Here is a 52,153-nt window from a genome sequence, read left to right on the forward strand (position 1 = left end):
CTGCTCAGAAGGGCTCTCTCGTTCTACGCCACGCTCATCTCGGCCACACGCCCCGGTGGATCAGGGGTCAGACCGCGCCGAGGGGGCATGCCATGGGGACGACGATCACGCTGTTCGGCGTCCTGGTGTTGATCGGGTTCCTCGGCGTCATGGTCTTCGTGCTCGCGAACGGGTCGCAGAGCCGTGCCCTGAGTCGACGCGAGCGCGAGGAGCTGATCGGGCTGCGCGCACTCGTCGACGACCTCAAGGACACTGCGTGGGACCACCGCGAGCTCGACTCGGCGCTCTCGGTGATCATGATCGACAAGATCCGCGAGCACGAGCGCCGCAACCGCGAGCTCGGCTCCTGACCAACAAGGAAGACCCCCGGTGAAGAAGGTGAACAAGGCCCTGGCCGGCGTGGGTGCGGTCGCGGCCGTCGGCCTGCTCGTGCTGCTCGTCGCCCGCCCGTCCTCGATCTCGACCGGGCCCGACCAGGTCGCCCTGCACTACTAGGGTGGAGCGTTCTCCTCGAAGAAGTTCAGCGACTGCATCGCCCCGTCCAACCGCGAGTTCGACGGCCCCGGCGACCTGCACTTCGCCTACCCCGCCTCGCAGACCAACTTCGTCTTCGACGCCGACGGCGGCGACTCCGCGCCGATCACGTTCGTGACCAAGGACGGCATCGAGATGACCGTCGAGGGCGTCACCAACTTCCTGCTCAACACCTCCTGCGAGCCGATCGAGATCGGCGGCAACAGGTACGCCGGCGGCGCGCTCCAGCGGTTCCACGAGCTGATCGGCAATCGCTACAACGCCTACATGACGCCCGACGGCGGCCGCTCCAACGGCTGGCGGCAGATGCTCAACGTCTACATCTTCCGGCCCCTCGACACCGCCACCGACCGCGCCGGGCAGAAGTACACCTACGCCGAGCTCTACACCGATCCGAACAAGAAGGCGCAGTGGGAGCGCGACGTGCTGACCCAGCTGCCTGACCTGGTCAACCGGCAGACCGACGGGGACACCGAGTTCTTCCAGAACTTCGCAATCACCTTCCAGAAGCCCGAGCCGCCGCAGTCGATCAAGGACGAGCTGGTCAAGCAGCAGGCCGCGGTCGCCAAGGCCCGGGCCGCCGAGGCGGAGGCCGCTGCGCGGGAGGCTGCCGCGCAGGCGCAGATCGCCGTCGAGCGGGCCGAGGCGGCCAAGATCGCCGAACGTGTCCGGGTGCTCGGTCGTGACGGCTACCTCCAGCAGTACGCCATCGACCACGGCATCAACCCGTACCAGCCCTCCGGTGGCAGCCTGATCGTGGACCAGCAGAAGCGCTGAGCCTCCGGCCCGGTCGCGGTCGGCGCTGCGACTCAGCCGTCGTAGCCGACCTCGGCCCGCCACTGCGCGTCCGGGGTCGTCGCCAGCGCGTGCACCGCGTCGGCAACGCGGGCGGGGGAGAAGGGGGTGTCCGCGGCCAGCACCCCGTGCACCGTCAGCGTCGCCGCCCGGATCCCGTCGGGGGAGAGGGCCCGGTCCAGGCTGAGCACCAGGTTGCGCAGCGCCGCCTTCTGGACGCCGAGTGAGCACGCTCCCGGCGACGGGTGGTCGGCGGCCATGCTGCCGGTGGCGAGCACCCGGGAACCGGCGCGCATGAAGGGTCGCGCCGCCTGTACGACGGTCAGCAGACCGGCCGCGCCGACGCGGACGTCCTCGAGCAGCTGGTCGGGCGACAGCTGCAAGGGGTCGGCCTCGCGGAACACGCTCGGGTTGAAGTGCACGACATCGATCCGCCCCAGGTGGCCACCGAACCGGGTGACCGCGGCGGCCAGAGCATCCGAGTCCGCGATGTCCACGGCGGTCCAGCCGGCAGTCACGCCGGCCTCCTGCAGCTCGGTGCCCAGCTCCTCGAGGTGCGTCGCGGAACGCGCGATCAGGGCGACGTCGTACCCGTCGGTGCCGAACCGGCGGGCCACCGCCGCACCCACGCCAGGACCGACTCCGACGACCACGACCACCTTGGGCTCCATGCGGCTGATCCTAGAGGGAGGTTTTCGGTACGTTCGCCTGCGCAACTTCTCAAATCAGACATAATGGTCGGGATAACCGAACATGTCCGCTCTGGGAGGGGTGGACCCTTCAGTGTCTGGGAGGCCACTGATGAACCCAGCGTCGCGCAACGTACTCGCGGCTGTCGTGACGGCCGCCGTTGCCCTCGGGGTGACCGCGCCTGTCGCCGCCGCAGCGCCCAAGGACCGGTCGGGTCCCGTGGTCCAGGCCGGCAAGCCGGACAAGGTGGCCGAGAAGGCGGAGAAGGCGGAGAAGGCGGCTGAGAAGGTCGCCGAAAAGGCGGACAAGCTCGCGGAGCAGGCCGAGAAGCTGGCCGAGAAGGCAGCCAAGGCCACCGAGAAGCCGGCGAAGGCGAAGACCTCCGGCAAGACCTCGGTCGCCGCCAAGGACGCCCCGAAGGTCAAGGGCAAGGACAAGGCGACCAGCAAGAAGGCCGCCAAGCTCAAGGGCAAGGCGGACCGCCGGCTGGCCCAGCTGCAGCGCCGCCTCACCAAGGACGCGGTGAAGAAGGAGCGCTTCCTCAAGCGCCTCGTCGCCTCCAAGAAGGTGACCCGGCTGCCAGCGGCCCAGCAGGCCTCGGTCATCTCGAGCAACATCAGCGCCGACCTGTCGGAGCTCGCCGACCTCAAGGCTGCGATCGCGGCCGGAGACGACCTGCGCGCGGTCGCTGCGGACCTTCGTTCGCTCCGGCCCGAGGTCTACAACGTGATCCTCAACCAGCTGCGGCTCGCCGAGAAGCTGCGCGCCGAGCTCGGCGCGGTGGACGAGCCGGTCGCCGACCAGCCCGTCGCCGAGGAGCCCGTCGCGACCGTGACGGCCGAGGACGGCTCCACCGACGGGTCGCAGGAGACCGACGAGGACCCCGCGGACGATGACGTCGCCGACGAGCCGGCCGAGGACGCGGACGACACCGAGGACGCCGAGACGCCGGTCGTCGACGAGGGCTCGCTCGACGAGGTCGTCGCGAAGCTGCTCACCTTCAACGCCCGTACCCCGCGAGCCGAGCTGCGCGCCACCCAGCGTTCGCTCTCGCAGATCAAGGAGTCGCTGGAGGCCGACGACGCCGACGAGGCCGAGGACGCCGACGAGGCCGACGAGGCCGACGAGGCCGACGAGGCTGACGACGCGGTCGACGACGACACGCCGCTCGCCGGCACTCCGGTCATCAGCTCCTGACCGACCCCGGTCGGCCGGACTGCCGGCGAGGCCGAGGCGCACGACACCGAGCGAGGGCCGCTCTCCCCAGGGAGGACGGCCCTCGCCGTACCTGGCACCGGGTACGCCGGCACCTGGTACCCCGTACCCCGCCACCCCGCCACCCCGTGCCCCGTTCCGCCGTGCCCGTGCCCGTGCCCCGTTCCGCCGTGCCCGTGCCCCGTGCCCCGGTCTCCGGTCTCCGTGTCCGGTGCTGCGTGCCCGCCGTACAACAGCCGCCCCCGGCGCCGGCAGCTGGGCACTGACCTCACCGTAAAACGAGACTGATATACCCGTTCGGAGCCTGATAAGTTTCGACCGTGGTGAAGCCCACCCGCGGTGACATGATCGCCGGGATCAGCGTCGCTCTGGTCCTGGTCCCTCAGGCGTTGGCCTATGCCGAGATCGCCGGAGTCGACCCCGTTCACGGGTTGTACGCCGCTGTCGCGGCCCCGATCGCCGGAGCGCTGGTCGGCTCCTCGCCGTACCTCCAGACCGGTCCGGTGGCCGTCACCAGCCTGCTCACCTACGGCGCGCTGACCTCGCTGGGGGACCCGTTCACCGCTCGGTTCGCCCTGCTCGCCGGGCTCCTGGCGATCCTCGTCGGGCTGATCCGGCTGGGCATCGGACTGGTCGGCGCCGGGCCGATCGCCTACCTGATGTCCCAGCCGGTGGTGGTGAGCTTCACGTCCGCGGCCGCGATCCTGATCGCCTCCTCACAGATCCCCGGTCTGCTCGGGGTCGAGGGCGAGGGCGGCAACCCCTTCCTAAGCGCGGTGGGCGCCCTCGCCGACCCCGGCCAGTGGCGCCTGGCCGACGTCCTCCTCGGCGGGGGCGCGATCGCGGTGATGCTGCTCGGCCGTCGGGTCTCCCCGCTGTTCCCCGCAGCCCTCCTCGCCGTCGGCGCCGCGATCGCGTGGAGCTGGGTGACCGACTACGACGGCCGGACCGTCGGCGAGATCGAGATCGAGCTGGCGTTCTCCACGGACCTTCCGTGGGCCGACGTCCCGCACCTCCTGGTGCCGGCGGTGGTGATCGCGGTCGTCGGCTTCGCCGAGCCCGCCGCGATCGCCCGCAAGTACGCCGCGGAGGACCGGACCTTCTGGAACTCCAACCGCGAGTTCATCGGGCAGGGACTGGCCAACCTCGCCTCCGGCGCGGCCGGCGGCTACCCGGTCGGCGGGTCGTTCTCCCGCACCGCCCTGAACCGGCTCGGCGGCGCCCGCACCCGCTGGAGCGGGGCGATCACGGGACTGTCGGTGGCGGCGATCCTGCCCTTCGCCTCGGTCCTCGCGCCCCTGCCGACCTCCGTGCTGTCCGGCCTGGTGATCGCCGCGGTCACCTCGTTGGTGGACCTCAAGGCGCCGCGCCTGTACTGGCGGTGGTCACGGCCGCAGTTCGCCGTCGGGATCGTCACCGCGGTGGGCACCCTCGTCCTTGCGCCGCGGGTCGAGCGGGGCGTGCTGCTCGGGGTCGGCACCGCTCTCGCCGTACACCTGTGGCGCGAGCTCAAGGTCGGTGTTCCGTCCCGGCTGGACGGGGACACGCTGCACGTCTGGCCGACCGGGGTGCTCTACTTCGGTTCGGCGCCCAGCGTCGAGCGCGAGGTCAACCAGCTGCTGGCCGAGCACGAGGAGCTGGGCCGTCTCGTCGTACACCTCGACCGGCTCGGCCGGGTCGACCTGACCGGTGCCCTCATGCTCCGCGACCTGCTGCAGGAGGTCCGCTCCGGCGGGGTCGAGGTGCACGTGGTCGACGCCAAGGAGCACATCGGACGGATCCTCGCGCGGGTGCTCGGGGACGACTCGGTCGTCGAGTAGCGTCCAGCCGTTCTCACCGTTTCGCTGTCCCGGCTCGGTGACCTCTGTGACACTTGTGTCCGTATGCGACGCAGGGGGTGAGCAGATGACGGCCGAGGATCTCGAGTGGGCAGCCGGTGAGCAGACCGGCATGCGTCCCGTGCTCGGCGTGCCGTCGGGCCCCGAGCTGCAAGGCATCGTGGAGCTCGCCGCCCTCGTGTGCCGGGTCCCGCACGTGACGCTGCACCTGGACACCCCCGAGGGAGAGCTGCGGGCCGCGGCGACCGGACTGGACCTGGCCGAGTCCGGCGACGTCCGGTTCGAGGCCGGCGTCGGGCTCGCCGGCCTCGACGGCGAGACGGTCGGCCGGCTCAGTGTGTACGACGACCGGCCCCGCGAGCTCACCAGCGTCGAACGCGATGCTCTGACGACCCTTGCCGCGCGCGCCGTCGACGTCCTCGAGCTGGACCGGCGCACCCGGGAGCTGGACCGGGCGCGCACGGAGATCGAGCTGCTCCGCGAAGAGCTCGTCGACGCTCAGGACCACCTGACCCTGTTCGCCGGCCAGGTCAGCCATGATCTGCGCACACCGTTGACCGCGATCCTCGCCAACGTCGAGATGCTCGCCTCCGAGCCCGACCTCGCCGGCGACACCGACATCGAGTGGATGGTCGACGGCATCGGCCGTGCCGCGCGCCGGATGAACGCGATGATCGAGGCGATGCTGTCCTACGCCAGGGAGGGCGGCACCCCTCAGCTCGCCGTCACCGATCTCGGTCGGGTCTGGGACCGGGTGGTCGACGACCTGGCCCCGGCGATCACGGCCGCGCGGGGGGAGATCCGGATCGGCGAGCTGCCGGTCCTTCCCGCGGACCCGAGGCAGATGTACGCCGTCGCGCACAACCTGCTCGCGAACGCGCTGAAGTTTGCCCGGCCCGACGAGCCGCCGCGGGTGGAGGTGGTCGCCCAACGGCACGGTGAGCGATGGCGCGTCAGCGTCCGCGACAACGGGATCGGCGTGGCCGAGGAGCGTCACGCGGCGATGTTCGTGTTGTTCGCCCGGGCCGACAAGCGGGTCGAAGGTGCTGGACTCGGCCTCGCCACCGCCAAGCGTGTCGTGGAGGCGCACGGCGGGCGCGTCGGCATGGACAGCGCCGAGGACGGCGGCACCGTCGTCTGGTTCGAGCTCCCGGCCTGAACGCCGCGGTGATCCGGGTCTCCGCATCGGGGAGAGAGCTCCTCGACCTGCTGCCCGGCCCGGGCGCGGGTCGGACCGTCGTCGGTGTGACCGGCGCGCCCGGAGCGGGGAAGTCCACGCTCGCGCGGTTCCTCGTCGACCTGCTCGGCGACCGCGGTGCGTACGTCCCGATGGACGGCTTCCACCTCGCCGACGTGGAGCTCGTCCGTCAGGGTCTGCTGGACCGCAAGGGGGCGCCCGAGACCTTCGACGCGCTCGGCTACGCCGCCCTCCTGGCCCGGCTGGTCGAACGCCCCGACCACGTGGTCTACGCGCCGGGGTTCGACCGTGACCTCGAGCAGCCCCTCGCCGGCGCGATCGCGGTGCCGCCGACTGCGGAGGTCGTGGTGACCGAGGGCAACTACCTGCTCTTCGACCGGCCCGAGTGGCGCGAGGTGCGCACGCGGATCGACGAGGTGTGGCACGTCCGGGTGGACGAGCCGGTGCGGCTGGCGCGGCTGGAGGCCAGGCACCGGGCGTTCGGCAAGGATGCCGAGCAGGCGCGGGCGTGGGTCGCCCGGGTGGACGAGCCGAACGCGCGTCTGGTCGAGGCGTCGGCCGGCCGGGCCGACCGGGTGCTCGACCTCACCGAGTGGCGCGGGACGAACACCCCGGGGCGGGGTCAGTAGCCTGCGGGCTTGCGCGGCACGTAGAGCCAGCGCCGGAACAGACCGTCGAGCTGCTTGCCGGAGACCCGCTCGGACAGCGCGATGAACTGTCGGGTCGTCACGCTTCCGTAGGCATTGCGTGAGGCCCAGCGCCGTGCGATGGCGAAGAAAGCGCGGTCGCCGACCCGCTCCCGCAGGGCTTGCAGCGTCATCGCCCCGCGGTCGTACACCGGGTCGGAGAACAGCTGCGTCACCGAGCCGGGGTCGCCCGGAGGGATCTTCCAGAAGCGCGCCTTGGGTCCGTAGATGTCGTAGAGGAACCGGAACTGGCTGTGCGGTGTCCGTGGCTTGTCGTAGCGCCAGGCGTCGTAGAGCCACTCGGCGTAGGTGGCGAAGCCCTCGTTGAGCCAGATGTCACCCCAGTCCCGCGGGGTCACCGAGTTGCCGAACCACTGGTGCGCGATCTCGTGCGCCATCAGGTAGCCCGGTGCGCTGTCCGGCAGCACCGGCCGGCCCTGGGTCTCCAGGGCGTACCCGATGTTGAGCCGGTCGACGATCATCCCCGAGCTGGCGAACGGGTACCTGCCGAAGGTGCGCTGCATGAGGTCGACGATCTGGCCGAGCTCGCGTCGGGCGCGCGGCTGCTGCTGGAGACCGGCGTCGATGAAGGTGAGCAGCGGGATGCCGCTCGGCGTCCGCTCGCGGTACATCCGGTAGCGCCCGATGGACACGGTGGTGAGGTACGGCGCCATCGGCCGGTCCTCGCGCCAGTGCCACACGGTGCGGTGCCTGCCGACCTCGCGGCGGGCGAGCCGGCCGTTCGACACCGCCTTGAGCCGGTTGGGCACGTCGACGGAGATCGCGTAGGTGGCCTTGTCGCGGATCGTGTTGTTCACCGGGTACCACGTCTCCGAGCCGAACGGCTCCGAGAGCGCCGTCGCTCCGTCCTTCGTCCCGATCCAGCCGGTCGGACCGAGCTGGCGGTGCCGGTACGGCGTCGGCTTCCCCTGGTAGCGGATCACGGTGGTGAACCGCTTGCCCCTGCCGATCGGCGCCGCAGGCGTGACGGCCAGCTCGAACCCGTCGCGCGACCACGTCGCCCTGGTGCCGTCGACGCGGACCGAGCGCACGCTCAGGCCCTCGAGCTCGAGGTTGAACGCCGACAGCTCCTGGGTGGCCCGAGCGCGTACGGCGGTCCGCGCCCCGATGCTGCGGGAGGCGGCACGCCAGCGCAGGTCGATGTCGTAGTGCTCGACGTCGTAGCCGCCGTTGCCGCGATCGGGGATCACGGAGTCGCGCGAGGTGGTCGCCCCGGCGGTCGCGCCGCTCGCCTCACGGGCCTGGACCGGCATCGGGGACAGGGCAAGGCCGGTCACCGTGAGCAGGCTGAGGACCAGGGACCCGAGAGAAGTACGCATCCGGGCCAGGGTAGCCGCCCTGCGGCCCCGGCGCTGACGTCTCGGCACACGTGAGCAACCCCACGACCTGCCGCCCGGCGCCAGGTGGAGTCGCGGCACCCCAGCCGCCAAGATAGGGCGCGTGCCGGAGACCAGAGAGATCTACAAGACCCTCGACCTGTGCCTGCGCATCGGCGAGGTGCTGCTGGCTTCGGGTGCCGGTGCCGCCGACGTCACGGCCACGATGCTCTCGGTCGCGCATGGGCTCGGGCTGCGCAACGCCGACGTCGACGTCACGTTCACCGCGTTGTCGATGAGCTACCAGACCAGCTTCGACGAGCCGGCGCTGATGCAGGTGCGCAACGTGCGGCACCGCGACATCGACTACCACGACCTGACCGAGGTCAACTTCATCATCAACGACGTGCTGACCGGTGAGATCGACCGGGACGAGGCGCGCCAACGGCTGGCCCAGATCGTCTCCTCCGGGCACATGCTTCCCCGGTGGGCGGTGACGATCGGGTGGGGGCTGACCGGCGCCGGGGTGGCGCTGCTGCTCGGTGGCGACCTGATCGTCGTGGGCATCGCGTTCCTTGCCGCGGTGGGCATCGACCAGCTGAAGAAGCAGATGTCGAAGCGTCGGCTGCCGACCTTCTACCAGCAGGTCGCCGGCGGCCTGCTCGCGACGCTGCTCGCAGTGGGGACCGCGGCGACCGAGCTCGAGGTCGACCCGTCGATGGTGGTCACCGCGAGCATCATCATGCTGCTCGCGGGGATCGGCTTCATGGGTGCGATCCAGGACGCGCTGACCGGCTTCTACATCACCGCCGGCGCGCGTGTGATCGAGGCGCTCCTGGCCACCGCGGGCATCATCGCCGGGGTGAGCGGGGGACTGACCGTCGGCGCGATGCTCGACGTCGACCTCACCTCGCTGCAACCCGGCGCCGCCGGCTGGCAGGCGCTGCCGGTGGTGACCTTCGGGGCCGGGCTGTGTGCTGCTGCGTTCGCGTTCGCCTCCTACGCGCCGTTCCGCTCGCTGCTGCCGATCGCGGTGATCGCCGCCGGGGGAGAGGCGGTCTGGTACCTGCTCTACGTCCAGGACGCCGGCCCGGCCTGGTCGGCGGCGTCCGCGGCGATCCTGATCGGCGTGGTCAGCTACTCCGTCGCCGGCCGGGTGCGGGTCCCGCCGCTCGTCGTGGTGGTCCCGGCGATCGTGCCGCTGCTGCCCGGTCTGTCGATCTACCGGGCGCTGTCGCTGATGTCGGTGGGAGACAGCTACGGGATCGTCGCGCTGGTCACGGCAGCGGGCATCGCGATCGCACTCGCCTCGGGGGTCATCCTCGGCGAGTACATCGCCCAGCCGCTCAAGCGCGAGGCACGTCGCCTCGAGGACCGGCTCGCCGGCCCCCGGCTGGTCGGGCCGCTGCGCGCCCGCGCGGTGAAGCGCCAGGGCAGCTGAGGCCGCGTCACGGCAGCACGGCCAGAGCGTGCTGCTCGCCGGTGCTGGTGTCGATCAGCGCGGCCCGGTCCGCCGTGGCCACGACCGGCAGCACCTCGAAGACCGACGCGGCGATGACCGGCAGCCGCTCCAGCGTGGTCCGCGGGCCCAGCGTGCAGTGGGGGACCCAGACGCCCGGGCGGTAGTGCTGGTGCAGGTCCGCACCGGTCGACTCGACCGCCTCGACCACTCGTTCCTGGCGGCGTGCGATGTCGGAGGTGACCGCCGGGACCAGCCAGGTCCGGCTGCGCCGGAACATCCCGATCGCGTCGAAGTGCAGCGTGATCGGCCCGCTGTCGGGGAGCCGCTCGAGCGCCTCGCGCACCGCCGGCAGGTCGAAGCCGCGCAGCACCGCGTAGGACAGGTGCGGCACGTGCAGGCCGTGCGTGTGGCTGAGCAACGTGGGGACGCCGACGTCCTCCAGTCGCAGCCAGAGGCGGCGGATCGTCAGGTCGCTCCGGGAATCGAAGAGCAGGCACACCGCCAGCGCCACGACCTCACCCCAGCACGTCGAAGGACCGGGCCGCCGACGGTGCGGTCTCGTGGACCTCCACCCGGTCCACCCGGGCCCGCGGCGGCCCCTGCCGGCACCAGGCGACCAGTCGTTCCACCGCAGCCCCCGCCCCCTCGAAGCGGGCGGCCACCGAACCGTCCGGCTGGTTGCGGACCCAGCCGGCCACGCCCTCACGCTCGGCCTCCCGCCGGCACGAGTCCCGGAAGAAGACCCCTTGCACGTGGCCGTGGACGACCACCTCTCGGGCCACCGTCTCGGGGTTCGCGGGGTGCTCCATCTCGTCAGGGTAACCGCGGCGGGCGGCGCGAACGGGTCAGCCCTGCTTCTTCTCCGTGGGCTGCTCGTCGGGGTAGCTGTCGGCCTTGACCGCGCCGCGCTGCCCGATCGGCTCCGCCGGCCCGGTGGTGGTGTCCTTCACGGTCTGCTGCTCGGACTCGGCGTTGATCTCCGCGCCGAGGAGCACGATGTAGGCGGTGATCCACAGCCACAGCATGAGGACCGCGACACCGGCCAGAGCGCCGTACGTCTTGCTGTAGCTGCCGAAGTTGTCGACGTACACCGAGAAGCCGACCGAGGCGACCAGCCAGATCACCGTCGCGACCGTCGCGCCGACCGAGACCCACCGGAGCTTGGGCGCGTCACGGTCGGGGGCGTAGCGGTAGAGCACCGCCAGCGCCACCGTCACCGCGAGGACCAGGCCGACCCAGCGCACGCCCTGCAGCAGCCAGTGCAGCGGCCCGTCGGGGATGAAGGCGTCCAGCACGGCGGGTGCCACGGCGATCAGGCCGATCGCGATCGTGGCGAACAGGATCGCGCCGAGGGTCAGTCCCAGGGCCAGCAGCTTGCGCTTGACGAAGCCGCGGGTCTCCTCCTCGTCGTAGGCGACGTTGACCGCGGTGATGATGTTGCCCACGCCGCCGGAGGCGCTCCACAGCGCCAGCGCCAGCGCGATGATCAGGCCGAGGCCGAGCGACTGCTCGGGCTGCTCGGCGATCGCCTTCATCTGGTCGGTGATGATGCTCGCGGCATCCTTGGGCAGCGCCTCGGTGACCGCCTCGGTCTGCCGGGTGACCGTCTGCGGGTCGGCCCAGAGACCGTAGAGCGTGACGGCGGCGATCATCGCCGGGAACAGCGAGAGGAAGGTGTAGAAGGCCACCCCCGCCGCCAGCAGCGGGACCTGGTCCAGCTTGGCCTCGGCCCAGGCCCGCTTGGTGACCTGGAACCAGCCCTTGGCCGGGATCTGCTTGGGCTCCTCGGCGGTGGCGCCGGGGTACTCGTGCTCGAGCGTGCTCGCGTGCTTCGCCATGCTCGACCGGTACCCCGGTCGCCGCCGACCTAACTGGGGTGTGACAGGGGCGTCCCCCGGCTCACTTCGGGGAGCTCAGTGGCTTGGGGCCGATCCGCTTCGACAGCTTGGCCACGGTGTTCTGGTAGCCGGCACCGACCAGGCGCACGTAGGCGTCGAGGAACTTCGCGTCCTTGCCGACGACCACGCGCGGGCGGTTCCTCAGCACGCCGTCGACGATCGTCGCCGCTGCGTCCTCGGCGGTCGTCTTGGCCAGCTTCCGGTCGAACGTGGCGGCCACGGTCTGTGGGTCGTGGCTGGCGGTGGTGCGCGCGTTGCGGGCGATCGCGGTCTTGATCCCACCGGGGTGGACGGTGGTGACCTGCACCGGGTGCCTGGCGATCATCAGCTCCATGCGCAGCGCCTCGCTGAACCCGCGGACGGCGAACTTCGAGGCGTTGTACGCCGTCTGCCCCGGCATCCCCATCAGGCCGAACAGGCTGGAGATGTTCACCAGGTGCCCGTCGCCACTGGCGATCAGGTGCGGCAGGAACTCCTTCGAGCCGTGCACCACGCCCCAGAAGTTGATGCTCATGATCCACTCGAGCTCTTCGTAGGACATCTCCTCGAAGTCCCCGTGGAGCGCGACGCCGGCGTTGTTGAAGACCGCGTTGACCCGGCCGAGGTCCGCGGCCACCGAGGCGGCGTAGTCGGCCATCGCGGCGCGGTCGCTGACGTCGAGCTTCTCCGTGTGGACCTCACGGGCATGCCGTGCGGTGCAGCGCTCCGCCGTCTCCAGCAGCCCGACCTCGTCCTTGTCCGACAGCGCGAGCACCGCCCCGCGGGCGGCCAGGTTGAGCGCGAGCTCCCGGCCGATGCCCGAGCCTGCGCCGGTGATCACGGCGACCTTGCCGTCGAAAGTCCTCATGCGTCCTGTCCTACCTTCTGCGTCGGGGTCGTGCCTGCGGTCACGGGGGCGTGGCGTACGTCGTACTGCTCGACGTCGAACCTACGCGTCAGCTGACGGAACTTGAACGTGGTCCGCGGCCACAAGGTGACGTTGCGGCCGTGGGCGTCGAGGTACCAGCTCGAGCAGCCACCGGCGCTCCAGACGGTCCGCTTCATACGCCGCTGGATGTCGCGGTTCCACCGCTCCTGCGCCCGCGGCTTCGGCTCGGCGGCGGTGATCCCGCGCGCCTCCATCGTGCGCAGGGCGTCGAGCACGTAGGCGATCTGCGACTCGATCATGAACACCATGCTGGAGTGGCCCAGCCCGGTGTTGGGGCCGACGATGAAGAACAGGTTCGGGAAGCCGTGCGTGGTCGCGCCCTTGTAGGCCGACATCCCCTCGCGCTCCCACTGCGCGGCCAACGTCTCGCCGTTGCGGCCGGTGATGTGCTCGGCGATCGGCAGGTCGGTGGTGTGGAAGCCGGTGGCGACGACCAGCGCGTCGATCTCCCGCTCGACGCCGTCCCGGGTGACGATCGCGTTGCCGGTGACCTTGTCGATCCCCTCGGTGACCAGGTCGACGTTGTCCCGGGCGAGCGCGGGGTACCAGTCGTTGGAGATCAGGATCCGCTTGCAGCCGATCTCGAAGGTCGGGGTGACCTTCGCCCGGAGCTCCGGGTCGGAGATCCCCCTGCTGATGTTGGCCAACGAAGCCTTCTTGGCCGGCGCGGCGATCTTCGGGTTGATCGTGAATGCGGGCACGAAGGTCTCGCGTCCCCAGTAGATCGCCGAGCGGTAGAGCCGCTGCACACCGGGCACCTTGTGAAAGGCCAGCCGCTCCAGCGGCGTGTAGGCCCGGTCGCGACGCGGCATCACCCAGGGCGCGGTGCGCTGGTAGACGTCGAGGTGGGCCACCTGCTTGGCGATCTCGGGCACGATCTGGATCGCCGAGGCGCCGGTGCCGATGACGGCGACGCGCTTGCCGGTCAGGTCGTAGTCGTGGTTCCAGCGCGCCGAGTGGAACACCTCGCCCTGGAACGTCTCGATACCGGCGATGTCGGGCATCTTCGGGTCCGACAGCGCGCCGGCGGCCGAGACCAGCACCTCGGCGGTCACCGTGCCGACGCTGGTGCGCACGCGCCACCGGTGCGCTTCGTCGTCCCAGGTGGCCTCCTCGACGGTCGTGTCGAAGCGGAACCGGTCCATCACACTCGACTTCGCGGCGACGCGCTGAAGGTAGGCCTGGATCTCCGGCTGCGGGGAGAAGGAGCGCGACCAGTCGGGGTTGGGGGCGAAGGAGAACGAGTAGAGCTGGGAGGGCACGTCGCAGGCCGCCCCGGGGTAGGTGTTGTCGCGCCAGGTCCCGCCGACGTCCGAGCCACGCTCGACGACGAGGAAGTCGCCGATGCCGCGCTCCTCGAGCTTGATCGCCAGGCCGAGGCCGCCGAAGCCGGCGCCGATCACGAGCACCCTGGTGTGCGCCGGGAGGGCCCGTCGGGCGCTGGCGCGGGCGGTGGTGGTGTCCATGACCGGTGACCATACCGACGGTATTGAACACGGGTCAATAGTGTTGTTGAAAGAAGTTCAGTAGAGTGCGCACATGAGCCACCCCCGCGTCCGGCTCAACCCGGACACCCGCCGCGAGCAGCTGCTGGACCTCGGCATCGAGCTGCTCACGACCAGGTCCCTCGACGAGCTGTCGATCGACCTGCTCGCCGAGGAGGCGGGGATCTCCCGGGGCCTGCTCTACCACTACTTCCGCAACAAGCAGGAGTTCCACCGGGCCGTCGTCCGCCGGGCCACCGACGAGATGCTCGCGGTGACCACGCCCGACCCCGAGCTCGACGCGCTTACCCGGCTCTCGGCCGGGCTCGCCGCCTACGTGGACTACGTGGAGGCCAACTTCGAGCCGTTCACCTCGCTGGTGCGCGGCGCCGCGAGCGGAGACCGGTTCCTCCGCGAGATCTACGAGGACGCCCGCAACGCGTTGACCGGACGGATCTTCGAGAGCGTGGGGGAGCTGGGGCTCAGCGACTCGCCGGCCACCCGGCTGCTGGTCAACGGCTGGGCCGCGATGGTCGAGGAGTCGGTGATCACCTGGGTGCAGGAGCGGCAGATCTCCCGCGAGGAGCTGCTCAGGCTGCTGGCCGCCGCACTGCCGGCCGTGCTCGCTCAGACCGCGCCCTCGTAGGCCTCGGCGACCCAGCCGGCCACCTCGTCGTCGAGCTCCGCGACGTCGTGGACCTCCAGGTGGTGCATCCACCGGCGCCCGGTCACCCGCACCACCTGCTTCCACCGCGTGCTGCCGTCGCGTCGGCCGAGGGCGATCGACACCACCACCTGCGCGGCGGGGACGCGCAGGTACCTCCCGGGCAGCCACACCCAGCAGAAGCCGGTGCGTCGGCGGAAGCCGACCTGGCTCCGGGTCACCCGGACGGTGGCGGGTCCCGCTCCGTCCACGACGCCGGCGAGCACGTCGTACACGTCCTGTCCGAGCGGCACGTCGGCGAAGAACTTCGCCACCGCGTCGCCGCCCGGCTCGACCTCCACCACGTCCCCATCATCCCTGGCGCTGATGCCGCATGCGGCGCGATGCTGTGGGCACACCCGAGACACACCGCAGGCCCACGCCGACCCAGGAGGAGACATGCGCTTCGGATACTTCCTCTCCGCCGAGGAGTACACGCCGCAGGAGCTCGTCGAGCAGGCCCGGCTGGCCGAGGAAGCCGGGTTCGACGCGCTCTGGATCAGCGACCACTACCACCCGTGGAACAACGAGCAGGGCCAGAGCCCGTTCGTGTGGTCGGTGATCGGCGCGATCTCCCAGGTCTGCGACCTCCCGGTCACCACGGCGGTGACCTGCCCGACCGTGCGCACGCATCCGGCGATCATCGCGCAGGCGGCGGCGACCAGCGCGGTGATGCTCGACGGCAAGTTCACCCTCGGCGTGGGTTCGGGTGAGGCGCTCAACGAGCACATCCTCGGGGACGCGTGGCCGACCGCCGACGTACGGTTGGCGATGCTCGAGGAGGCCGTCGACGTGATCCGCAAGCTGTTCACGGGGGAGACCGTGACGCACGGCGGGGAGTTCTACACCGTCGACACCGCACGGATCTACACCCTCCCTGCGCAGCCCCCGCCGATCTACGTCTCCGGGTTCGGTCCGAAGGCCGCCGAGCTGGCCGGCCGGATCGGGGACGGCTACATCAACACCGCTCCCGACGAGGACCTGCTGAAGCTGTTCAAGGAGAAGTCGGGAGGCAAGCCGGCGCAGGCGGGCGTCAAGGTCGCCTACGCCGAGACCGAGGAGGAGGGCGTCGAGCACGCCCACCGGCTGTGGGCCAACGCCGGGCTGCCGGGCGAGCTGGCCCAGGTGCTGCCCAGCCCGCAGCACTTCGAGCAGGCCTCCCAGCTGGTCACCAAGGAGATGACCGCCGACTCGGTGGTGTGCGGCCCGGACCTCGAGCGGCACGTCGACACGTTCGCGCCGTACGTCGACGCCGGGTACGACGAGGTGTACGTCGCCAACATGGGGCCGAACTACCGGCAGATGATCAAGGCCTACGGCGAGAAGGTGCTCCCCGCGCTGCGCAGCGGAGCCGACTGACTCGGCCGGAGTGTCGTCCCCACGATCGCTGTGCGCCGGGCGTCAGTGGAACGAGCAGCGCATCACCCGGGCACGCAGGAACACTCCCTCGGCCCAGCGGTCGGTGCCGAAGTGCCAGCCCGCGACGATCTCGGTCGGCACCAGGTAGCCGTCGTAGCGCCGCTCCTCGCCGAGCACCGCACCGAACCGGTAGTTGCCGAACGGCCGGCCCGGCGGCGTGCCCCACCGGTCCATCTCGACCTGGCGCAGCCGGCCGACCGGGTCGACGTCGACGGTCACCGAGTGCTCGACCCCGTCGACGGACAGGTGGGCGATCGCGTGCCGGTAGTCCACCGGCTCCCACCGGACCCCCGGGTCCAACGCCGCGGCCGGGGCCGCCACGAGGATCTCGGCGACATGGCGACCGCGTGCGCTGCGGGTGACCTCGTCGCCGGACTGGGACATCACCCGGATCCGTCGCAGGGCCCGCCAGCACATCTGTCCGGTGCCGTGGGTGTAGCGGTCGAACCCGGTGATCGGCACGGGACCGAGCCGGGCGGTGGCGGCCCAGACGAAGCCGTCCTCGAGCCGGGCCCGCTGACGGGAGACGAACACCCGCCAGTCGCGGCCGAGCCGGACGTGGCCGTGCGCCTCCACGTGGACGCCGGTGAGCAGCGACGTGCCGGGGCTGATCGCATGGACCAGCCAGCGGCGCACCGGATCGGGCAGCTCCTCGGTGAGCGCCGCGTCGAACACCCGGAAGCCGTCGGTCGACTCGGCGAGCTCGTGCCATTCGCCGGCCGGGACGCCCACCGGGACCGGCCGCAGCCGGCGCCGCCGGGGCCGCACGAGGTGCGCGAGCCACGCCCCGGTGACCAGCGCGACCACGCTCGCCATGGCCAGCCCGCCCACCCCCGCGACCAGTACGACGGTCACCGCCGACTGACCTTCCCGCCAGAGCGGGGTGGTGATCGCCGCGAGGACACCGAGGCCGAGCAGCCACGCGGCGGCGTTGACGGGCATCCAGGTGCGTGAACGGGCGACGTGGTGGCGCAGCACGGTCCACTGCGCGAGGCCGATCGAGGCCAGCAGGCCGGCGGCGAGGAGCACGCCGATCGGCACGGTGACCCACGGCGACCACCCCTTCCACAGCGGGTGGAACGAGCTCGGCAGCATCCCGATGAACCAGGCCGCGGCGGCACCGAGCGACGTGGCGCCGACCCAGGCGGGCCGGTGGAAGCCGAAGAACTCCCTGCCGAGCACCTGCGCCTGGGCGGCGCCCAGGATCAGGCCCTCGACGGCGCCGGCGAGGACCATCACGCTCATCGTGAACATCGGGTACAGCTCGAAGGCGAACACCGCGACGACGGCCACGAGGAGGAACCCCACGGTCTCGCCGACCAGGGTGGCGACCGCCCAGTTGCGGCGGAGCACCCGCGGGCCCTGGCTGAACGCTCGCACCAGGTCGAGCTCGGGCTGGCTGCTGCGGACTCGGGACAGGGACACGGTCGCTCAGCTCGCGAGCGCCGGGGTCCGTCCGGCTCCCACCGTGACCACCGGGCACGTCAGCCGCTCCGACAGGTACGCCGCGAGCCCGTGCCGCCGGCCGTTCTGGGGCACGCCGAGGACCACCATGCGGGCGTTCGCGCCGGCCTGCGCGAGCGCCTCCTCGACGGAGGCGTCGGGGGTCTGCACCATCACGGGCACGTTGGTCGGGGAGTCTCCGAGGACTTCCACGACCCACGACTGGGTGCGGTACCTCGCGTCACGGCGGGCCCGGTCCAGGTCCCGCTCGAGGGCGAGGTCGGCACGACCCTGGACGTCGAAGGCGTGCACGACCACGACCGCGCAGTCGGCGTGACGGGAGGCCTCCTCGACGGCCCACCGCAGGGCTGCGGTGGCCGAGGGCGTGGTGTCCCCCCCGACGACGATGCGTCTCCTGGTCGTCATGTCCCTGTCTCCTCGCCGCCGACCGCACTCGCCGTTCCCGATGCCCGGCGCTCAACGTGAGTGGCTTCGCTACTCGCAAGCGTGGCAGTGGCCGGCGCTGCGGAGCAGGGCGTAACGGACGAACCCCGCAGGACCTTCGACCCGTGCCCAGGGCCCGCGCGGCCCGCATCATGGAGTCGGTGGGGCGGGAGCACGAGTGCCTCCGCAGCGATGAGGAAGGGTCCCCATGAACGAGCCCGTGGAGCTCACCGTCGAGGAATGCCTCGAGCTGCTGCACAGCGGCGTGCTCGGTCGCGTAGCACTGTCCACCCCGATGGGGCCGCGGATCGTCCCGGTCAACTACGCGATGTACGACGACGCGATCGTGTTTCGAACCACGCCCTACAGCGAGCTGGGCACCTACGGCTGGAACACCGACCTCGCCTTCGAGATCGACCACATCGACTACGACAAGCACCAGGGCTGGAGCGTCGTGGCGATCGGCCGGGCCGGTCTGATCGAGGACCCCGACGAGCTCAACGACCTGCGCGCGCACGTCGACCCGACGCCGTGGGCCGGTGGACGGCGGCACCTCTACATCCGCCTGGTCTGGCGGGACCTGACCGGCCGGAGGATCGGCTCGGACTGGAGCCGCAGCACCATGATGCCTGTGCAGCAGACGCTCTGACTCTAGGCTGGTCGGCATGACCGACCACGGCCAGATCAACGACACGCTCGAACGCGACGTCCTGGAGCTCCCCGCGAACGCGCGAGCCCTGCTCCACGCGGTCGTCGCGATCTCCTCCGACCTCGACCTGCACAGTGTGCTCAAGCGGATCGTGACGTCGGCGTGCGAGATCACCGAGGCCAGGTACGGCGCGCTGGGGGTGATCGGTCACGGCGGCGGGCTGGTGGACTTCATCACGCACGGCGTCGACGAGGAGGAGCACCACAAGATCGGGCACCTGCCGCGCGGGCACGGCATCCTCGGTCTGCTGATCGAGCACCCCGAGCCGATCCGCCTCAAGCACCTCAAGGACCACCCGCAGTCCTACGGGTTCCCGCCGAACCACCCGCCGATGGACTCCTTCCTCGGCGTGCCGGTGCGGATCCGCGGCACCGTGTTCGGCAACCTCTACCTCACCGAGAAGGAGGGCGGCGGGGAGTTCACCGACCAGGACGAGCAGCTGGTGATGGCGCTGGCGTCGGCGGCCGGCTTCGTGATCGAGAACGCCCGTGACTACGCCCAGAGCGAGCGCCGGCGGCAGTGGCTCGAGGCGACCGCGCAGATCAACGACGCCCTGCAGCCGCCGGTGCGGCTCGACGACGCCCTGCGGCAGATCGCGATCGGCGCGCGGCGGGTCTCCGGGGCGTCCGCGGTGGCCGTCGTACGACGGGCGGGGGACGCCGGCCACGAGATCTCGGCCTGGGACGGCCGTCGCAGCGAGGACCTCGCCCCGCTGGTCCGCTCCCTCGAGGAGCACCTGACCGGGGCCGAGGAGGAGGCCACGGTGATGGTCATCCCGCAGGGGGCCGAGCGCACCCTCGTGCTCGTACCGCTGCGGGCGCACCTGGCCCCGGACGGCGTGCTGCTGGTGGTCCTCGACGGGGGCCGGGGTTCGCTGGAGAGCGACGAGGCCGAGCTGCTCGCCTCGTTCGCCGACCAGGCGTCGCTGGCACTGGACCGGGCGCAGGCGATCTCCGACCGGCAGGAGCTGATGCTGGTCTCCGACCGCGACCGGATCGCCCGCGACCTGCACGACCTGGTCATCCAGCGGCTGTTCGCCACCGGCCTGCAGCTGCAGGGCGCGCGGCGGATCGCGCTCAGCGAGGAGGTCAAGGAGCGGCTCGACAGCGCCGTGGCCGACCTCGACGTCACGATCCGTGACATCCGGTCCACGATCTTCGAGCTGCAGCACGGACATGAGCTCTCCTTGCGCGCCGACGTGCGTGGCCTGGCCAAGGAGTACGTGCCGGTGCTGGGCTTCACCCCGATGGTGCGCACCTCGGGTCCGCTCGACACCGCGGTGCCCAAGCACATCGCCGAGCAGCTCCTCGCGGTGCTGCGCGAGGCGCTGTCCAACGTCGCCAGGCACGCACAGGCCGACGCCGCCGTCGTCGAGGTGGAGGCCCGCGACAACGAGGTGATGCTGCGGGTCGCCGACAACGGCAAGGGTCTGCCCTCGGACCGCCACGAGAGCGGCCTGCGCAACGCGCGCAGGCGGGCCGCGGACAACGGCGGCAAGCTGCGGCTGCTGCCGGAGGAGCCGCACGGCACCGTCCTGGAGTGGACGGTCCCGCTGAGCTGACCGCTAGCCCCCTGCCTCGGCCGCGCCGTCGCCGGGTTCGCCCGAGGGGACGACGAGGACCGGGCACTCGGCGTAGTGCAGCACCGCGCGCGCCACCGACCCGACCGCGAAGCCACCGAACAGACCCGTCGCGTGGCGGCCGAGCACGACGAGCTGTGCCTCCTCGGCGGCCTCGAGGATCGCCGTCGCCGGGTGTCGGTGCACGCGCATCGGGCGGACCACGACCTCGGGGTAGTGCCTGCGCCATGCGGCGAGCAGTGCGTCGAAGCGGACCTCGCCGTCACGCTCGTGGGCGGCGACCGCCCCGGTCACGACGTCGGCGTCCCAGGAGAACACGGTCGGAGCCTCCCAGCCGTGCACGGCGACCAGCGGTACGCCGAGACGCCGCGCGCGACGGAAGGCCAGGTGGACCGGGTGGGTGCCCGGCTTGAACGGGTCGACGCCGAGCACGACCGGACGGCCCTCGCGCGCGGACTGGTCCCACCGGTCCGGCACGATCGCGACCGGCACGGGACTGCGACCGGCCAGCGCGATCGACGTCGAGCCGACCAGCAGCCGGGCGAACCCACCCAGGCCGCGCTTGCCGACCACGACCAGCCGGGCTCCGGCCCCACGGTCCAGCAGGACCTCCAGCGGCGCGCCGGTGACCGCGTGGGTCTCCACGGCCTGCTCGGGCACCAGCTGCCGCACGTCGGCGCGGACCCGCTCCAGCATCGCCGGCACCCCGGTGCGGGGCTTCGTGGCGCCCGGACGCGGCGGGGGAACGACGTGGTCGTGGAGCGCGGTGACCAGGTCGAGCCCGCAGCCGAGCGCCGCGGCCTCGCGTGCTGCCCAGGCCACGGCGCTGCGGTTGCGCTCCGACCCGTCGACCGCGACGACGATCGGCTTGTGGGCTGCTTCCCACTCGTCGATCGTCGTCATCGGTGCCTCGACGGTGTTCGGAGGTGGTGGTCGGCGGTCACCGGAGGACGGGGTACTCCCGGACCAGGTGGCTGCGGGCCCATGCCTTGCCGGCACCCCAGGTGTCCCCGGAGAGGGTGAGCGCGAGGACCACGACGGTGATCGCACCGGCGAGGTGGTCGTCGATGATCGGGTTGTTCTCCAGCGGGAGTGAGGCGGCGTACATCAGCAGGTACAGCAGGGCGCCGGAGACGGCGGCGATCCGCATCCCGATGCCGAGCATGAGCGCGACGCCGATGCCGAGGAGGCCGATCATGAACAGCCAGTCGGCCCAGGCGGCGCCGGCGAAGCTGCTGAAGAAGTCGTGCATCCACTTGCCGTCGGTGCCGAACTTCAAGAAGCCCTCGGTCGGGCTTCCACCGTTGATCCACGCGGCGTCACCGAACCGGTCGAGGGTCTCCTCGCCGGTCTCGGGGTTGGTCGTGTAGCCGGTGTGGAAGCCGAGCGCGAGGAGCTTGTCGAAGAACGCCCACAAGAAGGTGAAGCCGAAGCCGAGCCGAAGCACGGCGAGCGCCTTGCGGGCCGCCGAGGAGCGCACAACCTCGGGTTCGTAGACGACGTCTTCGACCGCAGGTACTGGGTGGTGATGCAAGGTGGCCATCTCGAGATCCTTTCGTTGCGAAGGTGGCTCTTGTTTTCGGAACTCTCGTTCCTGACGCTCACCAGCATCAGGCCGCCCGTGGGCGCCGGGAGAGTGCCGAGGGGCATGACCTACCGGGCCCAAGGTCCCGCCACCCGAACGACCTATCCGGCCCGCCGACGCAGGAGCCAGAGGCGGTAGCCCGCCCCGAGGACGAGGACCAGGAGGCCGCCGAGGAGGGAGCCGAGCGGCACGGCCAGCGCCAGCACCAGGCACCCTGCGGCGCCGAGGACCTGGAGCCACCGGGGGTAGCGACGGTGCTCGGGCTCCTGGGTGAAGGCGGCGAGGTTGGCCACCAGGTAGTACAGCAGCACGCCGAACGCGGAGAACCCGATCGCCCCGCGGAGGTCGACGGTGAGCACCAGGACCCCGACGGCGGCCGCCACCGCCACCTCGGCGTGGTGCGGCACGCGGAACCGCGGGTGCACCGCGGCCAGCCAGGTGGGCAGGTCCCCGGTGCGTGCCATGGCCAGCGTGGTCCGACCGACGCCGGCGACCAGCGCGAGCAGCGCCCCCGACGCGGCCACCGCGGCGCCCACCCGGACCACCATGCCGGCCCAGGCCGAGCCGGTCGTGGCGACCGCCGCTGCGAGGGGTGCGGACGCGTCCGCGGTCCCGTCGGCGCCCAGGACCGCCAGGACGGTCACCCCGACCGCGGCGTAGACGACGACCGTGATGCTCAGCGCCACGGTGATCGCCCGGGGGATGGTCCGGGCCGGGTCGCGTACCTCCTCGGCCAGGGTGGCGATCCGGGCGTAGCCGGCGAAGGCGAAGAACAGCAGCGCTGCGGCCTGCAGCACGCCGTAGAGGTCCACCTCGGTCGGCGGCAGCTCGAGGCGGCCGAGGGACGGGTCACCGCCGGCGAGCGCGGCGGTGACGCCTGTCGCCAGCGCGACCAGCACGACGCCGACGAGGATCCGGGTCAGCTGGGCGGTGCGGGTGATCCCGCGGTAGTTCACCGCGGCTATCCCCGCGACGACCGCGAGCGCGGCAGGCTTCTGCAGCGTCGGGGGAGCGGCGTACGCGGCGAACGTGAGCGCCATCGCCGCCAGGCTCGCGGTCTTGCCCACCACGAACCCCCAGCCGGCGAGGAAGCCCCACCATGGGCCGAGCCGCTCGCGGCCGTACAGGTAGGTCCCGCCCGAGGCGGGGTACTGCGCGGCGAGCTGGGCCGAGGAGGTCGCGTTGGCGTAGGCGACCCCGGCGGCGACCAGCAGGCCGGCCAGCAGCAGTGAGCCTGCCGCCTCGGCGGCAGGGGCGAAGGCCGCGAACACGCCCGCGCCGATCATCGAGCCGAGGCCGATGAGCACGGCGTCGCCGCTGCCGAGGCGGCGACGGAGGGCGGGCTGTCCGCTCACCGCAAGCCGGGGTGCGGGGTCAGCGCAGCAGCTTGGCGGCCAGCACGGCGGCCTGGGTGCGCCGCTCGAGGCCGAGCTTGGCCAGGATGCTGGAGACGTAGTTCTTCACGGTCTTCTCGGCGAGGAACAACCGCTCGCCGATCTGCCGGTTCGTGAGCCCCTCGGCGATCAGACCCAGGATCTTGCGCTCCTGCTCGGTCAGCGTCGCCAGCTCCTCGTTGACCTCCGGGCCCTTGCGGACCCGCTCGAGCACCCGGGCGGTCAGCGTGGGGTCGAGCAGCGACTGTCCCGCCGCCACCCGCCGCACGCCGTCGATGAGGTCGTTGCCCGCGATCTGCTTGAGCACGTAGCCGGCCGCACCGGCGAGGATCGCCGCGAACAGCGCCTCGTCGTCGTCGTAGCTGGTGAGGATCAGCGCCTTGATGTTCGGGTCGATCGACCGCACCTCGCGGCACACGTCGATGCCGCTGCCGTCGGGCAGCCGCCCGTCGAGGACGGCCACGTCGGGGCGGAGGGCCGGGATCCGGGCGATCGCCTCCTTGACCGAACCGGACTCACCCACCACCTCGATGTCGCCCTCGCTCTCGAGGAGGTCGTGCAGGCCTCGGCGGACGACCTCGTGGTCGTCGAGCAGGAAGACGCGGATGGGGGTGTTTGCCATGGTGCTTTTCTACCCTGCCGGACTCGTGAATGCACGTCAGGCAGGGCCGAAGGTCCCGAACGTGGCGGTCCGTGTGCTCTGTCGAGGGTGCACGGCACTGGTGAGCCTGTACGCATGGACAGGTCAGTCGTGCACGGCTCGGTCGTCGTCGGTGTCGACGGGTCCGAGCCCGCAGCTGCCGCGCTCGACTGGGCAGTGCGGCACGCCGCACTCGTGGGCCGGCCGCTGACCGTCGTACACGCCTGCGGACTGCCGGGAGCGATGCAGGACTTCGAGGACGTCGTGGCCAACGAGCGCGGACTGCGCTCGGTCGGGCGGTCGATCGCCCGGGAGGCGGTCGCCGACGCGCGGCTGGCCGACCCCACGATCGGGGTCGAGAGCGTGGTCACGATGGGCCACCCCGATGCGGTCCTGGTCGAGGCGTCCGAGACCGCCGACGTCGTCGTGGTCGGCGCGCGTGGCCGCGGCACCGTCGCCAGCGCGCTGCTCGGCTCCGTCAGCGCGTCGGTCGCGCGCGAGGCGCAGTGCCCGGTCGTGGTGGTGCGGCAGTTCGAGGAGCCCCAGGAGATGTACGACGCCCGCCCGGTCGTCGTCGGCGTGGACGGGACCGAGGTCTCCACCGCCGCCGTCGAGTTCGGGTTCAAGATGGCGTCGTTGCGGGACGCGCCGCTGACCCTCCTGCACGCCACCTGGGACCTGCGCGAGCAGGCCGCCTCGGTGCTCGACGTGCGCAGCTACGCGCAGAAGGTCAACCTGAGCGAGGAGGAGGAGCGGCTGGTCGCCGAGACCGTCGCCGGCCTGTGCGAGAAGTACCCCGACGTGACGGTCACCGAGACGTACCGGCGCGGGGACCCGGTGCGCCAGCTGGTCGAGGCCTCGCGTGGAGCCGCACTCGTCGTGGTGGGCAGCCGAGGCCGCCGGCTGCTGACGACCACGCTGCTGGGGTCGGTCAGCCGCGGGGTGACCGAGCGTGCGTACTGCCCGGTGGCCGTGGTCAGGCCGTGAACCGGCCGCACAGGACGTCGGCCCGGTCCACCTGTGGACCGGGCCGACGCCTGGAAAGGATGGTGCCCTGCCGGTATAGCAGGGCCCTGGTCATCTCTTGAAGATGCTGACTCCACCGGGACCGATCAGCAGACCGAGCACGATGAGCACGATGCCCATCAGGATGCTCCCCTGGATCAACGTGATGACGCCCCAGACGACGAGTACGACTGCGGCGATCCAAAGCAAAAGCGAGATCATGTGTTTCCCTCCTGTCGGAGGGGAAAGTGCCCCGGGACAAATGCCTCAAACCCCAAAGGTGAGATGTGGCCTATACCAGTGACTACCCGGTCTTCTACGTGACCGTCGACATCGTGGCGCTCTCGATGCACGACGACCGCCTGAACGCGCTCGTCGTCGAGCGCGGCAGCGAGCCGTTCCGGGGGCGCTGGGCGCTTCCCGGTGGGTTCGTGGAGCCCGACGAGGGACTGCTCGACGCGGCTCGCCGGGAGCTGGCGGAGGAGACCGCGGTCGACCTGCGGCACGCGCGGCTGGAGCAGCTGGCCTCCTACGGCGACCCCGGCCGGGACCCGCGGGGCCGGGTGGTCAGCGTGGCCTGGCTCGCGGTGACCGCCTCCGCGGAGCGGCCCACCGCCGGCTCGGACGCGGCGCGCGCGGAGTGGCGACCGGTCGACGCGCTGCTGGAGCAGGACGAGATGGCCTTCGACCACCGGCAGATCCTGGCGGACGGTCTGGAACGGGCCCGGGCGAAGCTGGAGTACACCGCGCTGGCCACCTCGTTCGTGGGGCCGGAGTTCACGATCGCCGATCTGCGCCGGGTCTACGAGGTGGTCTGGGGCGTGCGGCTCGACGCGGGCAACTTCCACCGGAAGGTCACCACCGCGGGTGTCCTCGAGCCGACGGGCAGGAGCGTGCAGCGTGGACCGGGCCGGCCAGCGGCGACGTACCGCCACGTGCCGGGGGCCGACGAGCTGAACCCGCCGCTGACCCGGTCCACGCTGCGCTGAGCGCGACGCCTGGGTGTCAGGCGCCGGCGTCCGGGGTCAGCCCTGGACGCCGATGGTGAACTGCACCCCGCCCTGCCCGTCGACCTGGGCGTCGAGCACCTTGTCGTCCAGGGTCACCGCGGCGGTCTCCTCGAGGAAGACCCGGGCGCCGGACTCCTCCAGCACCTGGTCGCCGGGCTGCGGGCCCTCGGTGGGCATGACGTGCAGCGCCGGGCTGTCCGGAGCGTCCTGGCTGATCCGCAGGCCGGCCTGGCCTCCGTTGCCGGTCTGCTCGACGATGTTCTTCACGACGTTGTTGGCGTTCTCGGTGAGAGTGAGCACGAAGCTGTGCCTTTCGCTAGAGTGCGTCGGTCACCTCCACCGTGCCCGGCATGGCCGGAACACTCAACCCCCGCCCCGGACCTCGGGCGTGTCGCCCCCGCTGTAACGCGGGGTTATGGACGCTGCACACGCGGCACACCGCTGGTGAACCGTCCACAGCGCCGGGGAAGTGCGGCGGACAATCCGGTTGCCCTCGGCCCCTAGACTCGTCTGGTCATGTCTGAGGCCGGTTCGCAGCAGCGTCGTACCCCGTCGTCCCCGGCCCGCGGCGGTCGGCGGGGTGGCGGCGGCGCCCCCGGCGCGCAGACCGACGGGCGGGCCGGACGGCGCGGCGGGCGCGACCGCAGGCCCCAGCAGCGCCGCCGGCAGTTCACCCCCGAGCAGCTCGAGGCACGGCGGGCGTCGGTGCCGCAGATCCACTACCCGCCGGAGCTGCCGGTCGCCGAACGGCGCGACGACATCGCGGCCGCGATCCGCGACCACCAGGTGGTCATCGTCGCCGGCGAGACCGGCTCGGGGAAGACCACCCAGCTGCCGAAGATCTGCCTCGAGCTCGGCCGCGGGGTCGATGGGCTGATCGGGCACACGCAGCCGCGGCGGATCGCGGCCCGGAGCGTCGCCGAGCGGATCGCCGAGGAGCTGGGCACCGAGCTCGGCACCACCGTCGGCTACCAGGTCCGGTTCACCGACCGTTCCAGCAACGACACGCTGGTCAAGCTGATGACCGACGGCATCCTGCTCAACGAGCTCCAGCACGACCGGATGCTGTCGGCCTACGACACCTTGATCATCGACGAGGCGCACGAGCGCAGCCTCAACATCGACTTCATCATCGGCTACCTCAAGCAGCTGCTGCCCAGGCGCCCGGACCTGAAGGTGATCATCACCTCCGCCACGATCGACCCGGAGCGGTTCGCGCGGCACTTCGCCGCACCCGACGGCACGCCGGCCCCGATCGTGGAGGTCTCGGGCCGCACCTACCCGGTCGAGGTCCGCTACCGGCCGCTGGTCGAGGAGACCTACGACGACGAGGAGGGCGAGACCGTCGTCCGGGACCAGACCGAGGCGATCGTCGACGCCGTCTCGGAGCTGATCGGCGAGGGCCCCGGAGACATTCTCGTGTTCCTGCCCGGGGAGCAGGAGATCCGCGACACCGCCGACGTGCTGGCGAAGGTGCGCCCGAAGCGGGCCGTCGACGAGTTCGACGTCGTGCCGCTCTACGCGCGGCTGTCCAGCGCCGAGCAGCACAAGGTCTTCGAGCGGCACACCAAGCGGCGGGTGGTGCTCTCGACGAACGTCGCGGAGACCTCGCTGACCGTGCCCGGCATCCGCTACGTCGTCGACGCCGGTTTCGCGCGGATCTCGCGCTACTCCTTCCGCACCAAGGTGCAGCGGCTGCCGATCGAGCCGATCAGCCAGGCCTCGGCCAACCAACGCAAGGGACGGTGCGGCCGGGTCGAAGCCGGAATCTGCATCCGGCTCTACTCCGAGGAGGACTTCGAGAGCCGCCCGGAGTTCACCGACCCCGAGATCCTGCGCACGAACCTGGCCTCGGTGATCCTGCAGATGACCGCGCTCGGCCTCGGCGACATGGCGCGTTTCCCGTTCGTCGACCCGCCGGACCAGCGCAACGTCAAGGCCGGCGTCCAGCTCCTCGAGGAGCTCGGTGCGCTCGAGGTCGCGACCGGGCAGCCGGGTCGCCGGCATCGGCTCACGAAGCTGGGCCGGCAGCTCGTCGTGCTCCCGATCGACCCGCGGCTGGCGCGGATGGTGATCGAGGCCGACCGGCTCGGCTGCCTGCGGGAGGTGCTCGTGATCGCGGCGGCGCTGTCGATCCAGGACCCGCGCGAGCGGCCCGCCGAGCAGCGGGCGCAGGCCGACCAGGCGCACGCGAGGTTCCGCGACGAGACCTCGGACTTCATGACGCTGATGAACTTGTGGCGCTACGTGAAGGAGCAGCAGCGTGCGCTGTCCTCGAGCGCGTTCCGGCGGATGTGCCGGGCGGAGCACCTCAACTACCTGCGGATCAGGGAGTGGCAGGAGCTGGAGGCGCAGCTGCGGCAGGTCGCCAAGCAGCTCAAGCTGAACGTCGGCCACCCCGCCGACGTGCCCGACGCCGATGCGATCCACCAGTCGCTCTTGTCGGGCCTGCTCTCGCACATCGGCCTGCGTGACCCCGATCGGCGCGACTACCTGGGCGCGCGCAACGCGCGGTTCGCGATCTTCCCCGGCTCAGGGCTGTTCAAGAAGCAGCCGCAGCTGGTGATGTCGGCCGAGCTGGTCGAGACCTCGCGACTGTGGGGGCGGGTCAACGCCGCGATCAGGCCGGAGTGGGCCGAGCGGCTCGGCGCCCACCTGGTCAAGCGCACCTACTCCGAGCCGCACTGGTCGAAGAAGCGCGCCGCGGTGATGGCCTACGAGCGGGTCACGCTGTACGGCGTCCCGCTGGTCGCGGACCGGCTCGTCTCCTACGGGCAGGTCGACCCGGCGCTGGCCCGCGAGCTGTTCATCCGGCACGCGCTTGTCTACGGCGAGTGGGAGACCAGGCACAGGTTCTTCAGCGAGAACCGGGCCCTGCTCGCGGAGGTCGAGGAGCTCGAGCACCGTGCCCGCCGGCGCGACATCCTCGTCGACGAGCACACGCTGTTCGACTTCTACGACGCGCGCGTGGGGGAGGAGGTGGTGTCCGGGGCGCACTTCGACTCCTGGTGGAAGCGCACTCGCCAGCGCAAGCCGGACCTGCTGACCTTCGACCCCGAGATGCTGGTCAACCCGGCGGTCGCCGACGTGGACGAGGCCGACTACCCCGACCGGTGGCACGAGGGCGACCTCGCCTTCGACCTCACCTACCAGTTCGAGCCGGGCACAGCGGCCGACGGGGTGACCGTGCACCTGCCGGTCGCCACCTTGAACCAGGTCGACCCGGGTGCCTTCTCGTGGCAGGTGCCGGGCCTCCGCGAGGACCTCGTGGTGGCCCTGATCCGGTCCCTGCCCAAGCAGCTGCGGGTGAACTTCGTGCCTGCGCCGAACCACGCCCGGGCCTTCCTCGCGGCGGTCTCGCCGGGGGAGGAGCCGTTGCTCGAGGCGCTCGAGCGGTTCCTCCGGTCGACCACCGGGGTCATCGTACCCCCGGACGCGTGGGACTGGAGCAAGGTGCCCGACCACCTGCGGCCGACCTTCGTGGTGGAGGACGAGAACCGCCGTGTCGTCGCGGAGGGCAAGGACCTCGAGGCGCTGAAGGCGCCGCTGCGACCGAAGTTCGCGCGGGCGATGGCCGAGGCGGCGCACGAGAGCGGGATCACCGTGACCGGGCAGACGTCGTGGACCTTCGGCACCATCGAACGGACGTTCGTGCAGCAGCGGGCCGGCCACGAGGTGCGCGGGTTTCCCGCGCTCGTCGACGAGGCCGGCCGGGCGACCGTGGGGCTGCAGGTGTTCGGCTCGGAGGCCGAGCAGGAGGCGTCGATGCGGTTGGGTCTGCGGCGGCTGCTGATGCTGGCCGTCGCCTCGCCGGCGAAGACGATCGCCTCGGGCCTCGGCAACGCCGAGAAGCTCACGCTGGCCTCCTCGCCGTACCCCTCCACCCAGGAGCTGCTCGAGGACTGCGTCGCAGCGGCGGTGGACGGCGTGGTGGAGCGGGCGGGCCTCGCCTGGGACGAGACCGCTTTCGCGGCGCTCCTGTCACAGGTGCGCGCCGAGGTCGAACCGCGCACGCGGGCGGTCGTGCACGACGTGGCGCGGGTGCTGAGCGTGTGGCGGGAGACCGACCGGGCGCTGAGCGGGTCCGCGGACCTGCCGATGCTGCCGGCGCTGGCGGACATGAAGGCGCAGGTCGGTCGGCTGGTGTACCGCGGGTTCGTCGCCGACGTGGGCGAGACGCAGCTGCGCGAGCTGCCGCGCTACCTCGCCGCCGTCCAGCACCGCCGGGAGAAGCTGGCCGCCTCGGTCGGTCGGGACCGGCTGCTGATGGACCAGATCGCGTCGGTGCAGGAGGCCTACCTGCACCGGGTCGGGGCACTCCCCGAGGGCCGGCCGCCGAGCGCGACGCTGCGCAAGGTGCGCTGGATGCTCGAGGAGCTGCGGGTCAGCCTGTGGGCCCAGCACCTCGGCACCGCCCACCCGGTCTCCGACACCCGGATCCGCAAGGCCCTCGACGCCGCCTGACCGCTGTTCGTCCGACGTCGAGGGACAGCGTGGGCGAAGCGGACGTCAGAGGTCGTGGTGGGCGCGGGCCTCGCGAAGCACCGCGTCGAACAGGGGCCGGTCCACGACGGCGCCCTCGCGTCGTACGGCGCTCTCGTCGAGGCGGAGCAACCGGTCCAGCCGCACCTCGCTGGGCCGGCCCTGGTGGTCCCAGGCGCCCGAGCCGATGTCCATCCAGTACCTGCCGTAGCGCGCCTCGTCCTCGGCGTCGAGGTCGTGGTCCTGGCTGCTCAGCTGGAGCGCGAGCAGCGCACCGCCGTCGCGGCCGATGACCAGCACCGGCCGGTCCTTGCCCTGCTGCGGGTCGTCCTCGTAGGGCACCCAGGCCCACACGACCTCACCCGGATCCGGCTCGCCGTCGAGATCCGGGGCATAGTGCACGCCGGTCGTGGCGGTGTCGGGTGAATCGGTCTCAGCCGGACCGCCGACCGGACCGGTCTGGCCGGCCGGGGTGTGCAACGGGTCGGCGGCCTGCCGGACGAAGGTGCGGACCAGCCTGCCGAGTCGACTCATGGGGCAGACCTTAGCCGTTGCCGCGATCCGGCCGGTGCTGCGGAGCCTCGTGGCTGCGGAACACTGTGACCCATGCCCACGATCCGCGTCGCGACCTACAACGTCTACCTCGGTGCCGACCTGACCGTGATCTTCGCGGCCACCGACCCCGCGGACCTGTCGCGGCGGGCGCGCGCGGTGTTCGACCAGGTGGTCGCCACCGACTTCCCGGCCCGGGCGGCCGCGATCGCGCGGCTGCTGGTGCGTGACCGGGTCGACCTTGTCGGGCTCCAGGAGGTGGCGCGCTGGTCGCGGCAGCTTCCAGACGCCCAGGGCGGGGCCGAGGTCTGGCTCGACTTCCTCGAGGAGCTGCTCGGGGCGCTGTCCGCCGCCGGCCAGGCGTACGACGTTCACGCGTGCACGCCGAACTTCCGGGGCGGAGCCGAGGTCGCAGGGGCGGAGACGATGTCGGTGCTGGGGCACAACGTCGTGCTGGTGCGCCGGGGCAGCGGCGTGCTGGTCACCGAGGAGCGCGAGGGCGCCTTCGAGCACACCCTGGACATCGCCACGCCCATGCCGGGGCTGGTGCTCAACGTCGCCCGGAGCTGGGCGTGGGTCGACTCGGAGGTCGACGGTCGCCGGCTCCGGTTCGTCAACACCCATCTGGAGGCCTGGGACCGCCCGGTCCGGCGGGCCCAGCGCGACGAGCTGCTCCGGGCGATCGGCGACCCCGACCGCCCCGTCGTGGTCGTGGGGGACTTCAACGAGGTGCCCGAGCTGGTCGGCATGCCCTCGGCGTACGCCGACGCCTGGGTGGCCGCAGGGGGCCCGGGAGAGGGGCTGACGTGCGGGCACACGCCCGGGCTGGCGGACCCGGCGAGCACCACCGAGAGCAGGATCGACTACGTGTGGGTGCGGGGGGCCGCGGTGGAGCGGTGCTGGGTCGTCGGGGACCGCCCCGAGGACCGGACCGGGAACGGCCTGTGGCCCTCGGACCATGCCGGGGTGCTCGCCGAGATCCGGCTGGGCTGACCCGGGCTCAGCCGAGGTCGGGTCGGCGGCGAAGCGACTTGACCTCGCCGCGGCGCTTCTTGCCGGCCAGCCGGCGTTCCTTGGAGCCTCGGGTGGGCCGGGTCGGCCGCCGCTTGGGTGCCGGGGGCGCGAAGGCTCGGATCAGCAGCTCGGCCAGCCGGGCTCGGGCCGCGTCGCGGTTGCGCAGCTGCGAGCGGTACTCGCTGGCGACCACGCTGAGCCGCCCGTCGACCAGCCGGTGGCCGAGGCGGCCGAGCGCGCGAGCCCGGAGGTGCTCGGGCACCGACGGCGAGCCGGCGAGGTCGAAGAGCAGCTCGACGCGACTGTCGGTGGTGTTCACCGACTGGCCGCCGGGACCGCCCGAGCGGCTGAACCGCCAGGTGAGCTCGTGCTCGGGGATCCGGACCGCGCCGGCCCGGACGCCGGAGGTGGTCATGGCGACTCCGGCAGCATCGTGTGCGGCTGGCCACCGGTCTGCGCGACACAGCGGGCGGCGACCTCCATCGCCAGGTCCGGACCTCCGAGGAGGAACCCCGCCCCCAGCGCGTCACCGGCGCCGGTCACGTCGAGCACCGGGCCGGTGATCGGCGGCCGGTGGTCCTCGACCCCGTCGATGATGAAGGAGCAGCCCTCGGGTCCCTGCTTCAGGACCAGCACGGTGGTGCCACCCGCGCCGAAGCCGGGGACCGCGGCGACGGCCTGAGGACCGGGACGCCCGGACTGGGTGGCTGCCCACTCCTGCTCGTTGGCGAGCACCACGTCGGGGCGCATCGCCTGCCAGAGCCGCCGGAAGCGTGCCGGGCCGTAGGCCTCGATCAGCGCCGCGGAGGAGAGGTCGATCGCGACCTTCGTGCCGGCGTCGTGGGCGGCGGTGGCGACCTGCACCAGCAGCTCCGGGTGGGGTGCGCGGAAGAGGGCGTAGCCGGAGACGAACAACCAGTCGGCCCCCTGGAGCCAGGGACCGGGGGCGACGTGGTCGAGCCAGGACGCCGGCCCGGGGTCCGAGGCCAGCGACCGGCCGGTCTCGGAGACCACGGAGACCACCGTCCCCGCGCGGCCGGTGATCGGTCCGTGCACCTCGATCCCCGCAGCCTCCAACGCCTCGTCGACGAACTGGCCCGGGCCCTTGGCGGCCCTGGGGCCGAACAGACGGGCGGTCGCGCCGTACTCCTGCGCCCACCCCGCGACGTTCGCCGCCTGGCCTCCGGCAGCGAAGGTGATCCGCGCCGGTGTGTCGTCGTCGGGCACCAGCCCGGTGGGCACGTCGACGATGACGTCGAGCATGATCTCGCCGAGACAGGCGACGAGCATCCCGGCCTCCTCCCGTCCGGCACAGCCTCCGGCCACGTCCCCTCCGGTGATCCGGAGGCTTCGACGCTATTGCACCAGGGCCCGCCCGCCGGCAGCACGAAGGCCCGCCGTCCAGTGGACGACGGGCCTGCGCGTGGTGCTGCCGGACCGGGAGCGCCTCACGGCGCGTGGCCGCTCGTAGCGGCTTGTTTTGGGACCCGGGGCTGCCGCGGCCCGACGCCGACCATTGTACAAGTCGGGCGTCAGGAGAGCTGGCCGATCACCTCGAGTCGTGCGGCGTGCTCGAGCTGGTCCGCCATGCTGCTCAGCCTGGCTGCGGACAGGTCGTGGGCGTACCTCGAACGGCGCCCGCCGTGCTCGAGGTGCGCACGCCCGGTCGCCACCACCCGCGCGAACGCGGCCGCGCGGTACAGCGTGTCCGCGAAGTCCCCGACCGCCACCCCGCGCAGCACCTGGTCCACGAGCTGGCGCACCTCGTCCGCGCCGGGCGGGTCCACCACCCCCGCGACCACCTCGTGCACCGGCAGGTGCCGGCGGCCCGAGTCGAACTCGGCCGCCGCCGCCACCGGGTCGGCGTGAACCCAGGAGCGCAGCACGTAGAGCCGCCACAGGCAGCCGGCGAGGGAGTCGGCCGGTGCGCCGGCCCAGAGCTCGGCCAGGGTCTCGAGCCCCTCGGCGTCGGCCAGTGCGACCACCCGTGCGACGAGCTCCTCGTCGGCGCGGTCCCGAGCGCCGCGCACGAGCAGGGTCGCGCACCGGTCGGCCGCCTCGCTGCGCCGGGCGGGGTCGTCCTCGGCGGGGATCGCCTGGAAGGCGGCGTCGCCGGGCAGGGCGGGTCGGTGGTGGCGTCTGGGCTCGGACATCGCCCTCCAGGGTACGGCGGCCGGCCCGGCCGGCTCAGCCGCGCCAGCGATGCCGGCCACGCCCGGACCGACCACCGCGATGGAGTGTCGACCCGGTCAGCGCATCGGCGGCAGCGCGTCGGTGGCCTCGAGCACGTCGAGCCCGGTCACCTGCAGCAGGTCCACCACGATCGACCGGATCTGGGCGAGCACGACCTCCGCGGAGAGGTCGGAGACCCGCTCCACCTCCGCGGTGCCGAGGCCGATCCGGACCAGCTCGGCACGGGCGGGCTCGGCCATCTGGTCGTGCTCGAGCGCCTCGGCGATGTGGTCGGTGGCGTCGGCGAGGTCGGCGCAGAGCAGCGCGTAGGCCCGCGGCAGCTGCTCGCCCCGGTAGCCGGCCACCGCGACCCGCCGGACGAGCACGCGGGTGTTGCGCAGCGCGCGGTCCATCGGCTCGACGAGCTCCGCGGCCCGGCGTACCCGACCCTTGTGCCGGCGCCGGAACGGCGACGACGCCACCACCGACATCCCCTCGTCGGCGGCTGCCTGGAGCTCACGCAGCAGCGGCTCGGTGGTCCGTGCGTTGGCGAGGACCTCGAGGGCGCGGTCCAGGTCGCCGTCGACCGCGCTCTGCGAGGCGGCGCGCAGCAGTGCCGCCATCTTGCGGACCACCACCGCGGCGCGTTCCCGCGGCCGGCGCAGCGGCGCGCTCGGGACCACCGCCGCGGCGACGAGCGCGACCGCACCGCCCACCAGGGCGTCGGTCCAGCGCAGCAGCGCCTGGTCCGGGTGCGGCAGGAGCGTGACCACGATGATCGACTGGACCGCGGCCTGGGTGACCAGCAGACCGCCGGTGTCGAGCAGGAGGGCCGTCGACATCGCGAGCGCGACGACCAACCCCACCTGCCACCAGCCGGTGCCCAGCGCCAGCACCAGCAGGTCGGCGACGAGCACACCGACCGCGACGCCCACGGTCACCTCGGCGACGCGGCGCAGCCGTTGCCCGTAGGAGGTGCCCAGGCTCACCACAGCCGCGATCGGGGCGAAGAACGGGGTATCGTGCCCGAGCACCTCCTTGGCCAGCACCCAGGCGACGGCGGCGGCGACCGCGGCCTGCCCGATGTGCCACGACTTGGAGCGCAGCCGGGCGACCCGGGCTCGCGCGGAGAGCCGGCCCTGCTGCCAGGCGCGGTCGAGGGTGTCCGCCAGGTCGCTCACACGGCCGATGCTGCCAGAGCGCCGCCTATGGTGGGGGGATGGAGCAGCGACGTATCGGGGACAGGACGGTCAGCGCGATCGGGCTCGGCGGCATGCCGATGTCCGTGCGCGACGAGAACGACGAGCAGCAGGCGCTCTTCACGATCCACGCCGCCCTCGACGCCGGGGTGACCCTGATCGACACCGCGGACGCCTACGCGGTCGACGAGGCGAGCTTCGGGCACAACGAGGAGCTCATCGCCCGAGCGCTGCGCGCCTACGGCAGCGACGCGGACCAGGTCCTGGTGGCGACCAAGGGCGGCCACACGCGCAGCGGGCGGGAGTGGCACCTCGACGGCCGGCCGGAGTACCTCCGTGCCGCCTGCGAGGGGTCGCTGCGCCGGCTCGGTGTCGAGGCGATCGGGCTCTACCAGCACCACCGTCCCGACCCCGAGGTCGACTACGCCGAGACGATGGGCGGCCTGAAGCAGCTCGTGGACGAGGGCCTGGTGATCAAGGTCGGCATCTCCAACGCGAACCCCGACCAGATCCGGCTCGCCCACGAGATCCTCGGTGACTCGTTGGCCGCCGTGCAGAACGAGTTCTCGCCACGGTTCCGCAGCTCACAGCCCGAGCTCGACCTGTGCACCGAGCTCGGCATCGCCTTCCTGCCATGGAGCCCGCTCGGCGGGATGCGTGAGGCCGGAGAGCTCGGGGAGCGGTTCGCGGTGTTCGGTGAGGTGGCCGAGAAGTACGGCGTCTCGCCCCAGCAGGTCGCACTCGCCTGGGAGCTGGCCAAGTCCCCGGTCGTGATCCCGATCCCCTGTGCGAGCCGGGTCGAGTCGGTGCGCGACTCCGTCGCGGCGGCGGCGCTGAAGCTCGAGGACGAGGACCTGGCCCGGCTCGACGCCTCCTGAGCCACCGCTCGGGGCCGGTGTGCCGGGGGCCACGCGGGCGCACTCCCCACCCACGCGCTACCGGCCGGTACGGTGTCTGCAGGTCGATGCAGGTCGTGAAGGTCGCTACAGGGGACAGGTTCCGGGAAGGACGGGCGTGGTGAGGGTCGTGCGCGGGTTCAACGCGGTCGTGGGCGGGGTCGTCGCCTGCGCCGTGCTCGCCGGATGCACGACCGCCGACTCCGAGCGCACCGCACCGGAGCCCTCACCCAGCACGGCGACCACCCCGGCGCAGCCGGTGACGATCAACCTGGGCGTCTACGGGCCCAAGGGGGCGCTCCCGGCGTACGAGGACCTCGCGGAGGCGTTCTCCGACGACCATCCGAACGTCACCGTGAAGGTGGCCCGCTTCGACGACGCCGAGCAGGTCATGGAGACCGTCCTCGGCGGCACCGCACCCGACGTCTTCCTGATCGACCACGACCACCTGCCCCGGCTGGTCGACGAGGAGCTCGTGCAGCCCGTCGACGGCCTCCTCGAGGAGCGCCAGGTCGACTTCGGCGACGGGTACCAGCGCGGCGGGCTCACCGCGTTCGCCGCCGACGCGGCGCTTCAGTGCATGCCGCACGACGTGTCACCGGTCGTCGTCTACTACAACCAGGACCTGATCGACCTCGCGGAGCTCGGCACCGAGGAGGAGGAGCCGCCCAGCGCCCTGGACGGGTGGACCTGGGAGATGTTCACCGAGGCGGCGCGGCAGGCCGCCCGTGGCCGCGCCGACGGCGTGCACATCGACCCCTCGCTCTCCTCCCTCGCGCCGTTCGTGTGGTCCGCGGGCGCGGAGATCGTCGACGACTCGCAGGCCCCGACGACGCTGACCCTCTCCGACGGCGACACCCGCGCTGCCCTCGAGCAGGTGCTCGCGCTGGTGCGTGACCCCGAGATCACCCCCACCGCGCAGAAGCTCGAGCGCCAGGACGCCGTCACCCGGTTCACCCGCGGGCGGCTCGGGATGATCCTCGGCACCCGCGAGCTGACCCCACGCCTGCGCGCCGACGAGGACCTGCGCTTCGACGTGATGCCGCTGCCGAGCCTGGGCCGGTTCCGGACGATCGCGGACATGACCGGCTACTGCATCTCCGCCGACACCGACCACGCCGAGGTCGCCGGTGACTTCCTGGCCTTCGCGGTCGGGCGCGAGGGCGCATCGATCACCGCGCGCTCCGGCTACGTGGTGCCCTCCAACCTCGAGGTGGCCCACTCCGCGGCGTTCGTGCAGGCGTCGCGGCAGCCCGAGAGCTCGTTCATCTTCAACGAGGGTGTACGACGGGCACAGTCGCTGCCGTTCGTGGCCACCTGGCCCGAGCTCGCCGAGCAGGTCGAGCCGACGCTGGACCGGATGTTCTACGCGCCGGTGATCGACCTCGACGCGATGCTCGAGGAGATCGACACCGCGTCGACCGAGGTCCTCGCGCCCGAGGAGGAGTGACCCGGCCGGGTCAGTCGTCCTCCGCGGTCGGCGTCGGCTCCTCTGCCGCGGCGACGGCCGTCGGCGCGGTCACGATCGCCTCGACCAGCAGCTCGGTGGTGAGCTCGACCTGCCACCGCCGTGCACCGAGGTCCCGCAGAGCCGTTGCCACGGCGTCGGGGAGCTCGTGTGCGTCCGCCTCGGGTGGCTCCCACATCAGCCGACGGACGAAGTCCGGGGTCAGCAGGTTCTCCACCGGCAGGTTGAGGTCGGTGGCCCGCGCGGCCAGGCCGCTGCGGGCGCTGCTCAGCCGCGCCGCCGCCACAGGATCACGGTCGGCCCAGGCGCGGGGCGGCGGCGGACCGTCGTACCGCGCGGCGTGGGGTGGCAGCTGGTCCTCGGGGAGCTCGCGGGCGGTGCGGATCGCCTCGATCCAAAGGTTGGCGTAGCGCTGGGCGCCGCGGCCCTTGAACCCCTTGAGGGCGAGCAGGGTGGCGCGGTCGCGGGGCAGGGCGTTGGCGGCCTCGACGATGGCGGAGTCGGGGATGATCCTGCCTGGGGTGACGTCGCGTTGGGCAGCGATCGCGTCACGCGCCTCCCACAGCTCGCGCACGGCGGCGAGCGCGCGCCGGCCGCGGGCCCGGTGCATGCCGGAGGTCCGCCGCCACGGGTCCTGGCGTGGGGAGTTGGGGCCGGCGTTGACCAGGTGCTCGAACTCCTGCCGGGCCCACTCGGCCTTGCCGGTGCGGTCGAGCTCCTCGGCGAGCGCATCGCGCAGCTCGATGAGCACCTCGACGTCGAGGGCGGCGTACTCCAGCCACGGCTCGGGCAGCGGCCGCGTGGACCAGTCGACCGCGGAGTGCTCCTTGCGCAGGCGGCGACCCACAATCGTCTCGACCAAGGTCGCCAGACCCACGCGTGGATAGCCGAGCAGCCGGCCGGCGAGCTCGGTGTCGAACAGCGCAACCGGTCGCATGCCGAGCTCGGCGAGGCAGGGCAGGTCCTGGGTGGCCGCGTGCAGGATCCACTCCGCGTCGCCGATCGCGTCGTTGAGCGTTGTCATGTCGCCGAACGGGATCGGGTCGACCAGCGCCGAGCCAGACCCCTCGCGACGGAGCTGGATCAGGTACGCCCGGGCGGAGTAGCGGTAGCCCGAGGCGCGCTCGGCGTCGACCGCGACCGGGCCGGCGCCCGAGCGGATCGCCTCGACCACCTCGGCGAGGGCGTCGTGGCTGTCGGCCACCGGCGGCAGGCCGTCGCGCAGCTCGAGCAGCGGAGTCTTCGCAGCCGCCTCCTCGGCGGGCGTGCCGGCAGGACCGGGCGGCGGGCTGGACGGCTGGCTGGGCGGTTCGGCGGGCGCCGGGGGAGCAGGGGGCATCAGCTACGGCCGCGCTGTCCTCGCCGGCTCGGCAGCGGTGCGACCCCTTCGGGCACGGGCGGCAGCCCCGCGGCGGTGCACAGCAGCTCGCCCCACGCCTCGACGTGGTCGGCCACGTCGCCGAGCGGGGTCCAGGACGCCCGGATCTCCAGCTGCGCGGTGGCCTCCTCCTCGGCCATGCTGCCGAAGCTCTCCGAGGAGACCTTGGTGACCGTGCCGGAGGGGGCGAGGTACTCCGCGCCGTGGGCCTCGAGCGCGTCGGTGAGCCAGGACCAGCCGACCTCGCCGAGCAGCGGGTCGTTGGCCATCTCGGGGTCGATCTCGGCGCGGGCGTAGGCCACGCACCGGAACGTGCCGTGCCAGGCGTCGTTGCCCGCCGGGTCGTGGAGCAGGACGATCCGGCCCGTGCCCACGTCCTCACCGTCGACCGTGACGTCGGCGGAGAGGGCGGAGGCGAAGGGGGCGATCCGCTGCGGGGCCGGCATCTCCTCGCAGAAGATCTCGGGGCGCAGCCGGGCCGCGTGCATGCGGTCGACCGCCACGAGGAACTCCTCGGGGGTCGCCGGGCCCTCCAGGCGGGGCTCTTGTCGTGCGGCCATGGCCTCATGCTAGGCCGGTTCGCGGCCACCGGCGGTCCGACTCGCCGCCTGGCCTGCGAAGATGGGCGCGTGCCAGCTGCCTCCGAGACCAGTCCCGCTCTCCACGACTCCGCCTTCCTGCGTGCCGCGCGCGGCGAGGACGTGCCGCACACCCCTGTGTGGTTCATGCGCCAGGCAGGCCGTTCGCTGCCGGAGTACCGCAAGCTCCGCGAGGGCGTCCCGATGCTCGAGTCGTGCATGCGGCCCGACCTGGTCGTGGAGATCACGATGCAGCCGGTGCGCCGCTACGGCGTGGACGCGGCGATCTTCTTCTCCGACATCGTGCTGCCGCTCAAGGCCGTCGGCGTCGACCTCGACATCGTCCCCGGAGTGGGCCCGGTGGTGGCCGAGCCGGTGGCCACCCTCGCGGACGTCGAGGCGATCGCCGACCTCACCCCCGAGCACGTCGGCTTCATCACCGAGTCGGTGCAGGGGCTGGTCGCCGAGCTCGGGGCGACGCCGCTGATCGGCTTCGCCGGAGCACCGTTCACCGTCGCGTCCTACCTCGTCGAGGGCGGGCCGTCGAAGGAGCACGCGAAGACCAAGGCGCTGATGTTCGGCGCCCCCGAGGTCTGGGACGCGCTCATGCGCAAGATCGCCGGCATCTCGGCGGCCTACCTGGAGGTGCAGGTCGCGGCCGGCGCGTCGGCCGTGCAGCTGTTCGACTCCTGGGCCGGCGCGATGTCCCCGGCCGACTACCAGCGCTACGTCATGCCCTACTCCGCCGACGTGCTCGCCCGCGCCGGCGAGCTGGGCGTCCCGCGGATCCACTTCGGGGTGGGCACCGGCGAGCTGCTCGGGCTGATGGGCGAGGCCGGCGCCGACGTGGTCGGCGTGGACTGGCGGGTGCCGCTGGCGGCTGGCATCGAGCGGGTCGGCGGCCGCGCGGTGCAGGGCAACCTCGACCCGTCGCTGGTGTTCGCACCGACCGAGCTGATGCTCTCGCGTGCCGCCGAGGTCGTCGACGCCGGCCGGGCCGCGCCGGGTCACATCTTCAACCTCGGCCACGGCGTGATGCCCTCCACAGACCCCGACCAGCTGGCCCGGCTCACCGACTTCGTGCACGAGTACTCCGCGCGCTGAGCCGTCCGGCGCGGCACCCGCGGCACCCGCGGCACCCGCGGCCACCCGGGGCGCCCGGGTCAGCCGGCTTCGGCCGCGGGAGGTGTCGGTGCGGTGAGGCGTCGCCGGCGCAGGGTGCGCACCAGCAGCCAGACCGGTGCGCCGACCACCGCGAACGTCACGGCGAACGGCAGCAGGGCGCCGACCACGGTCGCCGTCCCGACCAGGACCGTCTGCAGCGCGTCCCAGCCGCCGGCCAGCCCGGCGAGGAACCCCTGGTCGTCCTCGTCGGGGGCCGGCGGGGGAGCGTCCGGGGTGCGCAGCCGCACGGTGATCGTGGACATCGAGGTCTGGTCCGAGAGGTACTTCTGCTGCGCCTTCAGCGACTCGAGCTCTGCCTGCCGCGTGGCGATCTCCGACTCGAGCCGAATCATGTCGTCGACGGTCGTCGCCTGGCGCAGGAAGCGCTGCAGCCGGGCCAGACTGGCCTCGGCGGTGGCCACCCGCGTGTCGACGTCGATCACCTCGGTGGTGACGTCCTCGGAGCTGCGGTCGGCCCGTAGCGTCCGGCCGACCCCGGCCAGGCCGGCCATCACGTCGGCGAAGGCCGGCTCCGGCACGCGGAGCACCAGCACCGACCGCTGTGGCCGGCCGCGTCGGTCGTTGGTGGTGTCCTCGCTGGCGAGGTAGCCGCCGTGCTCGGCGACGAGTCCGTCGATCTCGAGGCGTGCCCGGCTCATCTCCTTGGCCACGAGGGAGACCTCGCCCGTGCGGATCACCGCGCGCGTCTGCACGGTCGACCGGTTGGCCCGGTTGGGACCGTCGCCCGCCGCTCCAGACCCGGTCAGCCCCTTCTCGACGCGGCCGACTCCGCTCTCCGGTGCGGCCGCACCGCCGGAGTCTCCTGAGCCGCCGGTGCCGCCCTCCTCCCGGAGGGCGACGTCCTCGACCGAGGCACTGGACTCCGCGGCGCCGGACCCGCCGGCAGAGCACGCTCCCGCGGCGAGGGCGAGCAGCGCGGCTGCTGCAACGAGCCCGGTCCTGGTCCTTCTGGCGAGCCTGGCCATCGGTTCTCCTCGGCGGTCCGGCCGGCAGTGCTCCGGCGACTTCGACGAGGGTGTGACGCGCACCATCCCGGATCGGTTCCCACCGACTTGGTGAAGTGGCGCGGGGTTTGCGAATGTGGTCATCGTGAACCGGCCTGTGGATGCCCCCTCGCGGCGCGTCGTCGTCGTCGGTGGCGGCATCAGCGGACTCTCGGCCGCCGCCTCGCTCAAGCGCCAGGACCCGTCGCTGCAGGTGACGGTGCTCGAGGCCGCGCCCAGGGTCGGCGGCAAGCTCGCCCTCGCCGAGGTCGCCGGGGTGACCGTCGACGTCGGTGCGGAGGCGATGCTCAACCGCCGCCCGGAGGCCACCGCCCTGGCCCGCGAGGTCGGCCTGGCCCCCCGGCTGGTGCACCCGGCCACCACGTCGGCCTCGCTGTGGACCCGCGGCGAGATGCTCGCGATGCCGCGCACCCTGATGGGCGTGCCCGTGGACGCCCGCGCACTCGCCGAGAGCGGCGTGATCTCCAAGGCCGGCCTCGCCCGGGCCACCCTCGACGCGGTGCTCCCCGCGACCCGGATCGGGGAGAGCGACGTGAGCGTCGGCTGGCTGATCGAGGAGCGGTTCGGCAAGGAGGTCGTGGACCGGCTGGTGGAGCCGCTGCTCGGCGGGGTGTACGCCGGCCACGCCCGCCGGCTCTCCGCCCGGGCCACCGTGCCCCAGGTCGTCGCCCTGCTCGACCGCGACAAGTCGATGCTGCGTGCCGCGGCGGCCGCGACGGCGGCCACGTCCGACGTACCCGTCTTCGCCGGGCTCGTCGGAGGCATCGGACAGCTGCCCCGGGCGGTCGCCGACCACGCCGATGTCGAGGTGCGCACCGACGCCACCGTCCGCGAGCTCGCCCGCCGACCGGGTGGTGGGTGGAACCTCGTCGTCGGCTCCACCCGCGACCCCGAGGTGGTCGGGGCCGACGCGGTCGTGCTGGCCACCCCGGCGCCGGCGACGTCGCGGCTGCTGAGCGACGTCGCGCCCGACGCGGCACTCGAGCTCGGTCGGATCGAGTACGCCTCCATGGCGATCGTGACCATGGCGTTCCGCCGTCGCGACTTCCCCGAGACGACCGGCTCCGGTTTCCTCGTCCCGCCGGTGGACGGCCGGGCGGTGAAGGGGGCGACGTACTCCTTCGCCAAGTGGGACTGGGTCGCCGATGCCGGCCGCGGCGCCGACGCGGGTGAGGACCTGCTCGTGATGCGCTGCTCGATCGGCCGGCACGGCGAGGAGCGCACCCTCCAGGTCGACGACGACCGGCTCGTCGAGCTCGCGCTGGCCGACCTCAGCGATGCGATCGGGCTGTCGGTGCGCCCGGTCGACCGGCACGTGCAGCGGTGGGGCGGCGGGCTGCCGCAGTACGCCGTCGGGCACCTCGACCGGGTCCGCCAGGTGCGGCTCTCGGTGGCGAAGGCAGGCTCGCTCGCGGTCTGCGGCGCGGCGTACGACGGGCTCGGGATCCCGGCCTGCATCGCCTCCGCCGAGACCGCTGCGACCCAGGTACTGAACGCGCTGTCGGAGCAGACGGCGAGAAGAGGAGAATGACCGCATGACCGAGACCGCGAAGCGTCCCAACCAGGGCAAGGCCGCCAAGGACCTCAACGACACGATCCGCTACACGATGTGGTCGGTGTTCCACCTCCGCGACGTGATCGGCGACGGCGATCGGGCGGCGGAGGCCAACGAGGTCGAGAAGCTCTTCGAGGACCTCGAGGCCTCCGGCGTCCGGGTGCGCGGTCTCTACGACGTCTCCGGCCTGCGCGCGGACGCCGAGCTGATGATCTGGTGGCACGCCGAGAACAGCGACGACCTGCAGCAGGCCTACCACCGGTTCCGGCGCACCGCGTTCGGTCGCCGGCTGGACCCGGTGTGGTCGCAGATGGCGCTGCACCGGCCCGCGGAGTTCAACAAGAGCCACATCCCGGCGTTCCTCGCCGACGAGGAGCCGAAGTCCTACGTGTGCGTCTACCCGTTCGTGCGCTCCTACGAGTGGTACCTCCTCGAGGACGACGAGCGACGCCGGATGCTCGCCGAGCACGGCATGATGGCGCGCGGCTACCCCGACGTGCGGGCCAACACGGTCGCGTCGTTCGCGCTCGGCGACTACGAGTGGATGCTGGCCTTCGAGGCCGACGACCTCTCGCGGATCGTGGACCTGATGCGTCATCTGCGCGGCTCGGACGCCCGGCGGCACGTGCGCGAGGAGGTGCCGTTCTACACCGGCCGCCGTCGCACCCCCACCGAGCTGGTCGACGCGCTGCCCTGACGCGCCCGAGGAGCTACTCGGCGGGCTCGAGCGTGAGGCTGATCGAGTTGATGCAGTAGCGCTGGTCGGTCGGGGTGCCGTAGCCCTCGCCCTCGAAGACGTGGCCGAGGTGTGAGCCGCAGCTCGCGCAGCGCACCTCGATCCGCTTCATGCCGAACGACGTGTCCTCGATGTACTCCACGCGGTCCTCGGCCAGCGGGGCGTAGAACGACGGCCAGCCGCAGTGCGACTCGAACTTGGTGTCGGAGCGGAACAGCTCGGCGTCACAGGCACGGCAGCGGTAGACGCCGGTGGTCTTCGTGTCGGTGTACTCGCCGGTGAAGGCCGGCTCGGTGCCGGCCTGGCGCAGCACGGCGTACTCCTGCGGGGACAGCTGCTCGCGCCACTCCGCGTCGCTCTTGGAAACCGGGTAGCTCATGTGCCCCACGCTACCGACACCGCCAAGCCGGTCGTGGGGCGCAGCGCGCGCCTGGGCGCGCGCCGAACCACACGACCCGGCTCGGTCAGCGGTGGTGCCGGTCGTGGCCGCGACCCCGGCCCTTGTGATGACCCTTGCCGTGCTTCTTGTGATGTCCGCGCGCCTTGCCGTGCCCGCCCTTGCCGTGCTCACCCCTGGTCGCGGCGATCCGGACCACCTGCGGGTCGTGGTCGGAGATCTGGTCGGCGAACTCGGCGTTGACGTGGACGATGTCGTAGTCGTAACCGGCCGCGACGAACCCGGGGGAGAGCAGGATGTGGTCGAGCACCTGGCTGTTGCCCTCGTAGACGTAGGTGTAGCGCTCGCCGGCCGGGAGGGTGCGGGGCAGGTCGGTCAGCGCGGTCTCGCCGGCGCCGACGAGGATGTCGACGGTCTCGGAGAACTCGAAGTCGTTGATGTCGCCGACCACCGCGACCTTCGCGTCCGGATCTGCGGCGAGCAGCTCGTCGACGAAGTCACGGACCTCGCGTGCCTGCTGGTGCCGGTCCACCTCCGAGGTGCGCACCGGAGGCTGCCAGCGGCCGAAGAGCGGGTCGTCGCCGCCCTTGGAGCTGAAGTGGTTCGCGATCGCGAAGAAGGTCTTCCCCTGCCGGCGGAACTCACCCACGAGCGGCACCCGCGAGCCGGCCCAGGCGGGGGAGTCGGGGGCCACGCGCGCCGGTGAGGTGACCAGGTGTGCCTCGCCGTCGGGGCCGGTGACCACCGTGGCAGGTGTGCTCGAGGTCGGCGTGCCGCGGTCGACGAACTCCACGTCGCGGTCGGTGTTGAACAAGAACGCCACCCGGATGTTGCCGCCGGGCTCGCCGCCCTCGGCCAGGTCGACCGGGTCGATCTGGCGCCAGTCGTACGCCGGGCCGCCGGCACGGGCGATCGCCTCGGTCAGCAGCCGCAGCGTCTCCTCGGCCGTGGTGGTTCCGTCGTCCTCCGGGCCGCTGTCGTCCTGGACCTCTTCCAGACCGATCACGTCGGGGGAGCCGAGGTTGTCCACGATCTGCCGGGCCAGGGCGTCGAACTTCTCCTGCGGGTCGAGCGCGTCGAGGTTCTCGACGTTGTAGGAGGCGATGGACAGCTCCCCGCCGCGGGCGGCGGGGGTGGTCTCGCGGCTCAGCCCGCCGGCCTGCACGGTCGGCGCGACCAGGGGGAGCAGCTTGAAGTTCGCGAAGGAGTAGTCGAGCACCCCGACCGTCGTACCGGGGAGCCGGTCGCCCACGTGCGCGGTCGGGACCGCGGCGAGCACGTCGTCGAGGATGATCCGCTCGGGGTTGAAGTCCTCGGGCGCCACGTGGACCCCGCCGCGCGGAGTGGCGGGCTCGGCGCCGGCGGTGACCACGGGCAGCTCGCCGAACCGTGAGGTGGGGCCGGTGGCCCGGGCGTCCTCGACCGCGAGCAGCATGCCCTCCATCGACTCCCAGAAGTCGATCCCGTCCGTGGCCGCGTCGAAGCTGCCGCTGGTCTCGACCGAGCCCGTGGCGTCGTCGTCGATCACGTCGCTCGGCGGGACCCGACCGCCGGGCCCGACGAGGGTGGCGGCGGGCAGGTCCGTGGTGCCGACGACCTCAACCGTCGGGGTGCCGGTGAGCTCGGTGATGGTCAGGTTGTCGCCGCTCGCGCCACCGGGGCGGTACTCCACGACGTCGCCGGTGACCAGCACGCGGTCGCCGACGGCGGGCATCGTCCTCGGCTTGTAGACGTAGAGGCCCTCGCTGGTGGCGATGTCGTCGTCCGGCGTCGTGGCCTGCATCCAGAACCCGTCGCTCTTGGTGGCGGTCACCACGCCCGGGACGTCCAGCACGGTGTCGCCGGCGTACGGCGAGAGGTGTGCTGCGCCCTGCACGTCGTGGATCGCCAGCCCGGCGACACCCTCGACAGGCTCCTCCGGCGGCTCCTCGACCCCGCGGCCGGTGCTCTCGGGGGTCGGCGCGCCGACGGTGAAGTCCGCGGAGTTGACGTCGGTGTCGCTGCCTCTGCGCGAGGCCGACTCGGTGTTGCTCGGCGACGGGGCCGGTGTGGTCTCCGCGTCGTTGGCGCTGCCGAAGCCGACGAAGTCGCGGACCGTCTCGTGCCGGTCGCAGTCGGGGCCGCAGGGCAGGGCCGCGGTGGTGGTGACCAGGGCGACCCTGCCGCTGGTCGCCGACATCGAGATGTTGCCGACCGCGTCGGGCGTGGGGAGCTCCTCGTTGCCGCCGGCGCCCTCGGCCTGCTGGACGAGGTACCGCTCGCCGGGCTCGATCCGCCCGGTCAGCCCGGTCACCTGCCAGGTGCTGCCGCCGGCCGAGGCGTACTGCACCGACCAGCCCTCGAGGTCCACGGCGGCGCTGCCGAGGTTGTGCAGCTCGACGAAGTCGTTGCGCAGCGTGGCACCGGAGTTGCCGCCACCGCCGTACACCTCGGAGATGACGACGTCGGGGGAGACCGCGACGGCGGGCAGGACCGGGAGTGTGAGGGAGCCGGCGACCGCGAGTGCCGCGACACCAACCAGGGCCCGAGATGGTCGAGTCACGTGGGAGATCCTCCGTGGTAGTCGTGACACCGCGGGAGGTCCTCCCGGGGCTGGCGCCACTGTAGGTAAAGGACCCGGGCTGCGTCGATGGTCCGGGGCCGTGTTTTCGCACGAGTTGTCCAGATGTTCGCCCACCGGACCCCGCGGCCCTAGATTGGGCCGCATGGCCAGCCCTGCGACCGAGATCGACGCCGCCGGACGCCCCGTGCGGGTGACCAACCCCGACCGGGTGATCTACCCGGCGACGGAGAGCACCGCAGAGGTCACCAAGCTGATGGTCGTGGAGTACTACCTGGCGGTGGCGCCGGGGATCATGCGTGCGCTGGACCGCCGACCGACCACGCTCGAGCGGTGGCCCAAGGGCGTCCACGAGGGGATCACGTTGTCCACCCGCTCCGGCGACCACGGCGACGCGTTCTACCAGAAGCGGGTGCCCAAGGGCGCTCCGGAGTACGTCGAGACGGCCACCATCACCTTTCCCTCGGGGCGCACCGCCGACGAGGTCTGCCCGACCGAGCCGGCGGTGGTCGCCTGGGCGGCGCAGATGGGCACGCTGACCTTCCACCCGTGGCCGGTGCGCCGCGAGGACGTCGACCACCCCGACGAGCTGCGGATCGACCTCGACCCGCAGCCCGGCACCGGGTTCGCCGAAGCGGTGCGGGTGGCCGGTGCCGCCCGGGAGCTGCTCGAGGAGCTCGGGCTGCGCGGGTTCCCGAAGACCAGCGGCAACCGGGGCGTGCACATCTACGTGCGCATCGAGCCGCGCTGGTCGTTCACCGACGTCCGGCACGCCGCGATCGCGTTCGGACGCGAGCTCGGCCGGCGCACGCCGGGCGTCACCACCAGCTGGTGGAAGGAGGAGCGCGGCGAGAACGTCTTCGTGGACTACAACCAGAACTCGCGCGACCGCACGATCGCCGGCGCCTACAGCCTCCGCGCTGTCCCCGGTGCTCCGGTGTCGACGCCGGTGACCTGGGACGAGCTGCCGGAGGTGGACCCCCGTGCCCTGAACCTGCACACCGTGCCGGCCCGCTTCGCCGACCTCGGCGACCCGCACGAGGGGATCGACGAGCACCATCACTCCCTCGAGCCGCTGCTGGCGCTGTGGGAGCAGGACGTCGAGCGGGGGCTGGGCGAGATGCCGTACCCGCCGGACTACCCGAAGATGCCCGGAGAGCCGCCGCGCGTGCAGCCGAGCAAGAAGAACCCCGCGAACTGGTAGGCAACACCGCGGTTCAGCTGCCGAGCGGGCGGGCGGCCCGGTCCGCGCCGAGTGCGACGGTCAGTGCGAGCACCGTGTCGGGGTCGGTCAGCCGGTCGCCGTACAGGTCGCGGAGCTGGCCCATCCGGTAGCGGACCGTCTGCGGGTGGACGTGCAGCGCTGCTGCCACGTCCTCGCGGCGGCCGTGGTGCAGCAGCCACTCGCGGAGGGTCTCGGCGAGGCGCTCCGCCGTCGTCGGGCGGAGGTCCTGCAGTGGCTGAAGCACCTGCGCCCGGAGGTCTGTCATCGCGGACGGGTCGGCGTGGAGGACCAGTGCGGGCAGGTACCGCTCGGTGTCCACGGGGTCGCCGCCGGTCGCGCCGAGCCCGAGCTGCTGGGCGCGCACCGCCCGCAGGAACGACTCCCGGACCCCGGTCCACGGGCGCGCCGGTCCGACGACGGCGCGATGGCCGCGCAGTGCGCGGAAGAGCCCTGCCCGGGAGCCCTGTTCGGCGTCGGGGACCAGCAGCACCGCGAGCTCGCCGTCGCCGAGACCGTCGAGCTCGGGCGCGTCCTCCTCGGGCTGGAGCGTGCGGGGGTCGAGCACCCCCAGCGCCCCTCGCACGTGGGCACTGGGCAGGAGCACGGCGGTCAGGCTTCGCGGGGGGACCCACTCGGCCCGGTCCGCGGCAGCGGCGAGCTGGTCGGCCGGCGCGCCCGCGAGCAGGTGCCGCCCCAGCCGCTCGAGATGCCGGCGCCGAAGCCGTCCGGTGTTGGCAAGCTCGTCGGCGTGGCCGGCGACGCTCGCAGCGGAGAGCTCGTCGATGTAGGCGAAGACCAGCTCCGCGAACTTCGCCAGCGTCTGCGGCTCCAGCCCGCCGTGCACGGCGGTGGCCGACAGCTCGCGCCAGGAGACGCGTGCCCCCACCCGGTAGGCGGCGAGGAGCGCGTCCATCGTCCGGCCGCTGCGTGCCTCGCCGCGGCCCAGCGCGTAGGCGCCCTCGAGCGCGGGTGCCAGCGGTGTCCCTGCGTGGGTGCCCTGGGACCGGGAGGCCAGGCTCAGGAAGCCGCCGAGCGCGAGCTGCACGGCGTGGCGGATGTTCTCGCCCATCGGCCCGGCCAGTGCGTTGGTGTAGCCGGGCACCTCCACGATGATCGCGCTCACGGTGTGCTCGGCGACCTCCGGGAGCCGGGCCCGCAAGATCGCCAGGGTCGCCTCGTCGAGCTCCAGCTCGGCCGCCTCCCGGGCAGTCCGGCTCGCCTGAGGGGGACCCGCGTGCTGCGTCATGTTGTTCTCTCCGAACAAAACCGGTGGATGGATTCACGTCGTACGGTCATGAATCTAGCGCGTGGTCTCATCAGACTGGTGTCATGACGTCACTCGTCCACGACAGCGCGCCCCGCCGCCACGGCGCGAAGCGGCTGCGCGACCGGGCCTGGCGGCTCGCCGAGGCAGTCACCACGCCGTTGCTGCCCGAGGACTACCTCGACCTGGTCAACCCGCTGCGCGCGGGTGCGGCCCTGCGCGGGCGGATCGAGGCGGTCGTCCCGGAGACCGCCGACGCGGCGACCGTGGTGATCCGTCCCGGGGCGGACTGGGCCGGGCACGTGCCGGGTCAGTACGTGCGGATCGGCATCGACGTGGACGGCGTCCGCCAGTGGCGGGCGTACTCGCTGACCCACGGCCCCCGTGCCGACGGCCGGATCTCGATCACCGTGAAGGCGGTCCCGGACGGGGTGGTCAGCAACCACCTGGTCCGCCTGGCCAAGGTCGGCACGCTCGTGCACCTCGAGCAGGCGGCCGGTGAGTTCGTGCTGCCCACCGACGGAGGCCGGCTGCTGTTCGTCACCGCGGGGTCGGGCATCACGCCGGTGGTAGGCATGCTGCGCAACCTGTTCCCGGTGACCGACACCGGCCCGGTGCGCCTGCCACGCAGCGCGGGCTACGACATCGTCGTCGTGCACGTCGCACCCAGCCGCCCGCAGTCGATCTTCGCCGCCGACCTGCGGGCCCTGCACGACGCCGGGCTGATCGAGCTCGTCGCCAGGTACGACGACGAGCACGGGATCCTCGACGTGGACCGGCTGACCGACCTCGTGCCCGACCTGGCCGAGCGGACCACGCTCGCCTGCGGACCGGCCGGCCTGCTGGACGCGCTCGAGGCGCACCACGCGCAGCGCGGCCTGCCGCTGTTCACCGAGCAGTTCCGGCTCAGCACCGTCGAGCCGGGGGAGGGCGGCACGGCGCGGTTCACCGCCAGCGGCGTCACCGTCGAGGCCGACGGGGCGACCCCGATCCTCGACGCCGGAGAGGCCGCCGGCGTCCTCATGCCGTCCGGCTGCCGGATGGGGATCTGCTTCGGCTGCGTCGTGCCGCTGCGCGAGGGCGCCGTCCGCGACCTGCGCAACGGCGAGGTGACCACCGCCGCGCCCGGCGACGGGGTGAAGATCCAGACCTGTGTCTCGGCCTTCGCCGGCCCCTGCGACATCGACCTCTAGACCATCCTGCGACAAGGAGACCTGCCATGACCGTGATGCAGAAGAAGGCCAAGAACCCGATCGCCCACCTCACCCCCGACGACATCGAGGAGATCGGGCGCCGGCTCGACGAGATCCGCGCCGACGTCGTGGCCTCCCGCGGCGAGCGCGACGCTGCCTACATCCGCCGGGTGATCGACGTACAACGCAAGCTCGAGCTCGGCAGCCGCGCGGTGCTGCTCGCCTCGTCGTTCCCGCCCGCGTGGGTGCTGGGCACCGTGGGCCTCTCGATCTCCAAGATCCTGGAGAACATGGAGATCGGGCACAACGTGATGCACGGGCAGTGGGACTGGATGCGCGACCCGAAGATCCACTCCACCACCTGGGAGTGGGACAACGCCTCGACCGCGGAGGGCTGGAAGCACAGCCACAACGAAATCCACCACACCTACACGAACATCGTCGGCAAGGACAACGACCTCGGCTACGGCATCATGCGGGTCGACGAGGACCAGCGGTGGCACCCGATGCACCTGGGCCAGCCGTTGTGGAACTTCATCAACGCCTGCTTCTTCGAGTACGGCATCGCCGCCTACGACCTCGAGCTGGGCCGCAACCTGCGCGTGCCCAAGGAGCGCCGGAGCAAGGAGTTCAAGGACGGCGTGCGCAAGACCCTGCGCAAGATCCGCCAGCAGATGACCAAGGACTACGTCGCTCACCCGGTGCTGTCGATCCCCACCGGCTCGTTCGTGTCCACGCTGAGCGCGAACTTCGTCGCCAACCTGGTGCGCAACCTGTGGTCGCACTCGGTGATCATGTGCGGCCACTTCCCCGAGGGCGTGGAGACCTTCGAGAAGAAGGCGATCCCCGCCAACGAGACCCGCGGCGAGTGGTACCTGCGCCAGATGCTCGGCTCGGCCAACATCTCCGGTGGCAAGGCGATGCACATCATGACCGGCAACCTGAGCTACCAGATCGAGCACCATCTGTTCCCCGACCTGCCCAGCAACCGCTACCAGGAGATCGCGCCGAAGGTGCAGGCGCTGTTCGACGAGTACGGGTTGAGCTACACCTCCGGCCCGCTGCCCAAGCAGGTGGCCTCGGCCTGGTCGAAGGTGATCCGGCTGTCGCTGCCCAACGGTTTCGTCGAGGAGCACACCCGCCGGCTCCGCGGTGCCACGCGTCCGGTCACGCGACTGGTCCCGGTCGCGACCTCCAAGCCGGCCGGGCAGGACGAGCCGGAGCGCGTCGCCGTCTGACCCGATCTCGCAGTTAGCCGCTGGGGCCTTGGCGCCAGGCGGCTTGGACGAGGGTGACGAG

At 72.2% G+C, this 52,153-nt stretch carries 51 protein-coding genes; 24 read left to right on the forward strand and 27 right to left on the reverse strand.

Going from position 1 to position 52,153, the window contains the following annotated elements; genetic code table 11:
- The first annotated feature begins 92 nt into the window (after positions 1–92).
- The 3 genes from ACYVIH_RS16700 (at position 93) to ACYVIH_RS16710 (ending at position 1,311) form a co-directional block, all read left to right on the forward strand.
- On the forward strand, positions 93–350 hold the full coding sequence (locus tag ACYVIH_RS16700) for a hypothetical protein (protein ID WP_460870622.1): 258 nt from the start codon (positions 93–95) through the stop codon (positions 348–350).
- Between the two features lie 19 nt (positions 351–369).
- Positions 370–495: a hypothetical protein gene (locus tag ACYVIH_RS16705; protein WP_460870623.1), complete on the forward strand. Its 126-nt coding sequence runs from the start codon at positions 370–372 to the stop codon at positions 493–495.
- 153 nt (positions 496–648) lie between these two features.
- Positions 649–1,311, forward strand: coding sequence for a hypothetical protein (locus ACYVIH_RS16710; RefSeq protein WP_460870624.1), 663 nt, complete (start codon positions 649–651; stop codon positions 1,309–1,311).
- A 32-nt stretch (positions 1,312–1,343) separates the two neighbouring features.
- On the opposite strand, the gene ACYVIH_RS16715 is transcribed toward ACYVIH_RS16710, so the two are convergent.
- The gene (locus tag ACYVIH_RS16715; protein ID WP_460870625.1) at positions 1,344–2,000 is read right to left on the reverse strand and encodes an SDR family oxidoreductase; all 657 of its coding nucleotides are present in this window, start codon (positions 1,998–2,000) and stop codon (positions 1,344–1,346) included.
- Between the two features lie 130 nt (positions 2,001–2,130).
- On the opposite strand from ACYVIH_RS16715, the gene ACYVIH_RS16720 reads away from it, so the two are divergent.
- The 4 genes from ACYVIH_RS16720 (at position 2,131) to ACYVIH_RS16735 (ending at position 6,899) form a co-directional block, all read left to right on the forward strand.
- Entirely contained in the window at positions 2,131–3,216 is a 1,086-nt protein-coding gene (locus ACYVIH_RS16720; RefSeq protein WP_460870627.1) for a hypothetical protein, read from the forward strand.
- Between the two features lie 338 nt (positions 3,217–3,554).
- Positions 3,555–5,054: a SulP family inorganic anion transporter gene (locus ACYVIH_RS16725; protein ID WP_460870628.1), complete on the forward strand. Its 1,500-nt coding sequence runs from the start codon at positions 3,555–3,557 to the stop codon at positions 5,052–5,054.
- An 85-nt stretch (positions 5,055–5,139) separates the two neighbouring features.
- Positions 5,140–6,231: a sensor histidine kinase gene (locus ACYVIH_RS16730; protein ID WP_460870629.1), complete on the forward strand. Its 1,092-nt coding sequence runs from the start codon at positions 5,140–5,142 to the stop codon at positions 6,229–6,231.
- 8 nt (positions 6,232–6,239) lie between these two features.
- Positions 6,240–6,899 (forward strand): nucleoside/nucleotide kinase family protein, encoded by a 660-nt coding sequence (locus tag ACYVIH_RS16735; RefSeq protein WP_460870630.1) that lies wholly within the window; start codon positions 6,240–6,242, stop codon positions 6,897–6,899.
- Here the strand turns inward: ACYVIH_RS16735 and ACYVIH_RS16740 are convergent.
- The gene (locus ACYVIH_RS16740; RefSeq protein ID WP_460870631.1) at positions 6,893–8,296 is read right to left on the reverse strand and encodes a M1 family metallopeptidase; all 1,404 of its coding nucleotides are present in this window, start codon (positions 8,294–8,296) and stop codon (positions 6,893–6,895) included. The genes ACYVIH_RS16735 and ACYVIH_RS16740 overlap by 7 nt on opposite strands.
- 121 nt (positions 8,297–8,417) lie before the next feature.
- On the opposite strand from ACYVIH_RS16740, the gene ACYVIH_RS16745 reads away from it, so the two are divergent.
- Positions 8,418–9,734, forward strand: a complete 1,317-nt coding sequence (locus tag ACYVIH_RS16745) for a threonine/serine exporter family protein (protein WP_460870632.1) — start codon at positions 8,418–8,420, stop codon at positions 9,732–9,734.
- 7 nt (positions 9,735–9,741) lie between these two features.
- On the opposite strand, the gene ACYVIH_RS16750 is transcribed toward ACYVIH_RS16745, so the two are convergent.
- The 5 genes from ACYVIH_RS16750 to ACYVIH_RS16770 form a co-directional block, all read right to left on the reverse strand.
- Positions 9,742–10,266, reverse strand: a complete 525-nt coding sequence (locus ACYVIH_RS16750; RefSeq protein ID WP_460870633.1) for a 2'-5' RNA ligase family protein — start codon at positions 10,264–10,266, stop codon at positions 9,742–9,744.
- Between the two features lie 4 nt (positions 10,267–10,270).
- Positions 10,271–10,564, reverse strand: a complete 294-nt coding sequence (locus ACYVIH_RS16755; RefSeq protein WP_460870634.1) for an acylphosphatase — start codon at positions 10,562–10,564, stop codon at positions 10,271–10,273.
- A 36-nt stretch (positions 10,565–10,600) separates the two neighbouring features.
- Complete coding sequence (locus ACYVIH_RS16760) at positions 10,601–11,593, reverse strand: YihY/virulence factor BrkB family protein (RefSeq protein ID WP_460870635.1); 993 nt, start codon at positions 11,591–11,593, stop codon at positions 10,601–10,603.
- A 61-nt stretch (positions 11,594–11,654) separates the two neighbouring features.
- Positions 11,655–12,500: an SDR family NAD(P)-dependent oxidoreductase gene (locus tag ACYVIH_RS16765; RefSeq protein WP_460870636.1), complete on the reverse strand. Its 846-nt coding sequence runs from the start codon at positions 12,498–12,500 to the stop codon at positions 11,655–11,657.
- Positions 12,497–14,047 (reverse strand): flavin-containing monooxygenase, encoded by a 1,551-nt coding sequence (locus tag ACYVIH_RS16770; protein WP_460870637.1) that lies wholly within the window; start codon positions 14,045–14,047, stop codon positions 12,497–12,499. The genes ACYVIH_RS16765 and ACYVIH_RS16770 overlap by 4 nt, the downstream gene beginning before the upstream one ends.
- 73 nt (positions 14,048–14,120) lie before the next feature.
- Between ACYVIH_RS16770 and ACYVIH_RS16775 the strand changes: the two genes are divergently transcribed.
- Positions 14,121–14,711, forward strand: a complete 591-nt coding sequence (locus ACYVIH_RS16775) for a TetR/AcrR family transcriptional regulator (RefSeq protein ID WP_460870638.1) — start codon at positions 14,121–14,123, stop codon at positions 14,709–14,711.
- Here the strand turns inward: ACYVIH_RS16775 and ACYVIH_RS16780 are convergent.
- Positions 14,693–15,073 (reverse strand): DUF5655 domain-containing protein, encoded by a 381-nt coding sequence (locus ACYVIH_RS16780; protein ID WP_460870639.1) that lies wholly within the window; start codon positions 15,071–15,073, stop codon positions 14,693–14,695. The two genes, ACYVIH_RS16775 and ACYVIH_RS16780, sit on opposite strands and share 19 nt — an antisense overlap.
- A 94-nt stretch (positions 15,074–15,167) precedes the next feature.
- Between ACYVIH_RS16780 and ACYVIH_RS16785 the strand changes: the two genes are divergently transcribed.
- Positions 15,168–16,127, forward strand: coding sequence for an LLM class F420-dependent oxidoreductase (locus ACYVIH_RS16785; protein WP_460870640.1), 960 nt, complete (start codon positions 15,168–15,170; stop codon positions 16,125–16,127).
- 42 nt (positions 16,128–16,169) lie between these two features.
- On the opposite strand, the gene ACYVIH_RS16790 is transcribed toward ACYVIH_RS16785, so the two are convergent.
- Both ACYVIH_RS16790 and ACYVIH_RS16795 read right to left on the reverse strand, forming a co-directional pair.
- Positions 16,170–17,612, reverse strand: coding sequence for a DUF6544 family protein (locus tag ACYVIH_RS16790; RefSeq protein ID WP_460870641.1), 1,443 nt, complete (start codon positions 17,610–17,612; stop codon positions 16,170–16,172).
- A 6-nt stretch (positions 17,613–17,618) separates the two neighbouring features.
- Positions 17,619–18,056: a universal stress protein gene (locus ACYVIH_RS16795; RefSeq protein ID WP_460870642.1), complete on the reverse strand. Its 438-nt coding sequence runs from the start codon at positions 18,054–18,056 to the stop codon at positions 17,619–17,621.
- 226 nt (positions 18,057–18,282) lie between these two features.
- On the opposite strand from ACYVIH_RS16795, the gene ACYVIH_RS16800 reads away from it, so the two are divergent.
- Together ACYVIH_RS16800 and ACYVIH_RS16805 are read left to right on the forward strand one after the other, a co-directional pair.
- Positions 18,283–18,723, forward strand: coding sequence for a pyridoxamine 5'-phosphate oxidase family protein (locus tag ACYVIH_RS16800; RefSeq protein ID WP_460870643.1), 441 nt, complete (start codon positions 18,283–18,285; stop codon positions 18,721–18,723).
- Positions 18,724–18,739: 16 nt separating this feature from the next.
- Positions 18,740–20,344: a sensor histidine kinase gene (locus ACYVIH_RS16805; RefSeq protein ID WP_460870644.1), complete on the forward strand. Its 1,605-nt coding sequence runs from the start codon at positions 18,740–18,742 to the stop codon at positions 20,342–20,344.
- Positions 20,345–20,347: 3 nt separating this feature from the next.
- Here ACYVIH_RS16805 and ACYVIH_RS16810 read toward each other — a convergent pair whose 3' ends face one another.
- The 4 genes from ACYVIH_RS16810 to ACYVIH_RS16825 form a co-directional block, all read right to left on the reverse strand.
- Positions 20,348–21,265 carry a universal stress protein gene (locus tag ACYVIH_RS16810; protein WP_460870645.1) on the reverse strand — a complete coding sequence of 306 codons (918 nt, stop codon included), beginning with the start codon at positions 21,263–21,265 and terminating at the stop codon, positions 20,348–20,350.
- Positions 21,266–21,302: 37 nt separating this feature from the next.
- Positions 21,303–21,905 carry a hypothetical protein gene (locus tag ACYVIH_RS16815; RefSeq protein WP_460870646.1) on the reverse strand — a complete coding sequence of 201 codons (603 nt, stop codon included), beginning with the start codon at positions 21,903–21,905 and terminating at the stop codon, positions 21,303–21,305.
- Between the two features lie 143 nt (positions 21,906–22,048).
- Positions 22,049–23,302 (reverse strand): APC family permease, encoded by a 1,254-nt coding sequence (locus tag ACYVIH_RS16820; protein ID WP_460870647.1) that lies wholly within the window; start codon positions 23,300–23,302, stop codon positions 22,049–22,051.
- Positions 23,303–23,321: 19 nt separating this feature from the next.
- Positions 23,322–23,963, reverse strand: coding sequence for a response regulator (locus ACYVIH_RS16825; RefSeq protein ID WP_460870648.1), 642 nt, complete (start codon positions 23,961–23,963; stop codon positions 23,322–23,324).
- 114 nt (positions 23,964–24,077) lie between these two features.
- Between ACYVIH_RS16825 and ACYVIH_RS16830 the strand changes: the two genes are divergently transcribed.
- Complete coding sequence (locus ACYVIH_RS16830; protein ID WP_460870649.1) at positions 24,078–24,968, forward strand: universal stress protein; 891 nt, start codon at positions 24,078–24,080, stop codon at positions 24,966–24,968.
- A 90-nt stretch (positions 24,969–25,058) separates the two neighbouring features.
- Here ACYVIH_RS16830 and ACYVIH_RS16835 read toward each other — a convergent pair whose 3' ends face one another.
- Entirely contained in the window at positions 25,059–25,208 is a 150-nt protein-coding gene (locus ACYVIH_RS16835) for a GPGG-motif small membrane protein (protein ID WP_460870650.1), read from the reverse strand.
- 65 nt (positions 25,209–25,273) lie between these two features.
- Here ACYVIH_RS16835 and ACYVIH_RS16840 point away from each other — a divergent pair, with 65 nt between their 5' ends.
- Positions 25,274–25,975, forward strand: coding sequence for an NUDIX hydrolase (locus ACYVIH_RS16840; RefSeq protein WP_460870651.1), 702 nt, complete (start codon positions 25,274–25,276; stop codon positions 25,973–25,975).
- Between the two features lie 36 nt (positions 25,976–26,011).
- Here the strand turns inward: ACYVIH_RS16840 and ACYVIH_RS16845 are convergent, their stop codons facing one another.
- Positions 26,012–26,296, reverse strand: coding sequence for a Fe-S cluster assembly protein HesB (locus ACYVIH_RS16845; RefSeq protein WP_460870652.1), 285 nt, complete (start codon positions 26,294–26,296; stop codon positions 26,012–26,014).
- Positions 26,297–26,512: 216 nt separating this feature from the next.
- Between ACYVIH_RS16845 and hrpA the strand changes: the two genes are divergently transcribed.
- Complete coding sequence (gene hrpA, locus ACYVIH_RS16850) at positions 26,513–30,460, forward strand: ATP-dependent RNA helicase HrpA (protein ID WP_460870653.1); 3,948 nt, start codon at positions 26,513–26,515, stop codon at positions 30,458–30,460.
- A gap of 45 nt (positions 30,461–30,505) precedes the next feature.
- Here the strand turns inward: hrpA and ACYVIH_RS16855 are convergent, their stop codons facing one another.
- Complete coding sequence (locus tag ACYVIH_RS16855) at positions 30,506–31,012, reverse strand: type II toxin-antitoxin system PemK/MazF family toxin (RefSeq protein WP_460870654.1); 507 nt, start codon at positions 31,010–31,012, stop codon at positions 30,506–30,508.
- Between the two features lie 72 nt (positions 31,013–31,084).
- Between ACYVIH_RS16855 and ACYVIH_RS16860 the strand changes: the two genes are divergently transcribed.
- Positions 31,085–32,023, forward strand: coding sequence for an endonuclease/exonuclease/phosphatase family protein (locus ACYVIH_RS16860; protein WP_460870655.1), 939 nt, complete (start codon positions 31,085–31,087; stop codon positions 32,021–32,023).
- Between the two features lie 7 nt (positions 32,024–32,030).
- On the opposite strand, the gene arfB is transcribed toward ACYVIH_RS16860, so the two are convergent.
- From arfB to ACYVIH_RS16880, 4 genes are all read right to left on the reverse strand, one after another.
- Positions 32,031–32,459 (reverse strand): alternative ribosome rescue aminoacyl-tRNA hydrolase ArfB, encoded by a 429-nt coding sequence (gene arfB / locus ACYVIH_RS16865; protein ID WP_460870656.1) that lies wholly within the window; start codon positions 32,457–32,459, stop codon positions 32,031–32,033.
- A complete protein-coding gene (locus ACYVIH_RS16870; protein WP_460870657.1) occupies positions 32,456–33,334 on the reverse strand; it encodes a carbohydrate kinase family protein in 879 nt (292 codons plus the stop codon). Before ACYVIH_RS16870 ends, arfB begins: the two co-directional genes overlap by 4 nt.
- A 242-nt stretch (positions 33,335–33,576) precedes the next feature.
- Positions 33,577–34,197: a hypothetical protein gene (locus tag ACYVIH_RS16875; RefSeq protein WP_460870658.1), complete on the reverse strand. Its 621-nt coding sequence runs from the start codon at positions 34,195–34,197 to the stop codon at positions 33,577–33,579.
- A 96-nt stretch (positions 34,198–34,293) separates the two neighbouring features.
- Complete coding sequence (locus tag ACYVIH_RS16880; RefSeq protein WP_460870659.1) at positions 34,294–35,397, reverse strand: FUSC family protein; 1,104 nt, start codon at positions 35,395–35,397, stop codon at positions 34,294–34,296.
- 38 nt (positions 35,398–35,435) lie between these two features.
- Here ACYVIH_RS16880 and ACYVIH_RS16885 point away from each other — a divergent pair, with 38 nt between their 5' ends.
- Complete coding sequence (locus tag ACYVIH_RS16885) at positions 35,436–36,293, forward strand: aldo/keto reductase (protein WP_460870660.1); 858 nt, start codon at positions 35,436–35,438, stop codon at positions 36,291–36,293.
- Between the two features lie 139 nt (positions 36,294–36,432).
- Complete coding sequence (locus tag ACYVIH_RS16890; RefSeq protein ID WP_460870661.1) at positions 36,433–37,761, forward strand: extracellular solute-binding protein; 1,329 nt, start codon at positions 36,433–36,435, stop codon at positions 37,759–37,761.
- A 10-nt stretch (positions 37,762–37,771) separates the two neighbouring features.
- On the opposite strand, the gene ACYVIH_RS16895 is transcribed toward ACYVIH_RS16890, so the two are convergent.
- Both ACYVIH_RS16895 and ACYVIH_RS16900 read right to left on the reverse strand, forming a co-directional pair.
- Positions 37,772–39,118: an HRDC domain-containing protein gene (locus tag ACYVIH_RS16895; RefSeq protein WP_460870662.1), complete on the reverse strand. Its 1,347-nt coding sequence runs from the start codon at positions 39,116–39,118 to the stop codon at positions 37,772–37,774.
- Positions 39,118–39,717: a DUF3000 domain-containing protein gene (locus ACYVIH_RS16900; RefSeq protein WP_460870663.1), complete on the reverse strand. Its 600-nt coding sequence runs from the start codon at positions 39,715–39,717 to the stop codon at positions 39,118–39,120. The genes ACYVIH_RS16895 and ACYVIH_RS16900 overlap by 1 nt, the downstream gene beginning before the upstream one ends.
- Before the next feature lie 69 nt (positions 39,718–39,786).
- On the opposite strand from ACYVIH_RS16900, the gene hemE reads away from it, so the two are divergent.
- Positions 39,787–40,839, forward strand: a complete 1,053-nt coding sequence (gene hemE, locus ACYVIH_RS16905) for a uroporphyrinogen decarboxylase (protein ID WP_460870664.1) — start codon at positions 39,787–39,789, stop codon at positions 40,837–40,839.
- A 59-nt stretch (positions 40,840–40,898) separates the two neighbouring features.
- Here hemE and ACYVIH_RS16910 read toward each other — a convergent pair whose 3' ends face one another.
- On the reverse strand, positions 40,899–41,885 hold the full coding sequence (locus tag ACYVIH_RS16910; RefSeq protein ID WP_460870665.1) for a DUF4349 domain-containing protein: 987 nt from the start codon (positions 41,883–41,885) through the stop codon (positions 40,899–40,901).
- 124 nt (positions 41,886–42,009) lie between these two features.
- Between ACYVIH_RS16910 and hemG the strand changes: the two genes are divergently transcribed.
- Positions 42,010–43,455, forward strand: a complete 1,446-nt coding sequence (hemG, locus tag ACYVIH_RS16915) for a protoporphyrinogen oxidase (RefSeq protein WP_460870666.1) — start codon at positions 42,010–42,012, stop codon at positions 43,453–43,455.
- A gap of 4 nt (positions 43,456–43,459) precedes the next feature.
- A complete protein-coding gene (gene hemQ / locus ACYVIH_RS16920; RefSeq protein WP_460870667.1) occupies positions 43,460–44,176 on the forward strand; it encodes a hydrogen peroxide-dependent heme synthase in 717 nt (238 codons plus the stop codon).
- 13 nt (positions 44,177–44,189) lie between these two features.
- On the opposite strand, the gene msrB is transcribed toward hemQ, so the two are convergent.
- Positions 44,190–44,594, reverse strand: a complete 405-nt coding sequence (msrB, locus tag ACYVIH_RS16925; RefSeq protein WP_460870668.1) for a peptide-methionine (R)-S-oxide reductase MsrB — start codon at positions 44,592–44,594, stop codon at positions 44,190–44,192.
- Between the two features lie 85 nt (positions 44,595–44,679).
- Positions 44,680–47,154: a lamin tail domain-containing protein gene (locus tag ACYVIH_RS16930; RefSeq protein WP_460870669.1), complete on the reverse strand. Its 2,475-nt coding sequence runs from the start codon at positions 47,152–47,154 to the stop codon at positions 44,680–44,682.
- 163 nt (positions 47,155–47,317) lie between these two features.
- Between ACYVIH_RS16930 and ACYVIH_RS16935 the strand changes: the two genes are divergently transcribed.
- Positions 47,318–48,376 carry a DNA polymerase domain-containing protein gene (locus ACYVIH_RS16935; RefSeq protein ID WP_460870670.1) on the forward strand — a complete coding sequence of 353 codons (1,059 nt, stop codon included), beginning with the start codon at positions 47,318–47,320 and terminating at the stop codon, positions 48,374–48,376.
- Between the two features lie 13 nt (positions 48,377–48,389).
- On the opposite strand, the gene ACYVIH_RS16940 is transcribed toward ACYVIH_RS16935, so the two are convergent.
- Positions 48,390–49,643 (reverse strand): PucR family transcriptional regulator, encoded by a 1,254-nt coding sequence (locus ACYVIH_RS16940; protein WP_460870671.1) that lies wholly within the window; start codon positions 49,641–49,643, stop codon positions 48,390–48,392.
- Between the two features lie 83 nt (positions 49,644–49,726).
- On the opposite strand from ACYVIH_RS16940, the gene ACYVIH_RS16945 reads away from it, so the two are divergent.
- Positions 49,727–50,854, forward strand: coding sequence for a ferredoxin reductase (locus ACYVIH_RS16945; RefSeq protein ID WP_460870672.1), 1,128 nt, complete (start codon positions 49,727–49,729; stop codon positions 50,852–50,854).
- 26 nt (positions 50,855–50,880) lie between these two features.
- Positions 50,881–52,092, forward strand: a complete 1,212-nt coding sequence (locus ACYVIH_RS16950; RefSeq protein ID WP_460870673.1) for a fatty acid desaturase family protein — start codon at positions 50,881–50,883, stop codon at positions 52,090–52,092.
- The last annotated feature ends 61 nt before the right edge of the window (positions 52,093–52,153 follow it).

Source organism: Nocardioides pakistanensis (assembly GCF_054781215.1).

Excerpts from the sequence above, each read along its gene's own strand:
- ACYVIH_RS16700 (WP_460870622.1), top strand. The coding sequence starts at position 93 with ATGGGGACGACGATCACGCTGTTCGGCGTCCTGGTGTTGATCGGGTTC.
- ACYVIH_RS16715 (WP_460870625.1), bottom strand. The coding sequence starts at position 2,000 with ATGGAGCCCAAGGTGGTCGTGGTCGTCGGAGTCGGTCCTGGCGTGGGT.
- ACYVIH_RS16720 (WP_460870627.1), top strand. The coding sequence starts at position 2,131 with ATGAACCCAGCGTCGCGCAACGTACTCGCGGCTGTCGTGACGGCCGCC.
- ACYVIH_RS16730 (WP_460870629.1), top strand. The coding sequence starts at position 5,140 with ATGACGGCCGAGGATCTCGAGTGGGCAGCCGGTGAGCAGACCGGCATG.
- ACYVIH_RS16740 (WP_460870631.1), bottom strand. The coding sequence starts at position 8,296 with ATGCGTACTTCTCTCGGGTCCCTGGTCCTCAGCCTGCTCACGGTGACC.
- ACYVIH_RS16755 (WP_460870634.1), bottom strand. The coding sequence starts at position 10,564 with ATGGAGCACCCCGCGAACCCCGAGACGGTGGCCCGAGAGGTGGTCGTC.
- ACYVIH_RS16760 (WP_460870635.1), bottom strand. The coding sequence starts at position 11,593 with ATGGCGAAGCACGCGAGCACGCTCGAGCACGAGTACCCCGGCGCCACC.
- ACYVIH_RS16765 (WP_460870636.1), bottom strand. The coding sequence starts at position 12,500 with ATGAGGACTTTCGACGGCAAGGTCGCCGTGATCACCGGCGCAGGCTCG.
- ACYVIH_RS16770 (WP_460870637.1), bottom strand. The coding sequence starts at position 14,047 with ATGGACACCACCACCGCCCGCGCCAGCGCCCGACGGGCCCTCCCGGCG.
- ACYVIH_RS16775 (WP_460870638.1), top strand. The coding sequence starts at position 14,121 with ATGAGCCACCCCCGCGTCCGGCTCAACCCGGACACCCGCCGCGAGCAG.
- ACYVIH_RS16785 (WP_460870640.1), top strand. The coding sequence starts at position 15,168 with ATGCGCTTCGGATACTTCCTCTCCGCCGAGGAGTACACGCCGCAGGAG.
- ACYVIH_RS16795 (WP_460870642.1), bottom strand. The coding sequence starts at position 18,056 with ATGACGACCAGGAGACGCATCGTCGTCGGGGGGGACACCACGCCCTCG.
- ACYVIH_RS16800 (WP_460870643.1), top strand. The coding sequence starts at position 18,283 with ATGAACGAGCCCGTGGAGCTCACCGTCGAGGAATGCCTCGAGCTGCTG.
- ACYVIH_RS16805 (WP_460870644.1), top strand. The coding sequence starts at position 18,740 with ATGACCGACCACGGCCAGATCAACGACACGCTCGAACGCGACGTCCTG.
- ACYVIH_RS16810 (WP_460870645.1), bottom strand. The coding sequence starts at position 21,265 with ATGACGACGATCGACGAGTGGGAAGCAGCCCACAAGCCGATCGTCGTC.
- ACYVIH_RS16815 (WP_460870646.1), bottom strand. The coding sequence starts at position 21,905 with ATGGCCACCTTGCATCACCACCCAGTACCTGCGGTCGAAGACGTCGTC.
- ACYVIH_RS16825 (WP_460870648.1), bottom strand. The coding sequence starts at position 23,963 with ATGGCAAACACCCCCATCCGCGTCTTCCTGCTCGACGACCACGAGGTC.
- ACYVIH_RS16830 (WP_460870649.1), top strand. The coding sequence starts at position 24,078 with ATGGACAGGTCAGTCGTGCACGGCTCGGTCGTCGTCGGTGTCGACGGG.
- ACYVIH_RS16835 (WP_460870650.1), bottom strand. The coding sequence starts at position 25,208 with ATGATCTCGCTTTTGCTTTGGATCGCCGCAGTCGTACTCGTCGTCTGG.
- hrpA (WP_460870653.1), top strand. The coding sequence starts at position 26,513 with ATGTCTGAGGCCGGTTCGCAGCAGCGTCGTACCCCGTCGTCCCCGGCC.
- ACYVIH_RS16855 (WP_460870654.1), bottom strand. The coding sequence starts at position 31,012 with ATGAGTCGACTCGGCAGGCTGGTCCGCACCTTCGTCCGGCAGGCCGCC.
- ACYVIH_RS16860 (WP_460870655.1), top strand. The coding sequence starts at position 31,085 with ATGCCCACGATCCGCGTCGCGACCTACAACGTCTACCTCGGTGCCGAC.
- arfB (WP_460870656.1), bottom strand. The coding sequence starts at position 32,459 with ATGACCACCTCCGGCGTCCGGGCCGGCGCGGTCCGGATCCCCGAGCAC.
- ACYVIH_RS16870 (WP_460870657.1), bottom strand. The coding sequence starts at position 33,334 with ATGCTCGTCGCCTGTCTCGGCGAGATCATGCTCGACGTCATCGTCGAC.
- ACYVIH_RS16875 (WP_460870658.1), bottom strand. The coding sequence starts at position 34,197 with ATGTCCGAGCCCAGACGCCACCACCGACCCGCCCTGCCCGGCGACGCC.
- ACYVIH_RS16885 (WP_460870660.1), top strand. The coding sequence starts at position 35,436 with ATGGAGCAGCGACGTATCGGGGACAGGACGGTCAGCGCGATCGGGCTC.
- ACYVIH_RS16895 (WP_460870662.1), bottom strand. The coding sequence starts at position 39,118 with ATGCCCCCTGCTCCCCCGGCGCCCGCCGAACCGCCCAGCCAGCCGTCC.
- ACYVIH_RS16900 (WP_460870663.1), bottom strand. The coding sequence starts at position 39,717 with ATGGCCGCACGACAAGAGCCCCGCCTGGAGGGCCCGGCGACCCCCGAG.
- ACYVIH_RS16910 (WP_460870665.1), bottom strand. The coding sequence starts at position 41,885 with ATGGCCAGGCTCGCCAGAAGGACCAGGACCGGGCTCGTTGCAGCAGCC.
- hemQ (WP_460870667.1), top strand. The coding sequence starts at position 43,460 with ATGACCGAGACCGCGAAGCGTCCCAACCAGGGCAAGGCCGCCAAGGAC.
- msrB (WP_460870668.1), bottom strand. The coding sequence starts at position 44,594 with ATGAGCTACCCGGTTTCCAAGAGCGACGCGGAGTGGCGCGAGCAGCTG.
- ACYVIH_RS16935 (WP_460870670.1), top strand. The coding sequence starts at position 47,318 with ATGGCCAGCCCTGCGACCGAGATCGACGCCGCCGGACGCCCCGTGCGG.
- ACYVIH_RS16940 (WP_460870671.1), bottom strand. The coding sequence starts at position 49,643 with ATGACGCAGCACGCGGGTCCCCCTCAGGCGAGCCGGACTGCCCGGGAG.
- ACYVIH_RS16945 (WP_460870672.1), top strand. The coding sequence starts at position 49,727 with ATGACGTCACTCGTCCACGACAGCGCGCCCCGCCGCCACGGCGCGAAG.
- ACYVIH_RS16950 (WP_460870673.1), top strand. The coding sequence starts at position 50,881 with ATGACCGTGATGCAGAAGAAGGCCAAGAACCCGATCGCCCACCTCACC.